Below are 54489 nucleotides of genomic sequence, written 5' to 3'. Positions count from 1 at the left end.
GGGACAAGTTCGCTGCAGGGGGCCGAATGCTCGAATGACTTGGCCGCGTCCCAAGGGCGGGACATCTTCTTGAGCTCTGCCTGAATATCGCGCCGCGTCATGTCAAGACCGACCGCATAGCCATAGACACAGTCCAGCGCGCGTTCGACCGGTATATCGCGCCCACCAGAGGAGAGGGCAACAACAAGCTCGATCTCGTGGTGCACATCCTGCGTTACTTGGGGATAGGGAAAATCCTGACCATCCGTGACAAGATTGGATGGGCTTTTCTGGAAAAAGAACGGGGGTTCCTTGTCCGGATCATGTCCCATTTCGACAGCATGGGCTGCATAGTTGCGTCCGACGCAATAGATGCGGTGAACCGGAAAGCGATCCTCTGTGCCACGCACCGGGACAGAAACCTGCGCCTGTGGTTCGATGACGAAGCCCTTGGAGCGTTCAAGAGTGTTCATTTTTTCTTCCTTTATGTGATCAGGCGCCGCGAGTCTGCAAAGCGTGATAGCCATGAAGCGCACGCGCTTTCCCAAGCGGAACGCCTTTGCGGATTTCCGTCAGAATGGCGTTCTCCTTCTCTTCGATAGCTTCGGCTGTATCGAGAACAGTTTGCACATGGGCCAGCGGAACGACGACGACACCATTCCCGTCCGCACGGATCAGGTCGCCCGGATCGACGCGCACGGTGCCCAGACAGATCGGGACGGACACGGATTGCAGCGTTACGCGGTCCTTGCCTGTGCGCATATGGCCACGACGCGACCAGATCGGATAGTCATATTCGCGGCTTTCCTGCAGGTCGCGGTTCACGCCGTCAATAACGGTGCCTTCGATGCCGCGCCGTTTGGCAACCTCTGTCATGATGTTGCCCCAGACCGTGCAATCCATACGTCCACGATTGTCGATCGCGATGACATCGCCGGGTCCGAGGTCGTCAAGGAAATCGCCTACTGTTCCCCCCATATGATCGGCAGGAAGGTAGGCGACCGTAAAGGCCTGACCTGCGATATCGGTGTCAGGGTCTAGCGGAACAAGGCCTTCAACCGCGCCGACCAGCCCCAGCTTGTCCAATGCATCCGATACTGTCGATGTCGACAGCACACGATAGCGGTCGAGAAACGCGGTGTCGAGTTTGATCGGAGTGCTCATCATGTATTCCTTGGCCTGATTCTGTCTATTGGTTGGATTGGTTAAGCCGGTTTGTTGGAAGCAGCCGTTTGTTTGATCGCAAAAAGATTGCGTTCTACCGAATTGAGATGCGTCAACATCGCGGCAGATGCGGCAACGGGGTCGCGGTCTGCAATGGCCGCGATGATCTGGTCATGTTCGTAAAAGGAATGGTGGTCCGGCGGCGGGCAGTCCCGATCCTCTCTCAGGCGCCCCCACACGACAGCCCTGCGGATGCCGGCCAGCACATCGAATACCGCAGAAGTGATCTGGTTATGCGTGCTATCCGCGACCAGTTTGTGAAACCTGTTGTCGCAGGATTCATACTCGCGCCATGTGCGGGCATTGCGGCTGTCCACCGCGCAGGATTGCAGGCCATTCACGTCCATAGGACTTGCATTCATTGCGGCTTCGGCAGCTATAGCGGGCTCGAATGTCAGCCGCGCGCGCATGACTTCGCGCGGGTTGGACCTTTGCGCGATCTCGGCAAGATTGTAGGTTTCAAAGGGTTTGCCCAGTGCAACGAATGTCCCTTTGCCGACATGCCGCCAGATCAAACCCTCTGCTTCAAGCACGGCCAACGCCTTGCGCAACTCTCCCCGGGATGTGCCTACGGCTTTGGCAAGTTCCCGTTCGGCGGGTAGCCGTGTGTTCGGCGCATTGTCGACCTGTGACAGGTAAGCGCGCAACTGAACCAGGGCAGCATGATGATCTTCCAAGGGTCGTCTCCCAAGCGACGCGGACTGAGATTGATTTAGACCGCAACTTGAACGGGCGCAAGAAATTTCTTGACCAATAAATAGGATTGGTTAAACCAATGGTCTTGACGACAGGGCTGAGGAGGTCTGTCGCATGGCGCTCCGGCGCAGCACGAGAACACTGGAATCGGGCTCAGCCCGACCTTGTCATCCATGGGAGGAACGACATGAACAAGATTATCAGCGCCGCTGCAGGGGCGTTTCTGCTGGTTTCGACGCCTGTATTTGCACAAAGCTGGCCCAGCCAGACTGTCACCATCATTGTCCCCTACGCTCCGGGCGGGATCGCGGATATCGCCGCACGCACGGTAGCCGAGGCAATGTCCTCCGAATGGGGGCAGGAGGTCATCGTTGACAACCGCACCGGTGGTGCAGGCTTTGTGGCCGCAACTGCCGTGGCCATGTCAGAGCCCGACGGACACACGCTTTTCGTGGCCGACATGGGCGTGAACGTCATCAACCCGTATCTGTTTGACGATATCCCCTACAATCCGGCCGAGGATTTCCGCCCGATCACGATGATCAGCGACACGCCGCTGGTTCTGGCCGCCTATAAAGATGCACCCTTCAATACAACGGAAGAATATGTGGCCTATGCCCTAGCCAACCCGGGCGAGGTCAGCTTCGGTTCTGCCGGTATCGGTTCGCTCAACCATATCGTGCCCGAATGGATCAATTACGAAATGGGTATTGATGCGGTACATATTCCCTATCGCGGCGGTGCGCCTGCGGCGACGGCCGTCGCCTCCGGTGAAGTCGAGATCGGTGTTCTCGCACTCTCGTCTGTTGGTCCTTTCGTGGATAGCGGTGACATCAAGATCCTTGGCGTTGCCCGTGAAGGGCGTGTGGCATCGCATCCGGACCTGCCGACGTTGATCGAAGGCGGTGTGCCGAATGTGGCGGCGGGCCAGTGGGCTGGCCTGTTCGCGCCCTCGGGCGTCTCCGACGAGATTGCGAACAAGATCCAGGCTGATGTCGTTGCTTTCCTGAACAGCGATGCAGCCAATGAAACCTTCTCGGCGCGCGGTGCTATCGTGTCACCGATGGAAAGCGCGGATTTCGCGGCGCTGCTGGACGCACTGCGCGAACGCTTCAGTGTCATCATCGAAGCAGCCGAAATCACGCCCGAGTAATCCAAGCAGTTGCAAACGACCGGGCCTGCCAAGTGCAGGTCCGGCCACTTATCGCTTGGGGGTGATGATGAACATACTGCAATCAAAAGATTTTCTTGCGGGGCTTGCCGCCGTTCTTATCGGGTTTTTCGTCATTGTCACAACGTCCGGCTACGGGTTTGGCACCCCGCGTCAGATGGGACCGGGTTTTTTCCCTCTGACCCTTGGCGTGATGCTCAGCTTGCTTGGTGTGGTCATCGCCCTCGGCGCGCTTCGAAGACAAGAGAAGCTGCCAAAGTTGAACCTGCGTCCCTACATCCTCGTGCCTTTCGCGATCCTGATCTTCGCCCTTCTGATCCCGCGTGTGGGGTTCGGGCCCGCGGGTGTTGCGACAGTGATGCTGGCGGGAATTGCCGAACCCGACACAAGGAAACTGCACCTCTTGCTTCTGGCCATGGGGCTTGTCCCGGCCGTCTGGCTGTTGTTTGCCGTGGGGTTGGGCGTTCAGGTTGCATTTATTGACTGGAGCTTTTGATGGGCGTTCTGGAAAGTCTCGAACTCGGTTTTGCGGTCGCGATGACCTGGGAAAACCTTGCCTATTGCCTGCTTGGCGTCAGCGTCGGCATGGTTGTTGGCGTTTTGCCCGGCATCGGCCATCTGGCGGCCATCTCGTTGCTGATGCCGCTGACATTCCATGTGCCCGCCACTGCTGCACTGGTGATGCTCGCGGGCATCTACTATGGCGCGCAATATGGCGGCTCGATTGCCTCGATCCTGCTGAACCTTCCGGGCACGGCCTCGTCTGCCGTGATCTGTCTGGACGGATATCCCATGACACAAAAGGGGCGCGCGGGACCGGCATTGCTGATCACCACGATCGCGTCCTTCGTGGGCAGCATCCTGTCGATCATCGTTCTGATTTTCATGGCGCCGCCCTTGGCGCAACTTGCCCTGTCTTTCCATTCAGCGGACTATTTCTCGATGATGGTTCTGGGCTTGGTGGCAGCAGGTTCCATCAGCCAAGGCAAGCCGATGATCGGACTTGCCAGCGTTCTTATCGGCCTTCTGATCGGCTTGGTCGGGATTGATGTGAACAGTGGCGCCATGCGGATGACCTTCGGCGTGCCCGAACTGTTCAGCGGGATCAGCATCATCGTGATCGCTATGGCATTGTTCGGTGTGGTCGAGGTGATTTCAAGCATCGGCAAAGTGAACGGCAGGGCCAGGGACAAGACCGAAATCACGCTCCGCGGTCTCATGCCCAACCGGAAGGAATGGCGCGAGAGTTTCTGGCCGATGATGCGCGGCTCTGCTGTCGGGACCGGGGTCGGCATTCTTCCGGGCACCGGTGGCGGTTCGATGGCGGCGTTCATGTCCTATGCGGTGGAAAAGCGGACATCCAGAACACCCGAAAAATTCGGCACCGGCGCGGTCGAAGGTATCGCGGGGCCGGAATCGGCAAATAACGCGGCAGCGCAATCAGCCTTCATTCCGACCTTGACCCTTGGCATTCCTGGCGATGCCATCATGGCCCTGATGCTGGGCGCGTTGATGATTCACGGGATCGCCCCCGGCCCGCGCGTGATCACCGAAAACCCCGAGCTTTTTTGGGGGCTTGTCGTCAGCTTTCTGATTGGCAATTTCATGCTGCTGATCCTCAACATCCCTTTGATCCAGTTCTGGGTCAAAATCCTGCAGATACCCTATCGGTTCCTGTTCCCCGCCATCGTTCTGCTGATCTGTGTGGGCGTCTACAGCCTCAGCCGTTCGACGGTGGATGTGATGCTTGTCGCGGGGTTCTCGACCGTTGGCTACCTGCTGATAAAGCTTGGTTTCGAGGCGGCACCGCTGTTGTTGGGCTTCATTCTTGGTCCGATGCTGGAAGAGAACATGCGGCGCTCACTGATGTTGAGCAGGGGGGATTTTGCCACCTTTATCGAGCGCCCCATCAGCGCCGGATTTCTGGGACTTGCCGCCTTGCTGCTCATCTGGGTGATCAAGGGCGAACTGACACCCAAGACACCGATCTCCGTCACGCATGACGTCTGACGTAACCCCATCCTATTTTAACTTACGAAGAAGGAATACCGATCATGATCGGAACAGCAGTAAAGCGGATCGAGCGGGCGGATGCAGACACCATCGCGGGTCTTGCCAAGGCAGGTGTGGCGACTGTCCATGAAGCGCAAGGGCGCACCGGTGCTATGGTGCCCGATATGCGCGCCATCGTGGAAGGTGCCGCAATCGGCGGTTCTGCGATCACGGCCCTTTGCGCGCCGGGCGACAACTGGATGCTGCATGTCGCAATAGAATTGATGCAGCCCGGCGATGTTCTGGTTGTCGCCACAACATCCGAAAGCCGCGACGGGTTTTTTGGCGACATACTGGCGGAATATGTGCGTCAACGTGGCGGTGCTGGTGTGATCCTCGATACAGGCATACGGGACGTGCGTGTTCTGCGTGACGAGGGTTTTCCCGTCTGGGCGCGCGCGATTTCGGCTCAGGGCACGGTCAAGGAAACGATCGGTGCGGTGAACGTGCCTGTCATCTGCGGCGGCCAGCGCATCGTGCCGGGCGATGTCGTCTGCGGCGATGATGACGGCGTCGTTGTCGTTCCAAGGGCGTCTGCTGTCCAAGTGCTGGCAGCGGCACAGGCGCGGGTGGAAAAAGAAGATAAAATGCGTGCCGATCTTCTGAACGGCGGCAAAACGCTGGACCTTCTGGGCCTGCGCGAGAAAGCGGCCGCCAAGGGCCTGAAATATGTCGAGGGGCCGGTCAACTGGTCCGCAGGGCTGGATCAATGACGATGCAACAACAAGTGCTGAAAATCGCTATCCTTGACGATTATGCGGGCGTTGCGGTCGATCTGGCAGACTGGACCGGCCTGGGCGATGTCACGGTTTTCCGTGACACCCTGAAAGACGAAGCTGAAGTGATCGAAAGACTGAGGCCTTTTGACGTGCTGTGCGTCATGCGCGAGCGGACACCTTTGCCGGGGCAGATCATCCGCGCACTGCCCAACCTGCGCCTGATCGTCACTTCGGGCACGCGCAACCTGTCCATTGATCTTGCCGCCGCCGCCGCGCGGAGAATCCCTGTCTGTGGCACCGACATGCGGATGACAATGACAGCGGAACTGACGATGGGGCTGATCCTTGCCTTGGAGCGCCGCATCGTAGTCGAAGCCAATAGCCTGACCGCAGGCGGCTGGCAAATCGGCTTGGGTCGCGACCTGCATGGTCTGACGCTTGGCTTGGTCGGTCTGGGCAAGGTCGGGCGACAGATGGCGCAGCTTGGCAAGGCCTTCGGGATGTCGGTTGCGGCATGGTCGCAGAACCTGACACCTGAACTTTGTGCCGAACACGGGGTAACCTATTGCAACACCCTGACCAGCCTGATGGGGCAATCGGATGTGGTGTCGATCCATGTTGTGCTGTCGGACAGATCGCGCGGCATGATAGATGCGGCGGCGCTGGCAGCCATGCGTCCCGATGCAACCTTGGTCAACACGTCGCGGGGGCCAATCGTCAACCAGTCCGACCTTCTGGACGCGCTGCACCGGAACAGGTTGGCAGGGGCAGCATTGGATGTGTTCGATAGCGAACCGCTAGCCGGTGATGATCCGATCATGGATCAGGAATTGATCAGGACCGGAAAACTCCTTCTTGCGCCGCATCTGGGCTATGCGAGTTTGCAAACCTTCACCTTGTTTTACAGGCAGATGGCCGAAGCTGTGGCGGCGTGGAAAGAGGGCAACCCTATACGGGTGCTGACCCAGTAAGCTAACGGCCCATGCCGGCAGGCTGATGCAGCGAACAACCCGATTGTGTGATCGGCGAAAAAGCATTTTGATGGTTCTGCTTGAAGTGAACTATGCCGCTGCCTGGGCCGGTCACGATGTTGCGTAGAAAAAAGGCAGGTCGCGGCCTGTGATGCCGGACAAGGTTTCTGCCAAAGACGTGTTGAGCGGGATAAATGACACGCGATTGCGTGCCGCAGGGCAGGACGGCCGCCCGTTTGTCCTGCGTTCCCCGTGATCCGGTGCGCTTGAACAAGGTGGGCTGGCAGATACCGCTCCCCCGAAAGTGTGGGCGAAGACGGCCGGAGCGCCCTCTTGGAGCGTCAGGTTCACCTGCCGGTTTGTGATGGATGCTTGTATAGGCCGCGACCCTCTCCATATTTCCATCATGATACCGGTTTGCGTTGCAGGAGACCAAGATGGGCTATGTGAAGACAGCGATGCTGATGGCGGCGATGACCGCGCTTTTCATGGGTGTCGGCTACCTGATTGGCGGATCGGGTGGCGCTGTGATTGCGCTGGTTGTCGCGGCAGCCATGAACGCCTTTACGTGGTGGAACTCGGACCGGATGGTCCTGCGGATGCACAACGCCCAGCCCGTGGCAGCCGGTGACCGGTTGGGGCTTCATGCCCTGACGATGGATCTCGCGCGCAATGCGGGCCTTCCCGCGCCAGCGGTCTACCTGATTGACACGCCGCAGCCCAATGCGTTTGCCACCGGCCGGAACCCTGCCAATGCAGCAGTGGCTGTGACTGCCGGTCTGATACACAGCTTGACGCGCGAGGAACTGGCCGGCGTGATCGCACATGAACTGGCCCATATCCGCAACCATGACACTGCTATCATGACGGTGACTGCAACCTTCGCCGGTGCGATCTCGATGTTGGCCAATTTCGCGTTGTTCTTTGGCGGGTCGCGCGAGCGTTTGGGGTTGCTAGGCACGCTTCTGATGATGCTCCTTGCACCGATGGCGGCGGCCTTGGTGCAAATGGCGATCAGCCGGACGCGGGAATATGCGGCAGACAAGGCCGGAGCTGAGATTTGCGGTCAACCACTCTGGCTGGCCTCGGCCTTGGAAAAGATTGCGATGGGCGCGGCGAGGATCGACAATCATGCAGCCGAGCGTAATCCGGGAACGGCGCATATGTTCATCATCAATCCGTTGCACGCATACAAGCATGACAGTCTTTTTGCGACCCATCCCGCGACCGAGAACCGCGTGGCGGCACTTCGCGCCATGACGGTGCCACGCCAGCAAGGTGGCACAACACTGAATCGGCCAGTTTCAGCCAGCCGTGTGCCCAAGACGCGGAACCGGAAACAATCAGGGCCTTGGGGCTGACCTTAGCCCCGCCTTGACATCCTGCGCGGCCTATTGCGGGCCGATCATGCCTTTCAAAATGCCCCCTATGACCCGCACACGCGCCCATCGGGGTAGCATCGCCAGTGACAAGCCCAGAAATTTTGCCAGAAACCCCGGCCTGACAGCGGTGCGATGCCCCAAGGAGCAAGAGCGCTGCGCGCGACAGTCTCTGGCGTTGCTGCCTGTCCCATCGGCATGCCCGCGCGGGCGGCAAAACCCGTGCCCATCGGTCTGGGCGCCACTGACAGCACATTGCCGCCAAGCTGACGCATCTCTACAGCGATGCCTTCCGCGAAACTTTGCACGAAGCCTTTGGTTGCGGCATAGGTCGCCGACGGTGGCGCGCCATCGAAGCCGACCCGCGATCCGAACAGCACGATCCCGCCGCGCCCTACAACCGTTTCAAGGACCGCGACGAAATCCTGAGGTTGGTCGTCAGCGAAGCGATAGGCCGCCTGCGTACCGAGATGGAGGCGCATAGCGCGGCACATCCCCGCGGATCGCTGGAAGCCGTCGCTGCCGTCGGTTTGGCCTATATCGCTTTCGCCCGCGCCGAACCGGGTGTCTTTCGTCTGGTTTCCGGGCTGACGGAAGGGCACGAGAACGATCCTGACCTGCTGGCCAAGGACAAGAGCCGTTTTACGTTGTGGTTCTGGCGGCGGCGGCTTGCGTTGGTCTGCCACCTGACGATCCGGATGTCCTGCACCGTGCCTATATCCTGTGGTCCTTTGTCCAGGGGCATTCGTTCCTGACCATCGACATGAAGCACAAGGTCACAAGTGTCGAAATGGACGAATGGAGTTACCTGATGACAGTCAACTGCGCGATTCTCGCCTCTGCCGCGTAGGCTTGATATCTGGCCTGCGGTCCCGTCCCGTCAGAACAGGATATCTTCCAGATCATCGGCATCGCATGTTTGCAGGCCCTGCTCGGACGCGCGCTTTTGCGCGGGTGGCTTTGCGCCCGTATCCGTGGCCAGCGATGCAACCAGACGGTCATGCAGAGAACGCTCCGATGCCATCGTGTATTTGCGCCGGACGCTTGCCAGATAGTCCTGCGCCTGCGCAATGGATGTGTCGGGTTCCGGATAGATCGACGCAAGAAACTGCAGCATGCCGGTTACGGGGCTGATATCGGTCAGTTTGGAACGGACGGTCGACAGCGCCGATAACGATCTGTGGATGCGGACCCCCAAATCATGGGCCACGGCATCAAAACGCGCTGAAACACCGGACAGCGCGCGGTGGGCCGTAGCGATCAGGCTGCCCAGATCCGACGCGTCCTTCACAAAGCCAGACAGGTCGGATTCCAGACCGGCGATCATGTCATCGCCGATGCTTGCAAGTGCTGCGCGCGAGGCGCCAAGCGCCAATTGCAAGCGGTGCATGGTTTCGTTGCATTCATCCGTGATCACGCGCAACCACTGCGCCAATTCGCGCAGGGCGCGCCCGTCCTCGCCCAGCTTGGCGCAGGCAATGACAGCATTCACGCCGGCAAGACGGATTTGCTGGGCAATGCTTTGCAAGGCGGCATCATGGCCGAGAATCGTCTCGATATGCGCCCTGACCTGATATGCGCCCGATTGCATCGCTACGAAATGGGCGCGACTTTCCTCCAGACTCTTACGAAAGGCGGCCAAAGATCTTTCCCCTTCCTCGGCCCGTTGCATCGCATCGGTCGCAAAGGCCGAGGTCGTCGCCGCGCATGCGATATCACGGCCACGGGATGCGACGTCATTCAGTGACAAGAGCGCCTCGTCGATATGCGGGAGCGAGTCGTCAAGCGTGCCTTCAGCCAGCACGGCGGCGAGCCGGTAGGATAAGGCCCGTTCGTTCGGGCTATCGCCTGCAAGCGCCAAGGCGGCGTGGATCTGTTCCAGACGCTGGCGCAACGTGTCGCCGATCTGCAATGAGGTCACAAGCCGCGCGACATCACCCGACACAAGCTGCATCTGCGTAGCGATCGCGGTGGAGGACTGGTGCAGGGTCGGTTGTTCCGCGCTGATCGCACGTGCGACCGCCGTGAAATCCTCGATCGCGGGAAATGTCGTCTGGCGCAGTTCGTCCGACAGGGCGGTTTGCGCCGTCTCGATACCTTTCACAGCATCAAGGGCTGCCACCATTGCGTCATTCACGTCTGACAGGATCGTTTCTGCCTCGGTGGACAAATGTCCAAACCGCTCCACGAAAGACCGGATCTGCGGTTTGGGCTGCGACAGGCTATTGCCCTGAATGCGCGCATTGATCGAGATATTGGCGATAAGCCGGACGATTGTGCCAAGGCTTCGCACTTCCGAGCGCACACCGGTCATCACGTCGCGCAAGTCCGTTGTCGCGGTCTTGATCCGACCGAAACCAATCTGCATCTGGTCGCCCCGATCCGCCACGCCGACGATCTGGCGCTTCAAAGCCGCGTCGGCCTCGGTGCCGAGGGTTGTTTCAAGCCCTGCGAAAACAGTATGCAGGGCGCGGATATCCGCCACGCTGTCCTCAAGGCAATTGCCCGCCACAACAAAGGCATCCTCGGTAATCCCGAGCAGATCGTCGAAGGGGCGTAGTCCGGTTTGCTGTGCGCCGATCGAATTGGGGGAAAACATCATGCGGTGCCACCCATGGTCGCTGTCTTGCGGGCAAATGAAACGATTGCCGCAGGCATCTTTTGCAGGGGCAGAACCTGTTGTGCATGACCTTTGCGGACAGCCTCGCCGGGCATGCCGAAGACGACCGATGTTGCCTCGTCCTGTGCGATGCTTGCGCCGCCTGCCTTGAGGATTTCCCCCAAGCAGGTGGCCCCGTCATCCCCCATTCCGGTCAGCAGAATACCCAAAGCGTTCGGACCTGCACATGTCGCGGCTGAGCGGAACAGCACATCCACCGAAGGCCGGTGACGCGAGACAGCGGGACCGTCCGTGACATTCACATAATACCCCGAGGTCCGGCGCCGTAGTATCATATGGCTGTCACCGGGCGCGATCACGGCCTCCCCGGTCGAGACAGTCATGCCATCCTCTGCCTCACGGATTCGTATTGTCGCTAGGCTGTCCAGACGCCGCGCGAAAGCGGCGGTGAACCCTTTGGGCATGTGCTGCACGATAACAACAGGCGGGCAATCTGCGGGCAGGGCGCACAGTACCTCGCGCAGCGCCTCGGTGCCGCCGGTCGAGGCGCCCATGCAGACTACAAGCGGTCCGGGGGGAACGGGACGGGTGAAATTAGGTGGCGGCAGAATCTCGTCAGCGGTCAGTTTCTGCGTCGCGATCAGGGGTTTCGGCTGGCGAATTGGTGCGTTACGCAATCGCGAGCGTGACATCGCAGCCGCTTGCAGGGCATCGCATATACGCACCGTGGCCTCGGATTTGGCCCCTGCATCGTGCAGCGCGGGTTTGCGGATGACGTCGACGGCTCCGGTTTCCATTGCCTCGACGCTCCTGCGCGAGCCGTCTTCGGTCAGCGTCGAGCAGATAACGACCGGCAAAGGATGCTGCTGCATGATGCGTCGCAAAAAGGTCATTCCGTCGATGCCCGGCATTTCGAGATCCAGCAGGATGACATCGGGCAGTTCTGACCGCATGATACGGGCTGCAGCATAGGCATCCTGTGCCAGACCCGACACCTGCAGCGACGGGTCTGTTTCGATAATCCGGCGCAGCATCAAGCGGGCGGATGCGGAATCGTCCACTATCAATACTTTGACAGGCTCGTTTCTGGATGCAGTCGCCATCACATTTTCCTGAAAATTGTTGGACGTATCCGTTCCATACCGTCGGCCTTGACGGACATGCCTTCCGAGTGTCCGACGAAAAGATACCCGCCCGGCCTCAAATGGCTTTGCAAGCGGCGGACCACATGCGCGCGGTCTTCGGCATTGAAATAGATCAGCACGTTGCGCAGAAATATCACGTCGATATCGCGGTCTATCGGATAGCTCGGGTCCATCAGGTTCATTTGCCGGAACCGCACTTTCTGCCGTAACTCCGGCACGATCCGCACCTGTTCCTTCTCAGCGGGATTTACCGCAGCCATGATGTAGCGTGTGAGCAAATCGGTATTGAGTGCAGAGACCTGATCTGCGGCATAGATTGCAGCGCGTGCCTTTTCCACCATGCTGCGCGAGATATCAGTTCCCAGAACGGCCCAGTCGAACCGCAGCCCGCTCCGCTGCGCCTGGGCCATCACCATTGCAAGTGTGAATGCCTCTGCGCCCTCGGAACAGGCAGCACTCCAGAGTTTCAGACGCGGGGCGGAACCGTTATGGCCGGTCACCATCTGCGGTAGCAGAATATCGCGAAGATAATCGAAATGAGCGTTCTCGCGGAAAAAACTGGTGGTGTTGGTCGTGATCAGGTCGATCGCCATTTCCATTTCCGCAGCACCCAACCGACCGGCCATCAGCGCCTGCAGATAGGCCTCCATGTCCTTCTGGCCGGTGTCCAGAACTCTGCGGCGCAGGCGTTGTTCAACCATGGCAACCTTGCTGTCGGGCAAGATGATCCCGCTCAGACGTTGGACGGCTGCGCGGAACCTTGCGTTTGTTTCGGATGAAAGGACCGCCTGCTGTTTGGTCATCTCAGGCCGCCTCATGCGAGACTGCGGGCCTGTCCGTCAGAATTGCGGATCGCGGCAGGCCGTGAAACAGCCCGTCCAGATAAATGATACTGATCACGGCACCGTTCCGCCGTCCGATCCCCAGTATGGACATGCCATCCCAAGCCAGTTTTTGCCCCTCGGACAACGGGCTGTATTCACCATCGTCCAGACGGGCAACGTCAATCACCTGATCGGTACGCAAACCCAGGACCGCCTCGTTGCCGTCATGCCGCAGTAGAACCACAAGAATTCTTGTCTGCGGCGTGTCGGGCTTCGGGGTCATTCCCAAAAGGATACGCATATCCACCACAGGCACGTTTTCCCCCCGCAGGTCGATCACCCCCAGAAGATGGGCTGGTGCGTTCGGCATCGGGGATACCGGACGTAGGTCGAGTATTTCCCGAACCCGGTCCACCGGAATGCCATACAGGGTATCGTCAAGCGACAGCGTTACAAAATCGGTGCAAGTGGTCATCGGCTATCCTCTGGATCAGGCGGTTGCGCGACGCTTGAACTGGGCGTCCAGTTCGTCACCTTTTTCGTCCAGCTCGAAATCGAATCCGCCTTCGGCAGCACCTGTGTTATGGTTTGCAGGTTTGCTGCGCGGTTCGCCGGATTTGAGGGCAATTACGGAAGTCTCTTTCTTGGGCTCTACTTCGCGGACGGTTTCACCCGAACGTGCGCCATCGCTGACCTTGAAGAAGTCCACAGCTTGAGTCAGCTCGCCAGCCAGACCTGCCAGTTGTGTCGCACTTGCCGACAGCTCTTCCGAGGCCGACGTGTTGGACTGTGTCACGCGGTCAAGCTGGCGGATGGACAGCGTGATCTGCGACGATCCGGTGGCCAGTTCGCGCGAGGCGCCGGTGATTTCTGTCACAAGATCCGACGTGCGTTCGATATCGGGCACAAGGTCGTGCAGCATGGTGCCAGCACTTGCCGCCGTGCGAACGGTCGATGCCGACAGCGACGAGATTTCGGCAGCGGCTGTCTGACTGCGTTCTGCTAGTTTACGCACTTCGGCGGCGACCACGGCAAAGCCGCGACCATGTTCGCCTGCACGCGCTGCCTCGACCGCAGCGTTAAGGGCCAGAAGGTCGGTCTGGCGTGCAATTTCCTGCACGATCATGATGCGGTCGGCGATTGTCTGCATCGCGGCGACAGCCTCGGCCACGGCCGCACCTGTCGCTCGCGCATCCTGCGCGGATTTGGTGGCAATGCTTTCGGTCATCTGCGCGTTCTCGGCGCTTTGCTTGATATTGGCCGACATTTCCTCGACCGATGCCGAAGCTTCTTCGGTCGCGGCGGCCTGATCGGTAGCACCGCGCGAAAGCTCCTCGGATGTTGCGGCTATCTGCGTAGCTCCAGCCGAGACATTCTGCACCGAGACGGATACATCGGCGACGATCTCACGCAGACGCACCACCATGTCGTTCAGCGCGGATTGCATGTTCGAGATCTCGTCGGAACCACGGACATCCATCGTTCTACGCAAATCGCCTTCGGACACATCACGGGCCATTTCCGCAGCGCGGTTCAAACGGCGGGAAATCGACAGGGTGATGATGCTGGAGGCAACAAGGCCGACGATCAGGGATACGCCAAACATCACAAACAGACGGATACGGGCGCTTTGATAGGCAAGTGTCGATTCAACTGCCCGCTTGTCGAGGCTGGCAACAATCACGCCGCGCATTCTGCCAAGAGACTGGCGGATTTCGCTACTCACATCTGCCAGTTCACCATGGAAAAGCGTGTTCGCAGCGTCACCCTCACCCGCAAGTTCCAGTTCGATAGTCTTCAGGTTCATCGGAACAGCTTTTTTGTGAAGTTCTTCGAGTGCAGCCAGTTCGGACAAAAGGATCGGGTTTTCGGCCACTGCACTCAATTCCGCCAACCGCGTGTCAACTTCGGCTACGAGGTCCAATATCTCGGTTCTCAGGCGGGTCAAGTGATCCTCGGGAGCGTCAGGCAGGCCGATCAGGAACTCGCCCAAGGTGGACCGTACGCGCAGCTTTGCAGATGTCAGGTCGTAGACCATGCCAAGCTCTTCGACTTCAAGCTTTAGGATACTGTCCAGCTCCGCATCAGCAGCTTTCTGATCCCGAAGCGCCATGAAGACAGAAGCCCCGAAAAGCGCAAAGACGAACAGGAAGGTAGCGGCAAGTTTTAGTTTGATAGTCAGTTTCATGGCGGTTCCTTTGGTCAGGCAGCAGCGCTGCGCTGTGCAAGCGTGGTAAAAATGGCGGAAAGATCAGGCAGAAGCACAAAGCTGTCTGACCCGCGATACAGGCCCGTCAGGAACCCGGCCGGAAACTGGCTGGCTGCGGGCAGAGGTTCTATCTTGTCGGCGGGGATGGCTGTGACGTCGTGGACCACATCGGCAAGGATCGCCACAATCGCCTTGTCACAGCCGATATCGACTTCCAGAACCACAAAGCGGCGCGCGTCGCTTTCGGCGTCCCGCGATGTCTGGTCGAGGATTCCGAGCGGGATACCCAGATCGGCCAGCGGCACGACGGCCCCGCGCACATTCAGCACCCAAGGTGCGGCATTTCCGGCACCGGGCACACGCGTCCGCGGCAGCGGGTCAAGGATTTCGCGCAGGTTGGCCGCAGGGATGGCCAGCATCTGCTTGCCGATCGACAGCGTCAGAACAGTCAGTTCTTCGGTTTTTCTGGTCAGTTCGCTCATGCGGCAAGCTCCTTGACCAAGTCTCCTTGCGGGCGGGCCAGCGCCACCAGTTGCGGCACATCAATGATCAGGGCCACAGTGCCGTCACCAAGGATCGTCGCCCCCGAGATCGAGCGTGCCCCGCTATGCAGTTTCGACATCTGTTTGATGACGGTCTGGTTGGTGCCGATGATATGGTCCACGACGAAACCGATACAGCCATCAGCGGCCTCGACAATCACGACATTCTGGCTTTCCGGAAGCGGTGCATCGCAGTCGAACATTGTCCGTAACCGGACGAACGGTACGAATTTCCCCCTGACATCAAGGAAATCACCGGTAAGGCTTGCCTGCGACTTCTCGGCGGGCAGTTCCACGATCTCTTGCACAGTGGCCAAGGGCAGCGTGTATTTTTCGCCCGCGACGTCGATCAGCAACCCGTCGATAATGGCCAGCGTCAGCGGCAGGCGCAGGGTCACGGATGTACCGTGGTTCAGGCGCGATTCAACGTCGATGCTCCCGCGCAGACTTTCGATCGTGCGGCGCACGACATCCATGCCGACACCGCGCCCCGATACTTCGGTCACGGTTTCGGCGGTCGAGAAACCCGGCTCGAAAACGAGAGTGAAAATCTGGCTTTCGCTCAGTTGGGCATCAGGCTGTATCAGCCCACGTTCCACGGCTTTGGCGCGTATGCGTTCGGGGTTCATACCTTTGCCGTCGTCGCGCACGCGGATCAGAACCTCGCCACCGGCATGGATGGCCGACAACTCGATCCGTCCCTCTCCGGTTTTGCCCGCTGCCTGCCGCTCGGCGGGGGTTTCCATGCCGTGATCAAGCGCGTTTCGCAGAATATGCACTAGCGGATCGGCCAGTTTTTCGATCATCGTCTTGTCAAGCTCGGTCTCTTCGCCCTTGATGATGAATTCAACCGGCTTGCCCAGGGTATCGGACAGGCTGTGGATCAGACGGCGGAACCGCGCGACAAGGCTGCGCAGCGGTACCATCCGCATCACGATTGTCGCATCGCGCAATTGCCCCGCCAGACGGGTGACCAGTTCCGCAGTCGCGATCAACGAGGGGTCGCAGCTTTGACGGGCCAGTTCGGTCAGTCGCGCCTCGACGGTTACAAGCTCGCCCACAGAATCCATGAGCGTATCAAGTCGGGTAGCCGGTACACGTACCGTGGCTTCTGCCTCGTTGGATGCGGAAACGGCGGGGGCAGGGCTGGCGGTCGTAGCGGCTGAGACATCTGCTGAAACAACAGCCACGCCTGGCAACGGCGCGTTGTTGACGGCCATGTCAAGCGTCCACTCAGCCTCGACAAAGAGAAAGACGTCCTCGATATCCGCTTTGCCCACAGTTGCAGGCATCGACATTGTCCATGTCAGACAGCAGGTGTCGGGGTCCAGATCGGCAAGGGCAGGCATGGTGTCCGCTACTGCCATGATATCCGTGGCACCCAGCGTGGCAAGCTCGGTCAGCACCAGATCGGGACGCGCGCCCAAGGCGAGGGCGGGACCGGTCAGGCAAAATGTAAGGCGCGGCAGGTCAGGCATGCTTGGCACTGCGGTCGGATCGGACGTCAAGGCTTGCAAGGCGCGCAGGATGCTGCCGCGAATATCCTGTGGGTCGGGTGCGCCTTCCAACAGGGCGGGGATCTGGTCCCGCGCCGCAAGCCCGAGGCGGATCAGGTCGGCTGTGACCTGTGCCTTGCCGCTGCGGACGCGGTCAAAGGCGGTTTCGAAGTCATGGATGAAACTTGCAAGCGCCACAAAGCCGAACATCCCGCCGCTGCCTTTGATGGTGTGCAGATCACGAAACACCTGATTGACCAGACCGGCATCCTGCGGCCGCGTCTTGAGGTCCAAAAGGCCGCGTTCAAGGCTTTCGACAAGGTCGCGGATTTCTTCGCGGAATACGGCTGTTAGATCGTCGTTCATGGTCCCACCACCTTGCGGATAACGGCAAGCAGCTTGTCCTGCGTGAACGGTTTGACCATCCAGCCAAGCGCGCCCGCCTGACGTGCCTGCTGTTTCAGATTGTCCTCGGACTCGGTGGACAGCACGACCACTGGCACGCCTTGCCCGTTCGGATGCTGACGGAGTGCGCGGATCATACCAATTCCGTCGAGCCGCGGCATGTTCTGGTCGACGATGACCGCATCGACGCGAGTTGCCGTCGCTTTTTCTAGCCCGTCCTGTCCGTCCACACCTTCGATAACGTCATAGCCTGCGTCCTGCAGGGTCATGCGGACCATCCGCCGGATCGAAGGGCTGTCGTCTACGGTTAGGATTGTCTTGGTCATAAGGTGGGTGACACTTCTGTTAGTGGGGAAATAGTGAAAAACGTTGCGGCATCCGGCAGGTGCATCGCTGCAAGGCAGCGGTCAATCGCAGGCGCGGCACTTGCGTCCAGATGACAGGATAGGCCAAGGCGGTCTGCGTCGAAGGCTGCACAAAGAAGGACTTGCAAGGCGCCGAACTCGATGCCTTCAAGCCCGTTGTCGCGGATTACGACAGCACCGTTCTCAATCTGGGCAAGGGCCAGATCTCGGAGGTTTGACGCGTCCGATTGTCTGAGCATCCCCGTAAGGCAGAGTGGCGGTGCATTCATATCCGTCTCCGATCAGGAAAAAACTGCTTGGGATAATCTTCAGGCTTCTGTTGTTCTTAACGGCCTAAAAGACGGGGACGATAGACACCCGAAAGTATAGGGGGCCGCGTCAATGGTCTGCATTGCTCGCATCACGCAATTCGGACGGTCCCGCGGGGTTGCTGTCGCTTTTGACCAGTTTTTCTGTCTGACAGGTTGTTAGGGTCGTCGGTGACGAGGGGCAGACAGCCGGATTGCGACCCGATCTTGCAGGTCAGGATGGCAGCAGCCATACCCCTCGATGTGGTTTTGATACGGGGTCTTGGCCCCGAGATGGCAAGGGCGTGACGTGCAGGAATTCGACTATGTTATCGTGGGGGCTGGGTCCGCAGGGTCGGTTCTGGCCAACCGGCTGAGTGCGGATGGACACCATCGCGTCCTATTGCTGGAAGCAGGCGGATCGGATCGCAGCTTCTGGGTGCAGGTGCCGATCGGCTATGGCAAAGTCTATTATGATGCACGGGTAAACTGGAAATACACAACCGAGCCCGACCCCAACCGCAACGGCCAGCGGTCCTATTGGCCCCGCGGCAAAGTGCTGGGCGGGTCCAGTTCGATCAACGCGATGGTCTATGTGCGGGGCCATCCGACCGATTATGCCGAATGGGGTGCTGTGGCCCCCGGATGGGACTGGCAGGATGTGGCACCCGTGTTCCGCCGGATGGAGGATTGGGCAGGCGGCGCAGATGATTTGCGCGGCGCGGGTGGTCCGCTGCCGGTCTATGACGTGGGCCGCGATGTGCATCCCCTGACGCGGACCTATCTCGAAGCCGCAGGACAGGCGGGTTTTCCTACCAATCCCGATTACAACGGTGCCGATATGGAAGGCGCCACCCTTTACCAGATCACCACCAAGGGCGGGCGTCGCGCCTCGACTGCGCGGTGCTATCTGCGCCCAGCCATGAAGCGCGCCAATCTCAAGGTACAGACCCATGCTCATGTGACCCGCGTTCTGTTCCAGGGTCGGCGCGCGGTGGGGGTCGAGTATGTGCACAAGGGCCTGACCCGTCAGGCGCGCACGCGCGGCGAGGTGATCCTGTCAGGAGGGGCCATCAACTCGCCACAGCTTTTGCAACTCTCGGGTATCGGGCCTGCAGCGGTGCTGCAACACCACGGGATCACGGTTTTGCATGAGGCGCCGCATGTGGGGCGCAACCTGTCCGATCATCTGGGGGCGGACGCGCTTTACCGTGCGCGCGTGCCAAGCCTCAATCAGGATTTGCGCCCTGCTTTGGGCAAGCTCCTGGCCGGAATGCGCTATGTCCTGACACGCAAAGGGCCGCTGTCACTGAGCCTCAACCAAGGCGGCGGGTTCGTGCGGGTGATGGAGGGAGCCACGCGGCCCGACCTGCAGCTTTATTTCTCGCCCGTCAGCTATACTCGCGCCCCAGTGGGAACGCGGCCCCTGATGAATCCCGATCCGTTTCCGGGTTTCCTGCTGGGTTTCAACCCGTGCAAGCCGACCAGCACGGGGTATTTGCAGATATGCTCGCCTGATCCGATGGTCCCGCCCGAGATGCATACCAATTATCTGGACACGGAATACGACCGTGCGGTGATGCTGGCGGGTTTCAGACTGATCCGCAAAATCGCGCAAACCCCAGCCTTGGCTGCCGTGATCGAGGACGAAATCATGCCGGGCTGGCATGTGGAAAGCGACGAAGATCTTGCCGACAGCATCCGCGAGAAATCATGGACGGTTTTCCACCAATGCGGCACCTGCCGTATGGGTAGCGATCCATCGCAATCCGTGGTGGATGCGCGCCTGCGTGTCCACGGTATCGCGGGGTTGCGCGTGGCAGATGCCTCGGTTTTTCCGACGATCCCGTCCGGCAACACGAATGCGCCCGCGATCATGGTCGGCGAGCGCGCGTCGGACCTCATACTGGAGGATACGCGGACCTGATCGCCGCGCGGATCGTTCTCTGAGTAGCGGTAATAGAAGGTCGCCGTCTCGCCATCGGCGCGGGTCAGGTTGCGGGCATAGATTTCGCGCGGGCCTATATTGGTGTCGACAAAGCCAAACGCCGTGTCAGCCTGGCCGATATCGGTTGGCACAAAATTTGGTCCATATAGGCGCAGGGTATACCGCTGTCTTCAACCAGGTGGAAGGTGTCCTTGTCCAGAATGCGGTCGACGGTGCCCTGCACGGTGACCATGCTGCCGCGTTCAACTTGGGCAATGGGTGTTGTGTCCTTCTGCACAGAGGCAGGCAGGGACGCAATAGCCGGAGCCTCTTCAAGCGCCCCGCAATGGCATCGGCGTCATCACACCTTCGGTGGGCGGCTTTTATAGACGGGCAGACGCCAGCCAAAGGCCAGCGACCCTGCGCGCAATACCCATGTCAGCAGCGCACAGGCCGCCAGCACAATCAACGTATCCGCCCCAGTTTCGCGGGCAACCAATGCTGCAACCGCCCCAGCAAAAGCTGCCGTTGCATAAAGCTCTCCCTGCTTCAGGACCAGCGGCACTTCGTTGCAGACCACGTCGCGCATCAGCCCGCCCAGACAGCCGGTAATGACGCCCATGATCACAACGATGGCGGCAGGTTGCTCCAAACCCATTGCCACGCCGACGCCCGCGGGCACAGCCACAGCCAGCGCTAGACTGTCCAGCCAGATCAGGACGCGATAACGGCTTTCGACAAGATGGGCCGTGAAAAATACCAGCAGCGCCGCCGTGCAGGCGATGGCGATATAGGTGGGCTCGGCTACCCAGAAGACAAACTCGCGGTTGAGCAGCACATCGCGCAGCGTGCCGCCCCCCACGGCTGTCAGGCAGGCGATGAAGAAAAAACCCACAATATCAAGCTGCGCGCGAGACGCGACCAGCGCGCCGGTCAGGGCAAAAACCAGCACCGAGGCATAGTCCAACAAGACCAGCAGGGTCATTGTCCAGCCTTTGCTCTGACCTTGAAAGGGGCCATGCCGGCGCGCGCCAGTTCATCCGCCCGCTCGTTTTCGGGATGGCCTGCATGACCTTTGACCCATTCCCATGTCACCTTGTGCCGCGCCTGTGCCAAATCAAGACGCTGCCACAGTTCGGCATTCTTGACCGGCTTCTTGTCGGCTGTCCGCCAGCCGTTTTTCTTCCATCCGTGAATCCAGCTTGTCACGCCGTTCTTCACATAGGCACTGTCGGTCACGATGGTAATCTCGCTGGCGCGCTCCAGTGCCTCAAGCGCGTTGATCGCGGCAAGCAGTTCCATCCGGTTGTTAGTGGTATCGGCCTCGCCGCCGTTCAATTCGCGTTCCTTGATGATCTGGCCTTCCCTGACAGCGCGCATCAGCGCTCCCCAGCCACCGGGGCCAGGATTGCCTGAACAGGCGCCGTCTGTGTAGGCATAGAGTCGTGTCATGGCAGGTGGTCCAACGTCACATAGCCGGGCAGGGACGCCATGCGCGCGCACCATGTGGTGATCCGGGGAAAGCCCGTCATGTCATAGCCGCCGCGCGTGTCGGCGGTGCAGGTATAACCGTAAAGGGCGATATCGGCGAGCGTCGGGCTGGCCCCGCAGAACCAGTTGCGGCCCACAAGAGCATCCTCCATCAGCTTCAGGATCACGTTGCCGTCCTCCAGCAAGGCCGCCAACCGCTCGGGCGTGGCCAGATGCGCGCGTTCGGGATAACACAGCAGCGCCGCGCGTACGGCGATCACCGACTCGTGGCGGTTCTGCTCGAAGAACATCCAAGACAGCATCTGCGCCTGCGCGAAGGGATCGGTCGGCACCCAATCCGTGCCCGCGCCCAGATACCACAGGATCGCGTTGGATTCGTTCAGTATCCGCCCGTCGGGCAGGTGCAGCACCGGAAACTTGTCCAGCGGGGCCTTGCCCGTCGCTTTGGCCTGCGTCAGCGCTTCGGTACCGTATTCACAAGGAATATGCATATAGTCCTTGCCCTGCAGCGACAGAAGCAGCCGCACCTTGTAGCTGTTGCCGGAAGAAGGCATGGAATAAAGCGTCATCTGGGCCATGGCGGCACTCCGTGAATAGATCGCCTTTCTTATGTCAGGCGAAAGCCACGACCGCCAGACAGATGACGACAATCGCGGTCAGAAGAACGCGCAATCCCATCCACCATGCAGGGGCCAGCCCCTGCCGCCAGAACATCCAGTCCAGCAACAACAGTCCAACAAAACCTGCCATCAGGTTGATGGCCGCACTGACAGGCCCGCCACCTGTCATGAAGAAAGCCCAAAGTGCCGGCAACACGGACAGGGCATAACCCGACGCCGCGACGGCCCCGCTGGCCTTGGTTGCAAAACCCCACAGAACGCCGGACATGAAGGACAAGATCACCGCGCCGTAAAACAGCCCGACATAGGGGCCGGTAAAGCGCCCGCCCAGTATTTGCGCGCTCCAGTTGCCAAGCGGTTCCGACAGGACGGTCAGCGCACCCCAGATGAACGGGACCAGACCCGCCAGACCAAGTGCCAGTGCAGAGCGGGGTATGTTTTGCATGATCTGCCTCAGGCCGGTTGCCGTAGCACGCGGGGTACTTTGAATTCGACGTTTTCCTCGGCGGTGACAACCTGCTCCATGGTTACGTCGAAACGGTTCTTGAAGGCGTCCACGACCTCGGTGATCAGCACATCAGGGGCGGATGCGCCGGCGGTGATCCCGACGCTGGATATCCCTTCCAGCGCGCGCCAATCGATGTCGGTCGCGCGTTGCACCAGTTGAGCATAGGCGCAGCCTGCGCGTGCGCCTACTTCAACCAGACGTTTGGAGTTTGACGAATTGGGCGCACCGACCACAAGCATGGCGTCGCATTTCGAGGCCATTGCCTTGACGGCTTCTTGTCGGTTGGTGGTGGCATAGCAGATGTCTTCTTTATGCGGCCCCACAATGGCCGGAAAACGGGCCTTGAGCGCTGTGACCACATCGGCGGTATCATCCACCGAAAGCGTGGTTTGCGTCACAAAGGCCAATTTGGCCGGATCACGTGCCGCAAGCCGCGCCACATCATCGGGCGTTTCGACAAGCAGAACCTCGCCCTGCGGCAATTGCCCCATCGTGCCGATGGTTTCGGGATGTCCCGCATGGCCGATCATCACGATCTGCAACCCGTTCTGGTGGTGACGCTCGGCCTCGATATGTACTTTACTGACGAGCGGGCAGGTGGCATCGACATAGATCATCTCGCGGGCCTGCGCGGTTGCTGGCACGGATTTCGGCACGCCATGGGCCGAAAAGATCACCGGACGGTCTGCAGGCACCTCGTCCAACTCCTCGACAAATACGGCCCCTTTGGCGCGCAGCCCGTCTACAACGAATTTGTTGTGCACGATCTCGTGGCGCACGAAAACCGGCGCGCCCCATTTTTCAAGCGCCAATTCCACGATCTTGATGGCACGGTCCACACCAGCGCAAAAGCCGCGCGGTGCTGCAAGATAAAGGGTAAGGGGCGGTTTGGTCATCTCGGTCTCCTGTTATGGATACAGGTAAGGCTTGATCCGCTGCGGGTCCAGCCCCCAGAAGCTTGTGCCTGTGCCTGTGCCTGTCACGCCCGTGTGACTTGTTGTATTGGCCGATCTGTTCGATGGTGGCGCCGCTTTGATCACAGGATATCCGAATGCGCTACTCTTTGTCTCCGGCTGCAACTGTGCTGATCCTTGCCGTTGCCCCGGCCACCGCCGAGGAGGATGCAGGTTTTCTGCCGTGGCGCGATCCCGGCGCTGTCGCGCAGGGGCAGACAATCTATGGCGATTACTGCGCTGCCTGTCACGGGGACCGGCTGCAGGGACAGCCCGACTGGCAAAGCCGCGATGCGGACGGGTATCTGCCCGCACCGCCGCATGATCCCAGCGGCCACACATGGCACCACCCTGACCGACAGCTTTTCGAGATCACGAAATACGGGATCGAGGCGGTGGTGGGTCGTGGCTACAAAAGCCGGATGGGACCGTATGAGGCTATCCTCAGCGATGCCGAGATCGCGGCTGTGCTTGCTTATATCAAAAGCACATGGCCCGCGCGTGTGATCGCGGTGCACGACCGCATCAACCGTGATGCAACACAGTAGTCGGGCGTGACAGACAGGAAAAAGGCGGCCGGATGATCCGCCCGCCTTTCGAGTCTCGCGACAGAAAACGGTAATCAGTCTTCCGCAGGGGGCATCCCGTCGCGCGGTCCAGGCAGGTCACGCGGGGGGCGTCCGATCACGTCTTTCAACTCGTCCAGCTCGATGAAATTATCGGCTTGACGGCGCAGTTCGTCCGCGATCATCGGCGGTTGGCTACGGATGGTCGACACCACCGATACACGCACGCCTTGCCGTTGCAGGCTTTCCACCAGAGGCCGGAAGTCGCCATCGCCGGAAAACAGAACGATATGATCCACCCGCGGTGCAAGCTCCATCGCATCGACGGTCAATTCGATATCCATGTTGCCTTTGACCTTACGGCGGCCCTGACTGTCGGTGTATTCTTTCGCCGGTTTCGTCACCATGGTGTACCCGTTGTAATGCAACCAGTCCACGAGGGGGCGTATAGGCGAGTATTCGTCATTCTCGAGCAAGGCAGTGTAATAGAATGCACGCACGAGTTTGCCGCGCCGCATGAATTCCTGCCGGAGTAGCTTGTAGTCGATATCGAATCCGAGCGACCGCGCGGCTGCATACAAATTCGATCCGTCGATGAACAGCGCCAGCCGTTCGTCCTTGTAAAACATAAGTAGTCCTTCCGAGTAGACGCCTTGTCGCGAGGGTCCGTGAGTGTGAGTGAGTTGGGTACGCGTAAAAAAGAATGGTTCGTGGGTGTCAAATATGCGACAGGCGTGTCTGAAATTATGCCTTAGTCAAGAAAGCCGCAAGACCATATAGAGCTATCGAAGGATAGTTGACCGATCATGCTCGATCAAGAATACCTCATAGCTCTGGGCGGCAATTTGCCATCAAATTCCGGTGCGCCCGCGCAGACTCTTAGCGCTGCCCTGTCCGACCTGCGCGCGTCGGGGGCAGATGTGGTGGCTGTCAGCCGGTTTTTTGACACGCCCTGCTTTCCAAAGGGGGCTGGCCCCGATTACGTCAACGCTGCGGCACGGGTTCGCAGCGAACTGCTTCCCGATGCGTTTCTGGCGCTTCTGCACCGGATCGAAGCCGTATATGGGCGCGAGCGTGTGCAGCGTTGGGGTATGCGGACCCTTGATCTTGATCTATTGGCCGCAGGCGGTCTGGTATCGCCGGACAGTGCCACGCAGGAACAGTGGCGAGCGCTTTTGCCTCAGGACCAGATAGAGGCGACACCAGATCGCCTGATCCTGCCGCATCCGCGCTTGCAGGACCGCGCCTTTGTTCTGGTGCCTTTGGCCGATATCGCGCCTGACTGGGTTCATCCGCTGACCGCGCAAACCGTGGCGCAGATGTTGGCGGCACTGCCCACGACTGAGCGTGACGCGGTCAAAGTCTCGCAATAGCGGCTTGTAACCGCGACCGAACCAGCCTAAATAGCGGGTTTCCACACGACATCCGCTGATTGGAGTGCACTTATGGCCCGCGTAACCGTTGAAGACTGCGTAGACAAGGTTCCGAACCGGTTCGAACTGGTGATGCTTGCCGCGCATCGTGCACGTGAAATCACTGCAGGCGCGGCTGTTACAGTTGATCGTGACAAGGACAAGAACCCCGTTGTCGCCCTGCGCGAGATCGCGGAAGAGACCCAATCGGCAGCGGATCTGCGCGAGCGTCTGATCGAATCGAATCAGAACCAGATCGAGATCGACGAGCCCGAAGATGATTCGATGGCGCTGTTGATGGGTGGCGGTGAGCCTGCGGATAAACCGGCGGATGATGACATGTCCGAGGAAAAGCTGCTGCGCGCGTTGATGGAAGCCCAGGGCCAGGGCTAAGCCCTGCGCGCTGAAAGGACGTGGACCAGATGATCGCGGTTGAAGACCTGATCGCCCTTGTCCGCAACTACAATCCAAGAACCAACGAGGCGCTGATCCGAGCGGCCTATGATTATGGTCGTGCGCTGCACGAAGGCCAGTTCAGGCAGTCGGGAGAGCCCTATTTTTCGCATCCCGTCGCAGTAGCGGCGATCCTGACCGAACAACGGCTGGATGATGCGACCATCGTGACAGCGCTTTTGCACGACACGATCGAGGATACCAAAGCCTCCTACAGCGAAGTTTCCACCCGTTTCGGCAGCGAGATTGCGGATCTGGTCGATGGCGTCACCAAGTTGACCAACCTGCAACTGTCCAGCAGCGAAACCCAGCAGGCGGAAAACTTCCGCAAGCTGTTCATGGCCATGTCCAAGGACCTGCGGGTCATTTTGGTCAAGCTGGCCGACCGTCTGCACAACATGCGGACCATCAAGGCGATGCGTCCCGAAAAGCAGGCCAAGAAAGCGCGCGAGACAATGGACATCTTTGCGCCACTCGCTGGCCGGATGGGTATGCAATGGATGCGCGAGGAGCTTGAGGATCTGGCCTTCAAGGTGCTGAACCCCGAAGGTCGCGCCTCGATCATGCGGCGGTTTATCACGCTGCAAAAGGAAACCGGCGATGTGATCCACCGCATTACCGGCGACATGCGTGCCGAGTTCGACAAGGCGGGCGTCGAGGCGCAGGTTTTCGGGCGTGCCAAGAAACCTTATTCGATATGGCGCAAGATGCAGGAGAAAGAGCTTGGCTTTTCCCGCCTGTCCGACATCTACGGCTTTCGCGTCATCACCGCATCCGAGGAAGACTGCTACCGTGCGCTGGGCGTGATCCACCAGCGCTGGCGCGCTGTGCCGGGGCGGTTCAAGGACTATATCAGTCAACCGAAATCCAACGGCTACCGCTCGATCCACACCACTGTTTCGGGGCGTGACGGCAAACGGGTCGAGGTGCAGATCCGCACCCGCCAGATGCATGACGTGGCCGAAACCGGGGTCGCGGCGCATTGGTCCTACCGCGACGGGGTCCGCACGCAGAACCCCTTTGCTGTCGATCCGGCCAAATGGATCGCGGGCCTGTCCGAGCAGTTTGACGCTGAAGAGGATCACGACGAATTCCTCGAAGCCGTCAAGCTCGAGATGTATTCGGATCAGGTGTTCTGCTTCACGCCCAAGGGTGATGTGGTCAAACTGCCACGCGGCGCGACCCCGATAGATTTTGCCTATGCGATCCACACGCGCATCGGCAATGCCTGTGTAGGGGCCAAGATCGACGGGATGCGTGTGCCGCTCTGGACCCGTATCAAGAACGGCCAGTCGGTCGAGATCATCACAGCCCAAGGCCAGATCCCGCAGGCCACATGGCTGGAGATCGCGACGACCGGCAAGGCCAAGGCCGCGATCCGCCGCGCCCTGCGCGAGGTGGATCGGGGGCGGTTCATCAAACTGGGGCAGGAACTCGCGCGTTCAGCTTTCGAACATCTTGGCAAGAAAGCGACCGACAAGGTTCTGGACACCGCCGCGCGCAATCTGCGGCTGGACGGACGGGGCGAGGTTCTGGCAAGGCTGGGCAGCGCCGAATTGACAGCGCGCGAGGTTGTCCGCGCGGTCTATCCTGATCTCACCTCGGACCAGACCGACGAGATCGATACCAAACGGGCAGTCATCGGCCTCAGCCCCGAACAAAGCTTCGACCGCGCGCGCTGTTGCCAGCCATTGCCAGGGGAAAGAATCGTGGGCATCACGTTTCGCGGCAAGGGTGTTGTCGTGCATGCCATCGACTGCGAGGCACTGACCTCCTACGAGGATCAGCCCGATCGCTGGCTCGACCTGCACTGGCACTCGGGCAAGCACCCGCCGATCCATACGGCCACGCTGAACCTGACCATTGGCAATGATGCGGGCGTTCTGGGTCGTATCTGCACCTTGATCGGAGAGCAGAGGGCCAATATCTCTGACTTGCAATTCGTGGATCGCAAGCCAGATTTCTTTCGACTGCTGATTGACGTTGAGCTGCGGGATGCAGAACATCTGCATTCGGTCATGTCTGCACTGGAAGCGGAAAGCGACGTGGCCGCGGTCGAGCGTTTCCGTGATCCGTCCCGTGCGGCAGCTTTGAACGGATAGGGGAAGGTCGGTCGATTGGTTTTCAAGCGTAGGGATAAGCGCCCGTTCTGGAGGATCGTTCTCGAATTCTTCTGGCCACGCGGCGGCTGGGCCCGCGCGGCCTATTACGTGCGCCATCGCCTGCACCGTCTTCCAGATTCACCGGAAAAAATCGCTCGCGGTATCTTTGCGGGTGTCTTCACAACATTCACACCTTTCTACGGGCTGCATTTTCTGACAGCAGCGATCATTGCCTTCGTGATGCGCGGCAATATCCTTGCCGCCTTGCTGGCGACATTCTTTGGCAACCCGCTGACCTACGTGCCTATTGGCGTGGTGTCGATGCGGATGGGACATTTTCTGCTGGGAGAGACCGCCGCCTCGGAAGATCACATCGCGCGGTCGCTGGGGGGCAAGTTCATGGACGCGGGCGAGGCGCTCAAGAACAACTTTTTCGCCATGTTCAACGACAACACGGCGGATTGGCACAGTCTGACTATCTTCTATGACGAGGTGTTCTTTCCCTATCTTGTCGGGGGCATCATTCCAGGGATCATCGCTGCGACGGTCTGCTATTTCCTGAGCGTGCCGTTGATCCGCGCCTATCAGAAACGGCGCAGCGGCGCGATCAAGGCCAAACTCGCCGCGTTGAAGGCCAAAGCAAAACGTCAGGTCGAAGCCCGACAGGACAACGACTGAACCGAAAGGACGGAGCCGATGAAGCCAATGGGAAAACTGCGGCTGGGCGTGAATATCGACCATGTAGCAACCGTGCGGAATGCGCGGGGCGGGGCCTATCCTGATCCGTTACGCGCGGCCAAACTGGCGGAAGACGCGGGGGCCGATGGCATTACCGCCCATCTTCGCGAGGACCGACGCCATATCTCGGATGCTGATATCGAAGGCTTGATGGATGTACTGAGCGTGCCTTTGAACTTCGAAATGGCCGCAACCGCCGAGATGCAGAAGATCGCCCTGCGCCACAAACCCCACGCGGTTTGCATCGTTCCCGAAAAGCGCGAGGAGCGCACAACTGAGGGCGGGCTTGAAGTCGCGCGTGAGGAGAACCGTCTGGCAGGCTATATCGCGCCACTGCGCGAAGCCGGCTGCCGTGTGTCGATTTTCATCGCTGCCGACACGCGCCAGATCGAAGCCGCGCACCGGATCGGGGCCGAGGTGATCGAACTGCATACAGGCGCCTATTGCGACGCCCATGCCGAAGGGCATTTCGACGCGCGCGATACCGAGCTTGCCAAGCTGCGCGAGATGTCGGCTTTCGCGCATTCCTTGGGGCTTGAGGTGCATGCCGGTCACGGCCTGACCTATGACACCGTGCAGTCTGTTGCGGCCTTCCCCGAGGTGATGGAGCTCAATATCGGGCATTTCATCATCGGCGAGTCTATCTTTCGCGGCCTGTCCCCAGCCATTCAGGAAATGCGGCGTCTGATGGACGCTGCTCGCGCGCCCTTGCAGGGCTGATCGCGGCATGCGCCAGCGCATGACCATAGGGCGGCGGGCGGTACTTGTGCTGGCCTTGGCTTTGGCGACCTTGTCGCTCTGGCAGCTTGAGGCGGCGCGCGGCGGTCTTGATATTAAAACGCTGACGGCAGGGCAGACCCCTGTGACGCGCGCGGCTGCGCCCGGTTCAGATGGCCCGCTGGTGGTCGTGGCGCATGGCTTTGCCGGATCGCGCCAGATGATGCAGGGCTATGCCTTGCCTCTGGCGCAAGCGGGGTATCGCGTCTGGTCCTTCGACTTTCACGGGCATGGACGAAATCCGCAGCCGATGCGCGGTGATGTCAGCGTGATCGAAGGCACGACAATGCGTCTGGTCGATCAGACGCTGGCCGTGGTCGCCGCCGCCCGCGAGGCCGAAGGCTGGACCGGACCCGTCGCCATATTGGGGCATTCGATGGCGACGGATATCATCATCCGCGCCGCGGCGGTCGAACCTGGCATAGGCTCCATCGTGGCCATCTCGGCCTTCTCGCAGGCGGTCACGCGCGACTTTCCCGACGACTTGCTGCTGATTTCGGGTCAGGCAGAGGCGCGTCTTCGCGCCTTCGCACTGGATACGCTCTGGATGATTGATCCGGCCGCAATCGAGGGCCAGATCGTCACAGCCGAAACGATCCGCCGCGCTGCCATCGTTGCCCCCGGGGTCGAGCATGTCGGGGTGCTTTTTAGTCGGACAGGGCAGCGGGCAGCACTGGACTGGCTTGATGCAAGCTATGACCGCCCAAGTAACGTGACCCCTGCCGCGACAGGCGGCTGGCTTGCAGTGTTGCTGACCGCCCTTACGGTGCTGGTCTGGCCTTTGTCGCGGCTCTTGCCGCAGCAAGAAATGCCGCTGGCAGCCCTGTCACGTGGGCACTTTGTCCTTGCCGTGCTGGTGCCTGCTGTCCTTGCGCCGGGTTTGGCCGTGCTGGTCGGGTTTGCGCTGGGCGGCAATCTGCTTCCGGTGCTGGTGGCCGATCATCTGGCGGTGCATCTGCTGATCTACGGGTTGCTGCAACTGGCGATCTTGTGGCGCGCGGGCCTGCGCCCCGGCCCGCTATCACCAGCGGCTGCGGCGTTTCTGGTTGTCTGGGGGCTTGCGGTGTTCGGTCTGGCATTGGATCGGTATGGTGCGAATTTCCTGCCCACATCCCAGCGGCTCTGGATCATCGTGGCACTGGCACTGGGCGCAGTGCCGTTCATGCTGGCCGATGCGCTGATCACGGGGGCAGGGCAGGGCACATGGGGGCGCCGCATTCTTGCGCGCTTCGGGTTTCTGGTCTCGCTGGGGATCGCCGTGGCGCTGAACCCGTCAGAGCTGTTCTTTCTGGCACTGATCGCGCCGGTGATCCTGCTATTTTACGTCATATATGGTCTGATGGGACGATGGATAGCACAACGCAGCGGTCCTGCGGCGGCAGGTCTGGGGCTTGGACTGGCGCTTGCTTGGGCGCTAGGCGTCAGTTTTCCGCTGTTCAGCGCAGCAGGGTAAGAATAGGAGCGTCGTGATATGATCCTTGGCATCGGCACAGATCTTGCGAATATCGACCGTATCGCCGCCACGCTGGACCGGTTCGGCGACCGTTTCCGCAACCGTGTCTTCACACCGGTCGAGCAGGCCAAGGCGGAAAGGCGCAAGGACGTGGCGGGCACCTATGCCAAGCGATGGGCCGCGAAAGAGGCGTGCTCCAAGGCACTCGGCACTGGTTTGCGGATGGGGATCAGTTGGCGCGACATGGCGGTGACGAACCTGCGGAGCGGACAGCCACAGATGCAGGTCACCGGTTGGGCCGCCGAACGGCTGGCCAGCATGACCCCCCCCGACCACGAGGCAGTGATCCATGTCACCCTGACCGATGATCACCCTTGGGCGCAGGCCTTTGTTGTGATCGAGGCGCGTCCCATTGTTACAAAAGGGCAGTAACTGTCCGACACTGCGCCAGCTTGCGCCGAAACAGGGCGCTACGCCCTGCCATTCGGACCAGCTTGGCTTGACTCACGCAGCCTCGCCCCTCATGTAGCGCAGACCGTCCGAGCAGGAGCAAGACCCAATGGCCACCGACGCCAAAAAAGGCAATTCGATAATCGAGACGATCAAGACCATCGTCTATGCGCTGCTGATCGCAGGCATTTTCCGCACCCTGTTCTTCCAGCCATTCTGGATTCCGTCAGGGTCGATGAAACAGACGCTTCTGATCGGCGATTTCCTTTTTGTGAACAAGATGAGCTATGGCTATTCCTTCGCCTCGTGTCCCTCTTTGCGGATTCCCGTGGTCGGGCTGAATATCGACGCGGAAGATATCTGCGGTTGGGTCGGCGGTGACAATACGCGCGTCCTCGGTGGTGAGCCGCAACGCGGCGATGTCGTTGTGTTCCGTCACCCCGTCAGCGGACAAGATTACATCAAGCGCCTGATCGGCCTGCCGGGCGAGACCGTTCAGATGATCGGCGGCGTCCTGCATATCAACGGCGAGCCTGTCGAATTGCAGGATGATGGCGTGTTCGAGGAAACAGCAGCCCCGCAAGGCCCCCAGCGCCTGCGCCCGCGTTGCGAGAACGGACCGGTCGGCGATGGCGGCAACTGCACCAAGTCCCGCCAGATCGAGACCCTGCCCGAGGGCACCAGCCATCCAGTGCTGAATATTGCGCGGCAAAGCTCCGACGATACACCGCTTTATACTGTTCCCGAAGGTCATTTTTTCTTCATGGGCGACAACCGCGACAACTCGACCGACAGCCGTGTGCCCCAGCAGGCCGGTGGCGTCGGGTTTGTCCCCTTTGAAAATCTGATAGGCCGTGCCGACCGGATCATGTTCTCCTCCGCAGGCAGTTCGATGCTGGCCTTCTGGACATGGCGCAGCGATCGCTACTTCAAGGGGATCGAGTGAGGCTCTCGGCGGATCTCAAGGCACTCGAAGGCCGGATCGGGCATGTTTTCCAGCGTCCGGAACTTCTGGTGCGGGCTGTCACCCATTCCTCGATGTCCTCGGCCACACGCGATGATAACCAGCGTCTGGAATTTCTGGGCGACCGTGTTCTGGGGCTGGTGATGGCCGAAGCCTTGCTGGCCCATGACCGCGCCGCGACCGAAGGTCAACTGGCCCCACGCTATAACGCATTGGTGCGCAAGGAAGCCTGCGCCGATGTAGCCCGCCAGATTGATCTGGGCGATGTGCTGAAACTGGGTCGCTCCGAGATGATATCGGGCGGGCGGCGCAAGCTGGCGCTTCTGGGCGACGCGATGGAGGCCGTGATCGCGGCGGTTTATCTCGACAGCGGTTTCGAGGCCGCCCGCACAGTGATCCTTCAGCTTTGGGGCGACCGGATCGGCACCGTCGAACAGGACGCCCGCGACGCCAAAACAGCGCTTCAGGAATGGGCGCAGGCGCGTGGCTTGCCACCGCCTAATTATATTGAATTGCACCGCTCGGGGCCGGATCATGCCCCCGTATTCACAATGTCGGCCCAGCTTGACAACGGCGAGGCCGAAAGCGCCACGGCCGGATCGAAGCGGCAGGCGGAACAGGCAGCGGCCAAAGCCCTGCTGGACAGATTGGAGAGCGCATGACCCGCGCAGGTTTCGTGGCCCTCATCGGAGAGCCGAATGCAGGAAAATCCACGCTTTTGAACCGGATGGTGGGGGCAAAAGTGTCCATCGTCACGCATAAGGTGCAAACGACGCGCGCGCGCATTCGCGGTGTGGCGATAGAGGGCGAGGCGCAGATCGTCTTTGTCGACACGCCGGGCCTGTTCGCGCCCAAACGCAGGCTTGACCGCGCGATGGTGGCCGCTGCTTGGGGCGGGGCTGCGGATGCCGATATCGTGGTTCTGCTGGTCGAGGCGCATCGCGGTGTGACGGACGGTGTGCAGAAGATCCTTGAAGGTCTCGAAGGCATCGGCAAAAGCCGCCCTGTCGCGCTGGCCATCAACAAGATCGATCGCGTCAAATCGGAAGTGCTGCTGGGGTTGACCCGCGATCTGAACGCGCGTTTTCCCTTTGTCGAGACCTTCATGATTTCCGCTGAAAAAGGCCATGGCGTGCAGGTTCTGCGCGAATGGCTGGCAGGCGCATTGCCCGAAGGCCCATGGCTTTACCCTGAGGACCAGATCGCCGATCTGCCGATGCGGATGATCGCCGCCGAAATGACGCGCGAGAAGCTGACCCTGCGTCTGCATCAGGAACTACCCTACCAGTTGACGGTCGAGACCGAAAACTGGGAAGAGCGCAAGGACGGATCGGCCAAGATTGATCAGGTCATCTATGTGATCCGCGATGGTCACAAAGGCATCGTGCTGGGCAACAAGGGCGAGACCATCAAACAGGTTGGTCAGGCGGCCCGTGTCGAGATGGAAGAGTTTTTGGGCCGCAAGGTGCATCTGTTCTTGCAGGTCAAAGTGCGCTCGGGCTGGCTGGACGAGGCAGAGCGTTACTCCGAGATGGGCTTGGACTTCAAGGACGGCAATGCCTGATCTGCCTGTCACCTTGCAGCATCTGCGGATGCGTATTTCTTGCAAACTGAACGCGGGGGCGGCGATTTGACCGACAGGTTGACCGCAAGTTTCTGGGTCTCGGCCTATCTGGCGCGGTTGCGCCTGGCGGATATTCCCGCCTTTGTCGTGGCACATGGCGATGACACGGCGGGCACTGTTCTGGTCAAGCTGAACCGACTGGACCGGACTGCAACCGCCTTTCAGCGCTCATTTGACTTGATGACAGGCGCACGCGCATGGGTGATCCTGACCGAAGGCGACGAAGCCGAGGTGGACGCCGCCCTGCGCCGCCAGCGTACGCGCGATCCCGATCTGTGGGTAATCGAGGTCGAGGACCGGCAGGGGCGTCATTTGCTGGACGAACAGGGCCTGAGCGATTGATCTTGTCCGCCTTGCGTGGATAGTGAACCGATGGACTGGCGTGATCAGGGGATATTGCTGAGCAGCAGGCGGCACGGGGAATCCGCAGCCATCATCGAGGTATTCACGCGCGAACACGGTCGCCATGCAGGTGTGGTGCGCGGCGGGGCAAGTCGCAAGATTGCACCTGTCCTGCAAGCCGGTGCACAGCTTGACGTGGCATGGCGCGCACGGCTTGAGGACCATATCGGCACCTTCACAGTCGAGCCGCTCCGCAGTCGCGCAGGGGTGGCGATGGCGGACCGTCAGGCCTTGGCCGGATTGAACGCGGTCACAGCTCTTTTGTCGTTTGCCCTGCCCGAGCGAGAGGCCCATGAAGCGCTTTACGCGCGCAGCGAGACATTGCTGGATCTGCTGGGCGATCAGGAAATCTGGCCGTTGGCCTATTTGCAATGGGAACTGGCCTTGCTGGAAGAGATGGGCTTCGGTCTTGATCTGAGCAGTTGTGCCGTGCTGGGTCACGGCGCCAATGACCTGAGCTATGTCTCGCCGCGCAGTGGCAGGGCCGTGTCAAGCGCAGGGGCAGGCGAATGGGCAGCGCGGCTTTTGCCGTTGCCGCCCTGCCTGATGGGGCAGGGGCCTGCGCCCGATGCCGAGATTGCCGAAGGTTATGTCACGACGGGCCATTTCCTGCGCGAACATCTGGCGCCAGCCTTGGGGGAAAAGCCCCTGCCCGAAGCGCGTCAGCGCTTCGTGGACGGCTTTGTGCGGCGTCTTGAATGACGCCAAGCTAGCGCAGCGCCAGCACCAGATCGACAAGCGATCCCATCGGATCAGCATTGTCCTTGCCGTCGCGGGTCGACAGATCGGCCATGCCGACATGGGCAGCATAGATGATCCGCGCCATTTCCGGATTTGTGATATCCACCTCGGTCAGCAGGCGCTGGATATGGGTGATCCGCGCGGTGTCGACCTCGGCAAGGGCATCGGCGACGCGGCTATTTTCGCGGCCCCACGCGCGGATCGCGGGTTCCACAACAAGATCGCCAAGCGCAGGATGCAGCCCGCCCGCCACGATCTGCCCAAGACGGCGCAATCGCGCCACTGGTGTGGGTTCATCCGCCAATGCCTGCGGGATATGGCTGACTGCCCCCTCGACCCAGAGCGCCAGCATTTGCCGGTGAAAGTCTGGAACATCCGCAAAATGCCAGTAGAACGAGCCCTTCGTGGTGCCAAGCCGCCTTGCCATCGGTTCTGCCTTCAGAGCGGCAGGCCCATCGGTCCCTAGGGCCTGAAAACCGGCCATCAGCCAGTCGGATCGTCTGAGGCGCGTGCGCTTGTCCATATAGTGCGGCCTACGACGCGCGCATGATTCCCGCAACAGCGGACAGAATGCCCCAGTCGATATGTCGCGCTGCGTTGCAGCATTGCCCGATCCATGCGGTGGATTTCATCGCAGCCCTAGCATCAGTCCGGCCAGTCCATGCCAGCCGCGCGCCCAAGAACAACAGCGCTCAGCAGGCCGTTGCCGGACAGATAGCCGCTATCGGATTTGCCCGACACGCCACAAGCTGCGCCGCCTGCCGCATAGAGGTTGGGAAAAACTGCTCCACTCTTGTGGCGGACGCGGCCTTTTCCAGTAACGTCCAGACCGCCCTGAGTATGAAACAGCGCACCTGTCACACGCACGGCGGCATAGGGTGGTGACAAGGGCGGGGTGCGGAAACTGCGCCCGAATGCATCGGTGCCGCTATTGGGGATGTTTGCCAGCGTATCGGCCAGCGCTGTGTCTGGCAGGCCAGTCACTGCTGCCAGATTGGCGACGGTGTCAGCGGTTTTGACCGCGCCTTGCACCTCGGCGGCCCGAAAATCGGCAAACTGACGGGCAATCCCGGCGATCCTAGCATCGAAAATTACCCAAGCCTGCCCCTCCGGTTGGCCCATGACGGCGCGCGCGGCTTCGGAATAGCCCTGCGCCTCGTTCCAGAAGCGATGCCCCTCAAGATTGACCTGCACGCCGCCTTCGGTGATCACGGCCCATGTGATCAGGATCCCGTGCGGATGGGCGACGTTGCCGTGACCCTGATAGGCCCCCAGGTGGCGGGCCGTCGCGCCAAGAGCCTGCCCCCACAAGACCGCCTCGCCACGGTTGCCGTCGTGACCGAACCACAGCGCATCTGCAATCGCGGGCATATGTTCCGCCACCATTGCACGGTTGCCACCAAAGCCATTGCAGGCAAGGATCAGCCGCGCGCATCCTATCCGTTCGGTGCTGCCATCGGGTAGGGCGACGGTGACGCCGGAAATCCTGCGCCCCTCGTGATGCAGCACCGTGGCGCGGCGTTCGCAGATGATGTCGATGCCTTCCGCCTCGCAAGTCTGGCGCAAGCGGTCTACCAGTTCCGCGCCCGACCGCGTTGGCAATCCGTGCATCCGGCGAGCCGAGTGGCCGGGATAGTCAAAATCCGTCACGACAGAAAACGGCAGGCCAAAACGGTCTGCAAGCCATTCGATCGCGGGGCCAGACCCGTCGGCAAGCGCCGTCACCAGTTCCGGATCGTTTTCGTCATGCGCCTTGCGCTGGATATCGGCACCAAACACAAGCGGATCATCGGTTATCCCTGAATTGCGCTGGAAACGCGTGCCAGCGGCGGGGATAAGACCGGCGGATAGCGCGGTCGAGCCGCGCGGCAGTGAATCGGCCTCGATCACAAGAACCGCTTGGCTCGCTTCCTTTGCGGCAAGGGCCGCAACCATCCCACAGGCACCGGCCCCGATGATCAGGGTCTGGACCTCAAGATCGAAACCATCGGCAGGCGTCGGGGCAATCTGCATGGTTCAGCCCTTGTCCTGCCCGTCAAAACGCTGCCCCATTGCCAGCATTTCGGGCGTGCCGATCCGCGCGTTCAGCCCGTCGAAATCGAACATCCGGTCCGTAAACGGCGTGTTTGATCCATGTGCTCGCAAGCTGGCATAGTAATCCTGCGCGCTGCGGGCGAGGGCGCGGACAATGCCACCTGGAAAGATCACGATATCAAAACCAAGGGCCTGCAAGTCGCTGGCCGCTGTGATAGGCGTATGTCCACCCTCGACCATATTCGCCAGCAGCGGCACGCGGCCCTTGAAGGTCTGCGCGACCGTGGCCAGTTCGTCGCCCGTGCGCGGGGCTTCGATGAACAGCACATCGGCACCGGCGGCGACATAGGCCTCGGCGCGGTCCATGGCGGCGACGAAACCCTCGACTGCGATCGCATCGGTGCGCGCGATGATCAGTGTGGCGTCACTGGCGCGGGCATCGGCCATCGCGGCGATTTTTCCTGCCATTTCCTGCTTGGATATCAGGGATTTATCCGCCAGATGCCCACAGCGTTTGGGATAGGTCTGATCCTCGATCTGCAAAGCCGAAGCCCCTGCCCGTTCATAGACCCGCATGGTGCGCTGCGCGTTCAACGCGTTGCCAAAACCGGTATCGGCGTCGATGATGACGGGCAGGGCGGTACGGTCGCGGACCAGCGCCATCGTATCGGCCATTTCCGACACCGAAGTCAGTCCGATATCGGGTCGTCCCAGTCGCGTATAGGCAACCGCGGCACCGGACAGATACAGCGCCTCGAAGCCTGCTTGTTCTGCCAGTGTCGCGGTCAAACCGTCATAGACGCCGGGGGCGATCAGGATCTCGGGGGCGGTCAGGCGGGCGGGCAAGCTCATCGTGTAGACTCCAGCAGGGCGATCGTCTCGGCGCAGGTCATCACATGGGTGACAGTGCCGAGCGAGACCAGCGTGGCGTCATGCACCTCCTGCTTGAAGGCGGCGCAACCATCCGAGAGCATGATAGTCTCGATATTGCGCAGATGCGCGTCGCGCAACGTGCTGGCGACCCCGCCATTGGTGACGATCCCGCCGACGATCAGCGTATCAATATTCAGGGCGCGCAGGATGTATTCCAGTCGTGTCTGGTAGAATGCGGAATAGGCCACCTTTTCAATGGTATAATCAGCGGGTGCCAGCGTATCGACAAGGTCGTGACCAAAGCCCCCTGGTGCGAAGTCACCCTTTGTCAGGAAGGGGCGCATCTGCTTGAGATGCGGCGCGATCAGCGGCTCACCTTCCGGTCCGGGAACCAGCGTGAACTGGGCCGACACATAGGTGCCACCGCTGGCGCGCAGCGCATCGCGCAATGGGGCGACGCGGTCGGGCAGGGCCTTGATCGCGTCCGCGCCCTGTCCCGCCCTGCCATAGGCACCATCGGGATGCAGGAAATCGTTTTGCAAGTCGATGGTCAGAAGAGCCGTGCGTCGGGGATCAATCGCTGTCAAATCGCCCATTGTTCAATTCTCCTGCCGTGTGATGATAGTGTTGCCGAAAGCGTCGACTGTGCCGGTCAGGTCCGGCTCGATCAAGACCGTCGTATCGGGTTGTTCCAGAATGGCGGGGCCGTGGATCACGGCACCGACGGGCAGATCAAGGCGGTTGTAAATCGCGGTGTCATGCCAGCGGTCCCCGAAATGCACCTTTCGTTCGCCCTTGCGGGCGTCCTCGGGCGTGCCGGTGCTGCGGGGGGCTAGCGTGGCAAGATCAAATTTGGGTCGGCGTCCGGTCACGGCAGAGCGCAGATTCATTACCCGCCGCGCGCCTTTGGGCAACAGGCGACCGTATGTCGCTTTATAGGCCGCATCAAAAGCCTCGGCGATCTGTGCGCGGGTCGGTGCGATGACGCGTCCATCCGTGATGGTCACCGGTAGCGGCACGGCGACGGTATGGGTCTGCCCGACATAAGCCATGTCCAGCTCGAACGCCGTATCGCGCGCTTCGAAGCGGGTTTGGGCGGCGTCGAGCATCGCAAGGCCCTGATCCATATGGGATTGCATGAAAGCAGCAAGACTGGCCTCCTCCAACCCGTCCACCATCGCATTGACGGTTTGCACAAAATCCTGCCGCATATCAGCAATCACACAGCCCATGGCCGAGGTGACGCCGGGATAACGCGGCACGATGGCGCGGGCCAATCCCACATCGGCCAGCATCGCGCCGGAATGCAGCGCGCCGCCCCCGCCGAATGGCATGAAGGCGAACCGCTTGGGATCAAAGCCCCGTTCGATACTGACCAGACGGATTGCGCCCGCCATGCGGCTGTTGGCGACGCGCAGGATCGCTTCGGCCGCGGCCAGCGTATCCAGACCGAGGGGCTGGCCCGCATGTTGGTCAATCGCCTTTGCCGCTGCATCTACATCCAGCCGTGTCAACTTGCCGCCGATGGGGTTGTCGGGGTCAATCCGGCCCAGTACGACATTCGCATCCGTCACCGTGGGCCGTGTGTTGCCAAGCCCGTAGGCCACAGGGCCGGGGTTCGATCCGGCGCTTTCCGGCCCGATCATCAGCAACCCGCCCTTGTCCACCCATGCGATAGAGCCGCCGCCCGCGCCGATCGTGGTGATCTCGATCATCGGCGAGCGCACGACCATGCCGAAGTCGATGGAGGTTTGCGGCGACAGCATCGACTTGCCTCCCGCGATCAGCGATACGTCGAAACTGGTGCCGCCCATGTCCCCCGTGATGACATCGGGAAAGCCCGCCATCTGCGCGATATAGGCCGCCGCGATCACCCCCGCTGCGGGACCGGACAAAGCCGTGCGGACCGGTAAGCGGCAGGCGGTATCCACCGCCATTACACCGCCGTTCGACTGTACGATCATGAACTCGCCGCCAAAGCCGCCCTGTTTCAGCGCATTTTCCAAGCGGTCCAGATAACCCGAGACTTCGGGTTGCAGATAGGCGTTCAGCGCGGTGGTCGAAAACCGTTCGAACTCGCGGATCTCTGGCAGGATCTCGGACGAAGCCGAGACATGGCTGTTGGGCCAGATTTCGCGGATCGCGGCCACGGCAGCTGCCTCGTTGGCGGGGTTGGCATAGGCATTGGCGAACATGACCGCGACGGCTGCGCAACCCTGATCCTGCAGGGTCCGGGCGGCTGCGCGTACCGCGTCCAGATCGACGGGCACACGGATTGCGCCATCCGCCAGTGTCCGTTCCGGCACTTCAAGGCGCAGATCGCGCGGTACAACGGGTGTGAAATCGCCGCGCAGTCCCCATGTTCGCGGACGGTCGCGGCGGCGCATTTCCAGGACGTCACGCAGACCCGCTGTGGTGATCACGCCGATCTTAGCACCTTTGCGTTCCAGCAGGGCGTTGGTGCCTGCGGTTGTGCCATGCACCACGACAGCAACCGAGGACAAGTCCGATACCTGCCGCCCGATCCCGTCCAGAAACCCGCCCGACTGGTCGGGGCGGGTTGTGGGCACCTTGGCAACCGTGGCAGTGCCTGCGGCCTCGTCGAGTACAAACACATCGGTGAAGGTGCCGCCGACATCAACGCCGATCATGCGGCCTGCGGTCTTTTGCATGCTCATGCCTGCGCCCCTTTCCATGCGGTTCCATATGCTTTATCCGCCTCGTCCGCGCTGATCAGACCCAGCGCCACATCCCGCGCTACGGCCTTCGGATCCCGCAGCGAGGCTGCGCCATAGCCACCACCCCCCGGTGTTTCCAGACGCACGGCCTGCCCCTGGACCAGTTTGATCCCGCGCATTTTCGACGCCAGCGGCGGATGATGCCAGCCATCCGCCTGCTCATAGGAAAAGACGTTCATCGCCGCTTCGCCACCGCCTGCAGCCCCCTTGGGCGCAAAGTGGCCCCGTTCGCCGAACAGGAACGCCTCGGCCCCATTCTCCTCCAACACCTCGATCTCGTAGACTGCACCCAAACCTCCGCGATGCGCCCCCGCACCCGCGCTGTCGGGGCGCAAAGCCCATTGCCGGAACATCACCGGATAGGCCGCTTCCAGAATCTCCAGCGGCGGGATTGTCGCGGTCGAGATCGGCGCATTGCCGTGGTTCAACCCGTCACCCTCGGGCGACCCGCCATGCCCTCCTCCGTAAAAGCTGAACATCACCCAAGGCTGGCCATTCTTGCGCTTGCCTGCAATCGACAGCGCGTTGATCGTGCCATAGGCGTTGGCCACCACGCGGTCGGGTGCGGCTTGGCCCGCGGCCGCAAAAATAACATCGATCATCCGCAGGATCGTTTCGGTATAGCCGCCCACGGGTGCCGGAAACTCTGCCGACAGCAAAGACCCCTCGGGGATGCGCACCTTGATGGGTCGCATCACGCCCGCATTGGCAGGTAGCGCCGGAAAGATATGCTTGATTGCCACATAGGCCGTGGCCACCGCAGTGGGCAGGGCTATATTGACCGGACCCGCACAACGCGGAGCTGTGCCATCGAAATCCAGCACCATCGTGTCGCCCTTGATTTCAAGCGCGACCTTGATCGGCAAAGCGACATCGGTGATCCCGTCATTGTCCAGAAAATCTACAGCCTCCCAACGGCCGTCCGGTAGGGCAGTCAACTCGGCCCGCATCAAGGCTTCGGCGCGATGGCCCAGAGCATCCAGCGCCGCACTGACGGTATCCGTGCCGTATTCGTCCAAAAGCTCGTCCATCCGGCGCACACCCAGATCCAGCGCGCCCAACTGCCCGTTCAGATCGCCCATGGCCGATTGCGGCAGGCGGGTGTTCCGCATCAGGATGTCGATGATGTCGGTATTCACTTGGCCCCCGCGCGCCAGTCGCACAGGCGGCAGCACGAAAGCTTCCTGAAACGCATCGGTAGCGGCGGGGTTGTAGTTGCCGGGAACCGCGCCGCCCACGTCATGCCAATGCCCGACCGAGGCGAGATAGCAGAACAACTGCCCATCGCGGAAATAGGGCCGCACCAGACGCATATCCGACAGATGGGTGCCGCCCAGATGCGCATCGTTGAAGATATAGATATCCCCGTCGTGGACCTCGCCATGTTCAGCGGCTTTGTCGATCACGGCTTTTACCGCGAATGACATGACGCCCACAAAAATTGGCAGTCCCGATTTGCCCTGCACAAGCGTGTCGCCGGAAAGGGCATGGTAAAGTCCGTGCGACGCGTCATGAGCCTCGGCGATGATCGGGTTGAAGGCTGCACGGAACAGGGTCGCGTCCATCTCGTCGGCGATCTGCTCCATCCGGCCTGCCAGAACGGCCAGCGTGATCGGGTCGATATCTGCGGTCTGTGTCATTCTTGTCCTGCTGCCTTTACTTCGGCGATGTCGTTCCAGACATCCTGTCGCGTGATCCGGCCTGCTGTGATCTCGAACCGATCGACAAAGCGGATGCCCTGAAACGGCGTGCCATCGGGCCATTCGCCGTAAAGGGTGCCGCGCGCATAGACGATGGCGCACCCATCGCCCTGCAAAGCCTCGAACCCGTCATAGGTTTTCCTGACGAAACGATAGCGGGGCTTCGACCATGCGATCAACTCGTCCAGAGTTGTTAGACCAGAGGCGCCGGGGAAATTCATCACAAAACCCTTGTCCAGCATCGCGCGGGCACGCTCAAGCTCGCGTGCCTCCATCGCGGCCAGATACTCGCGGACGATTGCACAAGGATCAGGCAGGGCAGGTGCACCTGTCGGGTGAGTACCGCCACGCATGTAATGGGCCGTCGGCATCTCGTGCAGAATCACCGTAATCGCATCGGGAGCAGCAGGCACGACAAGCTGCACAGCCTCTGTCAAAGCCTTGCCCAGCCGCGTTTTTGCATCGTTGTCGTAGCCTTCAAGCACATGCGCCTCAATAATCGGCATCGCATCCCTCCCTGAATAACCTGTATCTTTGCTAATACAGATTTTAGTATCTGGAAAGATCAAATTTATGATGATTGATATGACGGATTACTTGCTTTTCTGAAAGCCGTTGATACGTTTGTGTGCGAATCCGTCGTGTTGACGGCGCTTTGGGGGTGGCTTTGAACACACAGCTCAGGTCTGGTCTGCCAGAGGGCGGTAAGGCGCGCAGGGTCTATCTGTTGCTGCGCGATGACATGTCCAACGGCACTTTTCCCGCCGGAACCAGCTTGCCTGGAGAACAGCGTCTGGCCGAGTTGCATGGTGTTTCGCGTGTGACCATCCGGCGCGCGCTCGAGGCGCTGGCCGCTGACGGCCTGATCGAAAAGCGCGCCGGTAGCGGAAGCATTGTGCGTGCGCCTGAGGGCGCATCGGCGCCGCTGGCCGCCGATTTCACCACACTGATCCCGCAGCTTGTCGCGATGGGGCAATCCACAACAGCAAGGCTTTTGTCATTCTCCTACGGTCCAGCGCCCGACACGGTCGCCACGGCAATGGCGCTGCCCGAAGGTGCGCGGGTGCAAACTGCCGTGCGCGTCCGGCTTGTCGAGGGGCGGCCCTTCTCGCACCTGACGACCTATGTGCCCGAAGCGATTGCCACCAACTATACCGAAGCCGATCTGGCCACGACGCCGCTTTTCCGACTTCTCGAGCGCTCGGGTGTCGAAGTGGATGCCGCGCACCAGTCGGTCACAGCCACGCTGGCCTCGCCCGATGTGGCCGAGGCGCTTGGCGTATCGGTCGGTTCAGCCCTTCTGTCGTTGCGTCGTGTTGTGCGTGATATCAACGGTCAGGGCGTGGAATATCTATCGGCGCTGTACCGTGCAGATGCCTTCCGGCTTGAGATGACGCTGACCCGGGTAGGGCTGGGCGGCGACAGGCATTGGGAGCCGGTGATCGGTGATCCAACTGCTCGTGAGGCAGCGGAATGACGGCAAACTCCCGCACATTGTTCGACAAGGTCTGGGATGCGCATGAAGTCTTGCAGCGCGAGGATGGTGCATCACTTCTCTGGGTGGATCGGCATCTGGTGCATGAAGGCTCGCACCATGCCTTTGCTAAACTGGCTGAGCGTCGTCTGCCGGTCGCCGAGCCTGCCTTGACGATTGGTGTCGTGGACCACTACGCGCCGACTCGGGAACGCGACAGGATTGCCGATCCGGATATCGCGCGAATGATCCGCACGCTGGAAGAGAATACGGCCCGCCACGGCATCCGATGCTTCGGGATGCGCGATCCGCGTCAGGGGATCGTGCATGTGATGGGACCGGAACAGGGGCTGACCTTGCCGGGCCTGCTGATCAATTGCGGGGACAGCCATACCTCCACTCACGGAGCCTTCGGCGCGCTGGCCTTCGGGATCGGTGCGACCGAAGTGGCGCATGTGCTGGCCACGCAGACGATCTGGCAAAAGCGGCCCAAGACGATGCGGATCACAGTGACAGGGCAATTGGGGCCTGCGGTCTCGGCCAAGGATCTGGCGCTGTTCTGGATCGCGCGGTTGGGCGCTGATGGTGCGCGCGGGCACGCGATCGAATATGCGGGGCCGGTCGTCGAAAACATGAGCATGGAAGGGCGCATGACGCTTTGCAATCTGTCCATCGAGGGCGGTGCCCGTTGCGGGATGGTGGCACCCGATGACGTGACCTTCACCTATATCGAGGGGCGTCCGTTCGCGCCGAAAGCTAAGGATTGGAACCGAGCTGTTGCCGACTGGCGGGCGCTTGCCAGTGACGCGGATGCGATTTTCGACAGCGAGATCACTCTGGACGGGGCCGAGATCGCGCCAACCGTCACATGGGGCACCAGCCCCGAAGAGGCGTTGCCGATCACCGCAAACCTGCCTGATCCCGCCGAACTGGACCGCGCCCGCGCCGATCAGGTCCGTGCTGCGATGGAATATATGGGTCTTGTTCCGGGCCAGAGGATTCAGGGCACACCGGTGGATCAGGTTTTCATCGGTTCCTGCACAAATGGCCGGATCGAGGATCTGCGCCTTGCCGCAGCCGTGCTGTCGGGGCGCAAGGCGAAGGTGCCGGGTCTGGTCTCGCCGGGGTCGGCGCTGGTCAAGGCGCAGGCGGAACGCGAAGGGTTGGACCGGATTTTTACCGATGCTGGTCTGGAATGGGTCGCGTCGGGCTGTTCGATGTGCGTGGGCATGAACGGCGATCTGGTCGGCGCGGGCAAACGCTGCGCCTCGTCGACCAACCGCAACTTCAAGGGCCGTCAGGGGCGCGGCGCGCGCACCCACCTGATGAGCCCCGCGATGGTGGCGGCGGCGGCTGTGACAGGCACGCTGACCGATGTGCGCCCCTTGCTGGACGGAAGGGTGTGACGATGGCCGGCTTCAGCATCATCGAAGGCCCTGCTGTAGCACTGCCGCAGGATAATATCGACACAGACCAACTGATCCCTGCGCGTTTCATGTCTGTGCCGCGCAAGGATGGCTACGGGCCATATCTGCTGCACGATCTGCGTTTTGACAGCGCGGGCGCTCCTCGCGCACTGATGCCCCTGAACCATCACGTTGATGCGGAAATTCTAGTGACCCGTCGCAATTTCGGGTCAGGCTCCTCGCGCGAGGCGGCTGTTTATGCGCTGGTAGATTTCGGCATCAAGGCGGTGATTGCCTTGAGCTTTGGGGATATCTTTGCCTCGAACGCGGTGAACAACGGATTGCTACCCGCGCGCGTGTCAGAAGACAGAATAGAGGATCTGATCGGACGGCTGGGTGACGGCAAGGCACCCATGACCGTCGATCTGCAGGCCTGTGAGATACGCATTGGCAACGAGGTGATCCCGTTCGATCTGGACCCGATCTGGCGACTGAAACTGCTGAACGGTTGGGATGACATCGACATGACCGCCAGCCATGGCCCCGCCATTGCTATGTTCCGCGCAGCAAGGGCAGAGCAGGCTCCCTATGCCATGCTGGATGCCATGGCGGGCGAGGCGAAGTGAAAGACCCCGTGCGCCCGCATTGCGGGCGCACGGTCCATAACCAGGTGACCTCAAAAGGGGCACCTTCAACAGGGCGGGGGTAACGACCCCGAAAAAGGAGAGAAACGATGAAAATGACATTTGTCGGCGGGATAGTCGCCGGTTCCACCCTGATCGGCGCTGCGGCGACGGCACAGGAGACACTGACCGCTGTGCATGCTTTCCCGACCACACTGATCTACACGCAGTCTTTCCTGCAGTTCGTCGAAAAGGTGAATGCGGCAGGCGAGGGCGTTGTGCAGATTGAAGTGCGCGGCGGCCCCGAAGCCATCGGCATGATGCAGCAAGCCGATGCCGTACGCGACGGAGTCGTGGATATGGTTTATACACCCGGCAGCTTCTACGGTGGTGCGCTGCCCGAGAAAGATGCGCTGGTCGCCTCGAACCTGACCGCTATCGAAGCGCGCGAGAATGGCGGCATCGCCTTGATCGACGAAATCCATCAGGCCAAGATGGGTGTCAAATACCTTGGCTGGTTCGACAGTGGTGTCAGCTATAACCTGTGGATGAAGAACGAACCCAAACTGGACACTGACGGCAATCTGGACATTTCCGGCATCAAGCTGCGCGGCAACGCGGTGTATAACGCGTTCTTCACCGAGTATCTTGGCGCGCAGGTGATCGACCTTCCCACAACCGAGGTCTATTCCGGCCTAGAGCGTGGCGTGGTTGATGCGACCGGTTGGACCCAGATCGGTCTGATCGACCTGAAATGGAACGAGTTCCTGAACTACCGCGTCGAGCCAAATTTCTTTTCGACCGATTTGGGCGTGATCGTGAACCTTGACCGCTGGAACAGCCTGTCAGACGAGGCCAAGACCATCCTGCAGGATGTGGCAATCGAACACGAGCGCGCCTCGGTCGAAGCCCTGCGGACCAAGCGGGACGAGGATTTCGCGGCGCTGGAAGCGGGCGGCATGAAAGTCGTCGAGCTTCAGGGCGAAGCGCGCGCCAACTATCTGGCTGCTGCCCGCGAAAAGACATGGGGCCGCATGAAGGGCCTGATGGCAGAGCATCCGATGGGTGACGGGCAGTATGACACCCTGATCGGTCTGTTCTACAACCCTGAACTGGACAAGTAAGTCCGGCGGCGCGTTCCCCTGCGGGGCCGCGCCAGTCTTTTTCGGAACGGGCGCATCACTGTCGCCCGTTCCCATTTGCCCGAGGCACTCATGCAGATATTGTCCCGATCCTATACCCTGCTTCTCTATGGAATGGCCGTCCTTGCGGGTGCCATGCTGGTCTGGGTGATGATCGCGGTCATCCTGTCAGTGGGCCTGCGGAACCTTGGCATGCAACCTTGGGCTTGGCTTTTTACCTCGACCGAATATGCGATGCTCTACATCACCATGCTGGGCGCGCCTTGGCTGGTGCGCGAAAAGGGCCATGTGCATATCGAACTTGTGACGGCCGCTCTGCCCGCGCCCATTCGCCGCCTTGTCAGTCGCGGTGTGGCGCTGGCCTGCGTCATTGTCAGCCTGATCCTTGCATGGAAAGGCTATGATCTGGTGACAACCAATATTGCGCGAAATGACTATGACGTGCGCGCCTATTACTTTCCGCGCTGGATACTTACCATCTCTTTCCCGATCTGTTTCGGCATGATGGCGATCGAATTCTCGCGCTTTGTCTTTGGCGAAGAGCTGATGCATTCCGGTGAAGCGGGGATACACGAATAATGGAATGGTATGAATCACTCGGCCTGCTATTGGGTGCGATCCTTGCGCTGATGGCTATTGGCATGCCCGTGGCGCTGGCCTTTCTGGCCGCCAATATTATCGGTGCCTGGGTTTTTATGGGGGGCGAGCGAGGGATATCGGCGCTGCTGAACAACGGTCTTGGATCGCTGACAAGCTTTGCGCTGGTGCCGATCCCGCTGTTCCTGCTGATGGGCGAGATTTTCTTTCACACAGGCCTTGGCGGGCGCATGTTCAATGCCATCGACAAGCTACTAGGCCGTCTGCCGGGGCGTCTGTCCTATGTTACTGTTCTGGGTGGCACGGCGTTTTCCACGCTGTCGGGCTCGTCCATGGGATCGACCGCGCTGATGGGCTCTCTCATGGTGCCTGAGATGAACCGGCGCGGCTACAAAAAGCACATGTCTATCGGGCCTATCCTTGGCACCGGTGGTCTGGCCATCATCATCCCGCCCTCGGCGCTGGCGGTGCTGCTGGCGACACTGGCGCGGATCGACGTGGGCAAGTTGCTGATCGCGGGTATTATTCCGGGATTGCTTCTGGCCAGCTTCTATATCTTCACAATCTTTTTGCAGACAAAACTCGATCCGGATGCGGCCCCTGCCTATGACGTGGAGCCGATGACGACGGGCGAGAAGATCATGCTGTTCCTGCGTGATGTCGTGCCGATGGTGGGTGTCATGGTCATCATCGTCTTCATGATGGTGGGCGGCATCGTGACCCCCTCCGAGGCGGCGGCCTTCGGGGCGCTGGGCGTGCTGATCCTTGCTGTCGCGTTTCGCTGCCTGACTTGGGAAGCGATCCGTAAATCCATCACAGGCGCGCTTCGGGTGACCCTGATGGCCTATCTGATCGTCTTCGGATCGGCCACGTTCAGCCAGCTTCTGGCCTTCTCCGGTGCCTCAAGCGGTCTGATCCGTTGGGCCACCGGATTCGAGCTTGATCCGGTTGCGATGCTGCTGGTGATGTTTGCCGTGCTGCTGCTTTTGGGCATGTTTATGGAACAAATCAGTATGATGCTGCTGACAGTGCCGATCTTCTTTCCATTGGCCGCAAGCCTTGGTTTCGATCCGGTCTGGTTCGGCCTGATCATGCTTCTGGCGCTCGAGATCAGCTTTACCACGCCGCCATTCGGCCTTCTGCTATTCGTGATGAAAGGTGTCGCCCCACCCGACACGACCATGCGCGACATCTATATGTCGGCGATCCCGTTCATCGTCTGCTCGCTGCTTGTCGTGGCGCTGTTGATCCTGTTCCCGCCCATCGCCTTATGGTTGCCGGGCTAGGCGGGCCTACCCTGTCTTGGGGTGTTGCAAGGGCGCGCGGCTTTGCGCGTTCCCTGCTTCCGTGGTCTTGCGGATAAGAGCCATCAACTGGGCTCGTTCATCCGCGGTCAATCCGGTCAGTATATCGTCCTGAAACGCCATCACCAGAGGACGGGAACTGGCGAGGACCTGCGCGCCGCGATCTGTCAGCCGCACGGATCGCGCGCGCCGGTCCTGTTGGCTGACCCGGCGCGTGACAAGGCCCTTGGCCTCAAGCCTGTCGACAACACCGCCAATCGTGACGCGGTCATAGGCAATCAATCCCGCCAAGGTCGCCTGATCTATGTCGGGATGCGCGTCGATCGTCGACAGGGCAGCGAATTGCACAGGCGTCAAGTCGATTCCCGCCAGTTTCATTTGCTCGGAAAACACCGAAACCGAAATCTGGTGCAGTCGCCGGATCAGATGCCCAGCCATATCATGTAGTTGCTCCATTCGTGCCGTTACCCTGTCCTGACGCTGAAGCGCAGGATAGCGGCCCGCAGGGTGAGTTGACAAGTATACTAATAGTAAGCATACTACCTTAAAATATGGAAATCTGGGAGGATGACATGACCCAATTGGGAACGCTGGAGGATCTGCCACAGGACTATCGTGATGCGATGGCACAGGCGGGGGTGGCACCCCTTTGGCCAATGATGCGAAATGTCCTTCCGCATGGCGCGCCCCAACCTGTCAGCAAGCCGGGTTTTTGGGAATACCGGGCATTGCGCCCGCTCTTGATGCGCGCGGGCGAACTGACACCGGTGGAAAAGGCCGAGCGTCGTGTTCTGGTTCTATCCGATCCGGGACGTGGGGCAGGGGCGATGATGGCGACGCCTGCAATCTATGTCGGCATGCAACTTCTGCTTCCCGGCGAGACCGCGCCCGCCCATAAACACACCCCTTCCGCCGCGCGCATCATTGTCGAGGGCAAGGGTGGCTATACTGTGGTGGATGGCGAGAAACTTCCGATGGAGGAAGGCGATCTTGTCCTGACGCCCGGCGGTGACTGGCATGATCACGGCCATGACGGGACAGAGCCGGTAATCTGGCTGGACGCGTTGGATCTGCCGCTATTCGTCTATCTGGAAGGTTCCTACGCGATCGAAGCGCCGTTGCAGGCGCAGCGTAACCGCCCCGATGCCAGTCAGGTGGAATATCTGTCCTCGGGTCTGGCGCCGACCCGCAAACTAGGCGCGCAGACGCGGCGCTATCCGATGATGCGCTATCCTTGGGCGCGGACCGAAGCCGCCTTGCGCCAGATGGCGGCCTATGGCGGACAGTCCCCTGCCGAATTGGATTTTGTGAACCCCGAAACCGGAACTTCGGTTCTGCCGACGATGGGCTTCACTGCAATGATGCTTGCCAAGGGCGAAAAGATCAGTCCGCCTTTAACCTCATCCGCGGCGGTTTTTCACGTGATCCGTGGCAAGGGGGCAAGCACCATTGACGGACAGACCGTGCAATGGGGGGAGAAGGATACGTTCTCGGCGCCGACATTCGCGCCTATAGACCACATTGCGGAGGAAGACAGCTTCCTGATCCGCGTCCATGACCGCCCATTGCAGGAAAAGCTGGGCTTTTACGAGGAGCGCAGCCGATGAGCCATCTGTTCAATCTACCCCCGATTCCGTCTATCCCGGTTCTGGGCGAAGCCGGCACCTATCCGATCCGCCGCATCTTTTGTGTCGGGCGCAACTATGCTGCCCACGCCGCCGAAATGGGGATCGAGGTAGACCGCGAAAAGCCGTTCTACTTCACCAAGTCTGCCGCCTCGGCAATCCTGAGTGGCGCTCGCGCAGCTTATCCGTCTGGCACGGATAACTACCACCATGAAATGGAACTGGCCGTAGCAATCGGCGCGCCGGTACATCAGGTGCCCGTGTCCGAGGCCTTGTCAGCGGTCTATGGTTATTGCTGTGCGCTGGATATGACACGACGCGATCTGCAATTGTCCGAGCGCGCCAAGCAGCGCCCTTGGGATCTGGGCAAGGATGTCGAAAGTTCTGCCGTGTTCGCCCCCATCACCAAAGCGGCAAGCTTTGGTCAAATCGGTGAGCAGCGCATCCATCTGGAGGTGAACGGCCAGACCCGTCAGGACGCGACACTGGCCGAACTTGTCTGGTCCGTGCCGGAAATCATCAGCCATCTGTCGGGATTCTACCACCTGCAACCTGGCGATCTGATCATGACTGGCACACCCGCAGGGGTTGGCGCGGTACTGCCCGGAGATATCATCACCGGCGGGGTCGACGGACTTGAGCCGATCAGTCTGACCATCGGGTCTGCTGTATGACCGCGCAGCCGGTCCTGATCGCCGGAGGCGGCATTGGCGGGCTGGCGACCGCGATGGGGCTGGCACGGATGGGCCGGCGCTGTGTTGTGCTGGAAAAAGCGTCAAGGCTGGGCGAGATCGGGGCAGGCATCCAGCTTGGTCCCAACGCCTTCCATGCCTTTGATTATCTGGGCGTCGGCGATGCGGCCCGCGCGATGGCCGTTTATATCGACAGTCTGCGCCTGATGGACGCGATCAGCGGCGATGAAATCATCCGCATCCCGCTGGACGACGCGTTTCGCACGCGTTTTCGCAACCCCTATGCCGTTGTGCATCGCGGCGATCTGCACGGCGTTTTCCTTAAATCCTGTATGGCGCATGATCTGATCGAGCTAAGGACGAGCGCCGAAGTTGTGGATTACGTTCAGGACGCAAGCAGCGTCACAGCGAGCCTTGGGGATGGCGAGCGGATCACAGGTGCGGCACTGATAGGCGCGGATGGGCTTTGGTCGAATATCCGCAAACGCGTGGTCAATGATGGCCCGCCGCGTGTGTCGGGGCACACGACCTACCGGTCGGTCATCCCGACACAAGACATGCCCGAGGATCTGCGCTGGAATGCAGCCACCCTCTGGGCCGGACCGAAGTGCCATATCGTGCATTATCCCTTGTCCGGTTGGAAGGTTTTCAATCTTGTTGTGACCTATCACAACGATGCTGCAGAACCTGTCGCGGGAAAACCCGTCAGCCATGAGGAAGTGCGGCGCGGGTTCGAACATGTGCACGAACAGGCCCGCCGGATCATTGATCGTGGCAGCGACTGGAAGCTGTGGGTGCTCTGCGATCGTGATCCGGTGAACAACTGGGTAGATGGGCGGGTGGCCCTTTTGGGCGACGCCGCACATCCGATGCTGCAATATTTTGCCCAGGGTGCCTGTATGGCGATGGAGGATGCGGTGGCCCTCTCCGCCTGTCTGGACGGGCATGCCGAAATCGAGGCGGCCATGCAGCGCTATCAGTCCATGCGCCGCCTGCGAACGGCGCGTGTGCAGTTACAATCCCGCGAGATCGGACAGCATGTCTATCACCCGGCAGGGGCGCATGCCGATTTGCGCAACGCGGTGATGCGCGCCAAAACACCGGAAGACTGGTACAATACAATCGACTGGCTTTATGGCTCCAGCGGGTTGGAAGGGGCAGTTTCGGCAGAAACACGGCGCGCTGGCATGGTCGCAACGTAAGGAATATTACCTGACAGAAAAACTCGGATTGACGTGTCCGAGCTTTTTTGTCAGAAATAGCGGAAGTTCCAGCCACCCCCGTTCCAATCAGGGGAAGCCCGAATCGAAAGATGAAAGGACTTCCGCCATGTCACCACAGAATAGACCCCGTTCCGTGAACGATAGAACTGACCTTCCTGTGCAACCAAGCTGTCCGGCGCGCGCTCTCGCGCTTGATGTGCTGCACGGGTTCTCTCTGCCCGAGGCCTGCAATGTCGAAGCTTGGCTTGACCGGATCGAGACTCGCAATGGTCGGGAGGCGCGGCCATGATCGTTTTGCGAAACCAGTCTGCAATGATCTCGCAACGCTCCCAACCGCAGCCCTTGCCCAGCCACATCGCCCGCGATCTAACCGAAGGCGGTACGCAGGCGCAGATCGAGCTGGACGGGCAGGTCTATACTCTGCGGATCACCCGCGCTGGCAAATTGATCCTGACCAAATGAGCGATATGACCCCTATCCGCGTACTGCGCGGCGCGGCTTCTGTCGGTCGCCTGATGGATCTGGGTCCGGTCGAGGCGGGCGCCGTTCTCTATATGCGTCTGTCTTGGACCAATCCTGATGCGCTGGACTTGCTGGAGCGCGATTTCGTGCCCCTTCTGGGCCTGTCTGCCGGTCAGGCCGCAGCACGCGGATTTCTGCAGATGGCATCGCTGTGCCAGATCCATGGCCGCCGCCCCTTGTGCCCGCATTCCCAGACCTGTGCCTGTCTGGGAGGGGACGAGGCCTGTTTCGCGCATCTGCTGGCCAGTGCTGCCGAAGGCGCGAGCGAGGAGGCGTTGATGATGGCCCTGCTGCTGGTCAGGGCCGACTTTGCGCCCGTTCTGGCCGCATTGGCGCAGGACGCAGGCCTTGCCCTGCACAGGATGACTTTGCGAGCAGTGTCCGCGGCATCCCGCACCGACACACCTGCTGCGCCTGCAGCCGGAACGACCTTTCACTGAGGCCCACGCCATGATCGTCTGCCATTGCCAATCCATCAGCGAGAACGACATCAACGCCGCGATCGACTGGATGCGCGCCTCGGACCCCGAGACACTGATCACGCCCGGAAAAATTTATCATGAGCTGGGCAAAGCGGCGGATTGTGGCTCTTGCATGCCCCTTTTCCTTTCCACCATGCGTCAGAATGATAATCTTCAAGTTCCCATGCACCTCCGCAATCTTCGATCCGGCTCGAAGGAACGGACCAAGACAGGATAAAGACCATGAAGGGCGACGCGAAAGTCATCGACTACCTCAATCGGGCAATCCGGTCTGAACTGACAGCAGTCAGTCAGTATTGGCTCCATTATCGCCTGCAGGAAGATTGGGGTCTTGGTCATATGGCCAAGAAAAGCCGCGAGGAAAGCATCGAAGAGATGCACCATGCCGACAAGCTGATCGCACGTGTTATCTTTCTGGAGGGACATCCCAACCTGCAAAAGCTTGACCCGTTGCGGATTGGCCAGACCCCGCGCGAAACACTTGAATGCGACATGGCCGCCGAGCAGGAGGCGCGCGCCCTCTATCGTGAGGCGCGCGAGTATTGCAACGGGGCTGGCGATTTCGTCACGATGAAGCTGTTCGAGGAATTGCTTGCGGACGAGGAAGGGCACATCGACTTTCTGGAAACGCAACTTGATCTGTTCGACAAGATGGGTGCCGAAAAATACATGCAACTCAACGCGTCGAAAATGGACGAGGCAGAATAAGGTTTTGGCCGCGTTCTGTCCCGGCGCACAGTGCCGGGACGTTAGCATATTGCGATGTAAAGAGTAGTCTGGGATCTAGCG

General features: G+C 60.5%; 62 protein-coding genes (2 of these 62 cut by a window edge). 35 read left to right on the top strand and 27 right to left on the bottom strand.

Translation table 11 applies throughout. From position 1 onward, the window contains the following. The 3 genes in view from K7H22_RS14775 to K7H22_RS14765 are tightly spaced (at most 41 nt apart) and all read right to left on the bottom strand, a layout consistent with a single transcriptional unit that may run on beyond the window. Window positions 1-452, bottom strand: partial view of a fumarylacetoacetate hydrolase family protein gene (locus K7H22_RS14775; RefSeq protein WP_230801638.1) — the 5' portion only. 256 nt of this gene lie to the left of the window's left edge; 452 of the gene's 708 nt are visible here — the first part of the coding sequence; the start codon lies at window positions 450-452; the stop codon falls past the left edge of the window. A 19-nt stretch (window positions 453-471) separates the two neighbouring features. Beyond that, a complete protein-coding gene (locus K7H22_RS14770) occupies window positions 472-1143 on the bottom strand; it encodes an RraA family protein (protein ID WP_230801637.1) in 672 nt (223 codons plus the stop codon). Between the two features lie 41 nt (window positions 1144-1184). Beyond that, window positions 1185-1880: a FadR/GntR family transcriptional regulator gene (locus K7H22_RS14765; protein WP_230801636.1), complete on the bottom strand. Its 696-nt coding sequence runs from the start codon at window positions 1878-1880 to the stop codon at window positions 1185-1187. A 206-nt stretch (window positions 1881-2086) separates the two neighbouring features. Between K7H22_RS14765 and K7H22_RS14760 the strand changes: the two genes are divergently transcribed. The 6 genes from K7H22_RS14760 (at window position 2087) to htpX (ending at window position 8173) form a co-directional block, all read left to right on the top strand. After that, window positions 2087-3052, top strand: coding sequence for a Bug family tripartite tricarboxylate transporter substrate binding protein (locus K7H22_RS14760; RefSeq protein ID WP_230801635.1), 966 nt, complete (start codon window positions 2087-2089; stop codon window positions 3050-3052). A gap of 67 nt (window positions 3053-3119) precedes the next feature. Further along, window positions 3120-3566 (top strand): tripartite tricarboxylate transporter TctB family protein, encoded by a 447-nt coding sequence (locus K7H22_RS14755; RefSeq protein ID WP_230801634.1) that lies wholly within the window; start codon window positions 3120-3122, stop codon window positions 3564-3566. Then, window positions 3566-5080 carry a tripartite tricarboxylate transporter permease gene (locus tag K7H22_RS14750; RefSeq protein ID WP_230801633.1) on the top strand — a complete coding sequence of 505 codons (1515 nt, stop codon included), beginning with the start codon at window positions 3566-3568 and terminating at the stop codon, window positions 5078-5080. The genes K7H22_RS14755 and K7H22_RS14750 overlap by 1 nt, the downstream gene beginning before the upstream one ends. A 44-nt stretch (window positions 5081-5124) precedes the next feature. Continuing rightward, window positions 5125-5835 (top strand): 4-carboxy-4-hydroxy-2-oxoadipate aldolase/oxaloacetate decarboxylase, encoded by a 711-nt coding sequence (locus tag K7H22_RS14745; RefSeq protein ID WP_230801632.1) that lies wholly within the window; start codon window positions 5125-5127, stop codon window positions 5833-5835. Next, window positions 5832-6812: a D-2-hydroxyacid dehydrogenase family protein gene (locus tag K7H22_RS14740; protein WP_230801631.1), complete on the top strand. Its 981-nt coding sequence runs from the start codon at window positions 5832-5834 to the stop codon at window positions 6810-6812. The genes K7H22_RS14745 and K7H22_RS14740 overlap by 4 nt, the downstream gene beginning before the upstream one ends. A 437-nt stretch (window positions 6813-7249) precedes the next feature. Continuing rightward, complete coding sequence (gene htpX, locus K7H22_RS14735; protein WP_230801630.1) at window positions 7250-8173, top strand: zinc metalloprotease HtpX; 924 nt, start codon at window positions 7250-7252, stop codon at window positions 8171-8173. Between the two features lie 65 nt (window positions 8174-8238). Here htpX and K7H22_RS14730 read toward each other — a convergent pair whose 3' ends face one another. After that, complete coding sequence (locus K7H22_RS14730) at window positions 8239-8673, bottom strand: SDR family NAD(P)-dependent oxidoreductase (RefSeq protein ID WP_230801629.1); 435 nt, start codon at window positions 8671-8673, stop codon at window positions 8239-8241. Here K7H22_RS14730 and K7H22_RS14725 point away from each other — a divergent pair. Continuing rightward, window positions 8662-8946 (top strand): TetR-like C-terminal domain-containing protein, encoded by a 285-nt coding sequence (locus K7H22_RS14725; protein ID WP_230801628.1) that lies wholly within the window; start codon window positions 8662-8664, stop codon window positions 8944-8946. The two genes, K7H22_RS14730 and K7H22_RS14725, sit on opposite strands and share 12 nt — an antisense overlap. A 125-nt stretch (window positions 8947-9071) precedes the next feature. Here the strand turns inward: K7H22_RS14725 and K7H22_RS14720 are convergent, their stop codons facing one another. From K7H22_RS14720 to K7H22_RS14685, 8 genes are read right to left on the bottom strand one after another with little or no spacing between them, the layout of a single operon-like run. Then, window positions 9072-10793: a hypothetical protein gene (locus K7H22_RS14720; protein WP_230801627.1), complete on the bottom strand. Its 1722-nt coding sequence runs from the start codon at window positions 10791-10793 to the stop codon at window positions 9072-9074. Beyond that, window positions 10790-11914 (bottom strand): protein-glutamate methylesterase/protein-glutamine glutaminase, encoded by a 1125-nt coding sequence (locus tag K7H22_RS14715; RefSeq protein ID WP_230801626.1) that lies wholly within the window; start codon window positions 11912-11914, stop codon window positions 10790-10792. Before K7H22_RS14715 ends, K7H22_RS14720 begins: the two co-directional genes overlap by 4 nt. Beyond that, window positions 11914-12759 (bottom strand): CheR family methyltransferase, encoded by an 846-nt coding sequence (locus tag K7H22_RS14710; protein WP_230801625.1) that lies wholly within the window; start codon window positions 12757-12759, stop codon window positions 11914-11916. The genes K7H22_RS14715 and K7H22_RS14710 overlap by 1 nt, the downstream gene beginning before the upstream one ends. 1 nt (window position 12760) lies before the next feature. After that, entirely contained in the window at window positions 12761-13255 is a 495-nt protein-coding gene (locus K7H22_RS14705; protein ID WP_230801624.1) for a chemotaxis protein CheW, read from the bottom strand. Between the two features lie 15 nt (window positions 13256-13270). Continuing rightward, window positions 13271-14968 (bottom strand): methyl-accepting chemotaxis protein, encoded by a 1698-nt coding sequence (locus tag K7H22_RS14700; RefSeq protein ID WP_230801623.1) that lies wholly within the window; start codon window positions 14966-14968, stop codon window positions 13271-13273. Window positions 14969-14982: 14 nt separating this feature from the next. Further along, complete coding sequence (locus tag K7H22_RS14695) at window positions 14983-15471, bottom strand: chemotaxis protein CheW (protein ID WP_230801622.1); 489 nt, start codon at window positions 15469-15471, stop codon at window positions 14983-14985. Further along, a complete protein-coding gene (locus tag K7H22_RS14690) occupies window positions 15468-17393 on the bottom strand; it encodes a chemotaxis protein CheA (protein ID WP_230801621.1) in 1926 nt (641 codons plus the stop codon). Before K7H22_RS14690 ends, K7H22_RS14695 begins: the two co-directional genes overlap by 4 nt. After that, entirely contained in the window at window positions 17390-17758 is a 369-nt protein-coding gene (locus K7H22_RS14685; protein WP_230801620.1) for a response regulator, read from the bottom strand. Before K7H22_RS14685 ends, K7H22_RS14690 begins: the two co-directional genes overlap by 4 nt. 636 nt (window positions 17759-18394) lie before the next feature. On the opposite strand from K7H22_RS14685, the gene K7H22_RS14680 reads away from it, so the two are divergent. Beyond that, on the top strand, window positions 18395-20011 hold the full coding sequence (locus K7H22_RS14680; protein WP_230801619.1) for a GMC family oxidoreductase: 1617 nt from the start codon (window positions 18395-18397) through the stop codon (window positions 20009-20011). Between the two features lie 361 nt (window positions 20012-20372). Here the strand turns inward: K7H22_RS14680 and K7H22_RS14675 are convergent, their stop codons facing one another. The 5 genes from K7H22_RS14675 to ispH are packed head-to-tail and all read right to left on the bottom strand — an operon-like array spanning window position 20373 to window position 23526. After that, the gene (locus K7H22_RS14675; RefSeq protein WP_230801618.1) at window positions 20373-20996 is read right to left on the bottom strand and encodes a trimeric intracellular cation channel family protein; all 624 of its coding nucleotides are present in this window, start codon (window positions 20994-20996) and stop codon (window positions 20373-20375) included. After that, window positions 20993-21463 (bottom strand): ribonuclease HI, encoded by a 471-nt coding sequence (gene rnhA, locus K7H22_RS14670; RefSeq protein ID WP_230801617.1) that lies wholly within the window; start codon window positions 21461-21463, stop codon window positions 20993-20995. The genes K7H22_RS14675 and rnhA overlap by 4 nt, the downstream gene beginning before the upstream one ends. Continuing rightward, window positions 21460-22080: a glutathione S-transferase family protein gene (locus K7H22_RS14665; protein WP_230801616.1), complete on the bottom strand. Its 621-nt coding sequence runs from the start codon at window positions 22078-22080 to the stop codon at window positions 21460-21462. Before K7H22_RS14665 ends, rnhA begins: the two co-directional genes overlap by 4 nt. Before the next feature lie 34 nt (window positions 22081-22114). Then, window positions 22115-22567, bottom strand: a complete 453-nt coding sequence (locus K7H22_RS14660; protein ID WP_230801615.1) for a DUF3429 domain-containing protein — start codon at window positions 22565-22567, stop codon at window positions 22115-22117. An 8-nt stretch (window positions 22568-22575) separates the two neighbouring features. After that, entirely contained in the window at window positions 22576-23526 is a 951-nt protein-coding gene (gene ispH / locus K7H22_RS14655) for a 4-hydroxy-3-methylbut-2-enyl diphosphate reductase (RefSeq protein ID WP_230801614.1), read from the bottom strand. A 155-nt stretch (window positions 23527-23681) separates the two neighbouring features. On the opposite strand from ispH, the gene K7H22_RS14650 reads away from it, so the two are divergent. Next, window positions 23682-24131: a c-type cytochrome gene (locus K7H22_RS14650; RefSeq protein ID WP_230801613.1), complete on the top strand. Its 450-nt coding sequence runs from the start codon at window positions 23682-23684 to the stop codon at window positions 24129-24131. A gap of 74 nt (window positions 24132-24205) precedes the next feature. On the opposite strand, the gene K7H22_RS14645 is transcribed toward K7H22_RS14650, so the two are convergent. Next, window positions 24206-24778 carry an NYN domain-containing protein gene (locus tag K7H22_RS14645; RefSeq protein WP_230801612.1) on the bottom strand — a complete coding sequence of 191 codons (573 nt, stop codon included), beginning with the start codon at window positions 24776-24778 and terminating at the stop codon, window positions 24206-24208. A 177-nt stretch (window positions 24779-24955) separates the two neighbouring features. Here K7H22_RS14645 and folK point away from each other — a divergent pair, with 177 nt between their 5' ends. The 12 genes from folK to recO all read left to right on the top strand — a co-directional run bounded on the left by folK (window position 24956) and on the right by recO (window position 35226). Next, on the top strand, window positions 24956-25522 hold the full coding sequence (gene folK, locus K7H22_RS14640) for a 2-amino-4-hydroxy-6-hydroxymethyldihydropteridine diphosphokinase (RefSeq protein ID WP_230801611.1): 567 nt from the start codon (window positions 24956-24958) through the stop codon (window positions 25520-25522). 72 nt (window positions 25523-25594) lie between these two features. Then, the gene (gene rpoZ / locus K7H22_RS14635) at window positions 25595-25954 is read left to right on the top strand and encodes a DNA-directed RNA polymerase subunit omega (protein ID WP_230801610.1); all 360 of its coding nucleotides are present in this window, start codon (window positions 25595-25597) and stop codon (window positions 25952-25954) included. A 29-nt stretch (window positions 25955-25983) separates the two neighbouring features. Further along, entirely contained in the window at window positions 25984-28116 is a 2133-nt protein-coding gene (locus tag K7H22_RS14630) for a RelA/SpoT family protein (RefSeq protein WP_230801609.1), read from the top strand. Window positions 28117-28131: 15 nt separating this feature from the next. After that, window positions 28132-28794, top strand: coding sequence for a DUF2062 domain-containing protein (locus K7H22_RS14625; RefSeq protein WP_230801608.1), 663 nt, complete (start codon window positions 28132-28134; stop codon window positions 28792-28794). A gap of 18 nt (window positions 28795-28812) precedes the next feature. Then, window positions 28813-29574, top strand: a complete 762-nt coding sequence (locus K7H22_RS14620) for a pyridoxine 5'-phosphate synthase (protein WP_230801607.1) — start codon at window positions 28813-28815, stop codon at window positions 29572-29574. A 7-nt stretch (window positions 29575-29581) separates the two neighbouring features. After that, window positions 29582-31084 (top strand): alpha/beta hydrolase, encoded by a 1503-nt coding sequence (locus K7H22_RS14615; RefSeq protein ID WP_230801606.1) that lies wholly within the window; start codon window positions 29582-29584, stop codon window positions 31082-31084. 18 nt (window positions 31085-31102) lie between these two features. Next, window positions 31103-31516 carry a holo-ACP synthase gene (acpS, locus tag K7H22_RS14610; RefSeq protein WP_230801605.1) on the top strand — a complete coding sequence of 138 codons (414 nt, stop codon included), beginning with the start codon at window positions 31103-31105 and terminating at the stop codon, window positions 31514-31516. Window positions 31517-31643: 127 nt separating this feature from the next. Further along, window positions 31644-32480: a signal peptidase I gene (lepB, locus tag K7H22_RS14605; protein ID WP_230801604.1), complete on the top strand. Its 837-nt coding sequence runs from the start codon at window positions 31644-31646 to the stop codon at window positions 32478-32480. Further along, a complete protein-coding gene (gene rnc / locus K7H22_RS14600; RefSeq protein WP_230801603.1) occupies window positions 32477-33160 on the top strand; it encodes a ribonuclease III in 684 nt (227 codons plus the stop codon). The genes lepB and rnc overlap by 4 nt, the downstream gene beginning before the upstream one ends. Then, entirely contained in the window at window positions 33157-34062 is a 906-nt protein-coding gene (gene era / locus K7H22_RS14595) for a GTPase Era (RefSeq protein ID WP_230801602.1), read from the top strand. Before rnc ends, era begins: the two co-directional genes overlap by 4 nt. A 39-nt stretch (window positions 34063-34101) precedes the next feature. Then, entirely contained in the window at window positions 34102-34464 is a 363-nt protein-coding gene (locus tag K7H22_RS14590) for a DUF1491 family protein (RefSeq protein ID WP_230801601.1), read from the top strand. Window positions 34465-34494: 30 nt separating this feature from the next. Beyond that, the gene (recO, locus tag K7H22_RS14585) at window positions 34495-35226 is read left to right on the top strand and encodes a DNA repair protein RecO (RefSeq protein ID WP_230801600.1); all 732 of its coding nucleotides are present in this window, start codon (window positions 34495-34497) and stop codon (window positions 35224-35226) included. 7 nt (window positions 35227-35233) lie between these two features. Here recO and K7H22_RS14580 read toward each other — a convergent pair whose 3' ends face one another. The 7 genes from K7H22_RS14580 to K7H22_RS14550 form a co-directional block, all read right to left on the bottom strand. Further along, window positions 35234-35788: a TetR/AcrR family transcriptional regulator gene (locus tag K7H22_RS14580; RefSeq protein ID WP_230801599.1), complete on the bottom strand. Its 555-nt coding sequence runs from the start codon at window positions 35786-35788 to the stop codon at window positions 35234-35236. 122 nt (window positions 35789-35910) lie between these two features. Next, on the bottom strand, window positions 35911-37278 hold the full coding sequence (locus tag K7H22_RS14575; RefSeq protein ID WP_230801598.1) for an FAD-dependent oxidoreductase: 1368 nt from the start codon (window positions 37276-37278) through the stop codon (window positions 35911-35913). Window positions 37279-37281: 3 nt separating this feature from the next. Continuing rightward, complete coding sequence (locus tag K7H22_RS14570) at window positions 37282-38151, bottom strand: isocitrate lyase/PEP mutase family protein (protein WP_230801597.1); 870 nt, start codon at window positions 38149-38151, stop codon at window positions 37282-37284. Then, window positions 38148-38768, bottom strand: a complete 621-nt coding sequence (locus tag K7H22_RS14565) for a cysteine hydrolase family protein (RefSeq protein ID WP_230801596.1) — start codon at window positions 38766-38768, stop codon at window positions 38148-38150. The genes K7H22_RS14570 and K7H22_RS14565 overlap by 4 nt, the downstream gene beginning before the upstream one ends. A 3-nt stretch (window positions 38769-38771) precedes the next feature. Next, window positions 38772-40850, bottom strand: coding sequence for a hydantoinase/oxoprolinase family protein (locus K7H22_RS14560; protein ID WP_230801595.1), 2079 nt, complete (start codon window positions 40848-40850; stop codon window positions 38772-38774). Next, window positions 40847-42550 (bottom strand): hydantoinase B/oxoprolinase family protein, encoded by a 1704-nt coding sequence (locus tag K7H22_RS14555; RefSeq protein WP_230801594.1) that lies wholly within the window; start codon window positions 42548-42550, stop codon window positions 40847-40849. Before K7H22_RS14555 ends, K7H22_RS14560 begins: the two co-directional genes overlap by 4 nt. Continuing rightward, on the bottom strand, window positions 42547-43116 hold the full coding sequence (locus K7H22_RS14550; RefSeq protein ID WP_230801593.1) for a tautomerase family protein: 570 nt from the start codon (window positions 43114-43116) through the stop codon (window positions 42547-42549). The genes K7H22_RS14555 and K7H22_RS14550 overlap by 4 nt, the downstream gene beginning before the upstream one ends. Window positions 43117-43277: 161 nt before the next feature. Between K7H22_RS14550 and K7H22_RS14545 the strand changes: the two genes are divergently transcribed. From K7H22_RS14545 to K7H22_RS14520, 6 genes are all read left to right on the top strand, one after another. Further along, complete coding sequence (locus tag K7H22_RS14545; protein ID WP_269063132.1) at window positions 43278-44087, top strand: GntR family transcriptional regulator; 810 nt, start codon at window positions 43278-43280, stop codon at window positions 44085-44087. Next, the gene (gene leuC, locus K7H22_RS14540; RefSeq protein ID WP_230801591.1) at window positions 44084-45490 is read left to right on the top strand and encodes a 3-isopropylmalate dehydratase large subunit; all 1407 of its coding nucleotides are present in this window, start codon (window positions 44084-44086) and stop codon (window positions 45488-45490) included. Before K7H22_RS14545 ends, leuC begins: the two co-directional genes overlap by 4 nt. Before the next feature lie 2 nt (window positions 45491-45492). Then, on the top strand, window positions 45493-46116 hold the full coding sequence (gene leuD, locus K7H22_RS14535) for a 3-isopropylmalate dehydratase small subunit (protein WP_230801590.1): 624 nt from the start codon (window positions 45493-45495) through the stop codon (window positions 46114-46116). 107 nt (window positions 46117-46223) lie between these two features. Beyond that, window positions 46224-47237 (top strand): TRAP transporter substrate-binding protein DctP, encoded by a 1014-nt coding sequence (dctP, locus tag K7H22_RS14530; protein ID WP_230801589.1) that lies wholly within the window; start codon window positions 46224-46226, stop codon window positions 47235-47237. Between the two features lie 90 nt (window positions 47238-47327). Beyond that, entirely contained in the window at window positions 47328-47834 is a 507-nt protein-coding gene (locus tag K7H22_RS14525) for a TRAP transporter small permease (protein ID WP_230801588.1), read from the top strand. Beyond that, window positions 47834-49138 carry a TRAP transporter large permease gene (locus tag K7H22_RS14520; RefSeq protein WP_230801587.1) on the top strand — a complete coding sequence of 435 codons (1305 nt, stop codon included), beginning with the start codon at window positions 47834-47836 and terminating at the stop codon, window positions 49136-49138. The genes K7H22_RS14525 and K7H22_RS14520 overlap by 1 nt, the downstream gene beginning before the upstream one ends. A 6-nt stretch (window positions 49139-49144) precedes the next feature. Here the strand turns inward: K7H22_RS14520 and K7H22_RS14515 are convergent, their stop codons facing one another. After that, window positions 49145-49594, bottom strand: coding sequence for a MarR family winged helix-turn-helix transcriptional regulator (locus K7H22_RS14515; protein ID WP_230801586.1), 450 nt, complete (start codon window positions 49592-49594; stop codon window positions 49145-49147). A gap of 134 nt (window positions 49595-49728) precedes the next feature. On the opposite strand from K7H22_RS14515, the gene K7H22_RS14510 reads away from it, so the two are divergent. From K7H22_RS14510 to bfr, 8 genes are all read left to right on the top strand, one after another. Beyond that, entirely contained in the window at window positions 49729-50763 is a 1035-nt protein-coding gene (locus tag K7H22_RS14510; protein WP_230801585.1) for a cupin domain-containing protein, read from the top strand. Further along, window positions 50760-51455 (top strand): fumarylacetoacetate hydrolase family protein, encoded by a 696-nt coding sequence (locus K7H22_RS14505; protein WP_230801584.1) that lies wholly within the window; start codon window positions 50760-50762, stop codon window positions 51453-51455. The genes K7H22_RS14510 and K7H22_RS14505 overlap by 4 nt, the downstream gene beginning before the upstream one ends. Next, window positions 51452-52675: a 3-hydroxybenzoate 6-monooxygenase gene (locus K7H22_RS14500; protein WP_230801583.1), complete on the top strand. Its 1224-nt coding sequence runs from the start codon at window positions 51452-51454 to the stop codon at window positions 52673-52675. Before K7H22_RS14505 ends, K7H22_RS14500 begins: the two co-directional genes overlap by 4 nt. 154 nt (window positions 52676-52829) lie before the next feature. After that, window positions 52830-52985 (top strand): hypothetical protein, encoded by a 156-nt coding sequence (locus K7H22_RS14495; protein WP_230801582.1) that lies wholly within the window; start codon window positions 52830-52832, stop codon window positions 52983-52985. A 23-nt stretch (window positions 52986-53008) separates the two neighbouring features. Beyond that, the gene (hemP, locus tag K7H22_RS14490) at window positions 53009-53158 is read left to right on the top strand and encodes a hemin uptake protein HemP (RefSeq protein WP_230801651.1); all 150 of its coding nucleotides are present in this window, start codon (window positions 53009-53011) and stop codon (window positions 53156-53158) included. Next, window positions 53155-53658 (top strand): hypothetical protein, encoded by a 504-nt coding sequence (locus tag K7H22_RS14485; protein WP_230801581.1) that lies wholly within the window; start codon window positions 53155-53157, stop codon window positions 53656-53658. The genes hemP and K7H22_RS14485 overlap by 4 nt, the downstream gene beginning before the upstream one ends. A 10-nt stretch (window positions 53659-53668) precedes the next feature. Further along, on the top strand, window positions 53669-53917 hold the full coding sequence (locus K7H22_RS14480; RefSeq protein WP_230801580.1) for a (2Fe-2S)-binding protein: 249 nt from the start codon (window positions 53669-53671) through the stop codon (window positions 53915-53917). A 5-nt stretch (window positions 53918-53922) separates the two neighbouring features. After that, on the top strand, window positions 53923-54408 hold the full coding sequence (gene bfr, locus K7H22_RS14475; RefSeq protein ID WP_230801579.1) for a bacterioferritin: 486 nt from the start codon (window positions 53923-53925) through the stop codon (window positions 54406-54408). A 75-nt stretch (window positions 54409-54483) separates the two neighbouring features. On the opposite strand, the gene K7H22_RS14470 is transcribed toward bfr, so the two are convergent. Then, a protein-coding gene (locus K7H22_RS14470; protein WP_230801578.1) for a GNAT family N-acetyltransferase crosses the window boundary here: on the bottom strand, window positions 54484-54489 show its end. It continues 552 nt past the right edge of the window; the window shows 6 of its 558 coding nt (coding positions 553-558); its start codon lies beyond the right edge, outside the window; its stop codon occupies window positions 54484-54486.

Origin of the sequence: Seohaeicola saemankumensis (assembly GCF_021021435.1) — a bacterium.
Lineage (GTDB): Bacteria > Pseudomonadota > Alphaproteobacteria > Rhodobacterales > Rhodobacteraceae > Seohaeicola.
This window is presented reverse-complemented; position numbering and strand designations above follow the sequence as displayed.

Coding starts and splice junctions, on each gene's coding strand:
- hemP (WP_230801651.1), top strand. CDS start 53,009: ATGATCTCGCAACGCTCCCAACCGCAGCCCTTGCCCAGCCACATCGCC.
- K7H22_RS14750 (WP_230801633.1), top strand. CDS start 3,566: ATGGGCGTTCTGGAAAGTCTCGAACTCGGTTTTGCGGTCGCGATGACC.
- K7H22_RS14685 (WP_230801620.1), bottom strand. CDS start 17,758: ATGACCAAGACAATCCTAACCGTAGACGACAGCCCTTCGATCCGGCGG.
- K7H22_RS14755 (WP_230801634.1), top strand. CDS start 3,120: ATGAACATACTGCAATCAAAAGATTTTCTTGCGGGGCTTGCCGCCGTT.
- lepB (WP_230801604.1), top strand. CDS start 31,644: ATGGCCACCGACGCCAAAAAAGGCAATTCGATAATCGAGACGATCAAG.
- acpS (WP_230801605.1), top strand. CDS start 31,103: ATGATCCTTGGCATCGGCACAGATCTTGCGAATATCGACCGTATCGCC.
- K7H22_RS14740 (WP_230801631.1), top strand. CDS start 5,832: ATGACGATGCAACAACAAGTGCTGAAAATCGCTATCCTTGACGATTAT.
- htpX (WP_230801630.1), top strand. CDS start 7,250: ATGGGCTATGTGAAGACAGCGATGCTGATGGCGGCGATGACCGCGCTT.
- folK (WP_230801611.1), top strand. CDS start 24,956: ATGCTCGATCAAGAATACCTCATAGCTCTGGGCGGCAATTTGCCATCA.
- K7H22_RS14725 (WP_230801628.1), top strand. CDS start 8,662: ATGGAGGCGCATAGCGCGGCACATCCCCGCGGATCGCTGGAAGCCGTC.
- K7H22_RS14565 (WP_230801596.1), bottom strand. CDS start 38,768: ATGGGCGATTTGACAGCGATTGATCCCCGACGCACGGCTCTTCTGACC.
- K7H22_RS14660 (WP_230801615.1), bottom strand. CDS start 22,567: ATGCAAAACATACCCCGCTCTGCACTGGCACTTGGTCTGGCGGGTCTG.
- K7H22_RS14500 (WP_230801583.1), top strand. CDS start 51,452: ATGACCGCGCAGCCGGTCCTGATCGCCGGAGGCGGCATTGGCGGGCTG.
- rnhA (WP_230801617.1), bottom strand. CDS start 21,463: ATGACACGACTCTATGCCTACACAGACGGCGCCTGTTCAGGCAATCCT.
- K7H22_RS14695 (WP_230801622.1), bottom strand. CDS start 15,471: ATGAGCGAACTGACCAGAAAAACCGAAGAACTGACTGTTCTGACGCTG.
- leuC (WP_230801591.1), top strand. CDS start 44,084: ATGACGGCAAACTCCCGCACATTGTTCGACAAGGTCTGGGATGCGCAT.
- K7H22_RS14645 (WP_230801612.1), bottom strand. CDS start 24,778: ATGTTTTACAAGGACGAACGGCTGGCGCTGTTCATCGACGGATCGAAT.
- recO (WP_230801600.1), top strand. CDS start 34,495: ATGGACTGGCGTGATCAGGGGATATTGCTGAGCAGCAGGCGGCACGGG.
- K7H22_RS14705 (WP_230801624.1), bottom strand. CDS start 13,255: ATGACCACTTGCACCGATTTTGTAACGCTGTCGCTTGACGATACCCTG.
- K7H22_RS14575 (WP_230801598.1), bottom strand. CDS start 37,278: ATGCAGATTGCCCCGACGCCTGCCGATGGTTTCGATCTTGAGGTCCAG.
- ispH (WP_230801614.1), bottom strand. CDS start 23,526: ATGACCAAACCGCCCCTTACCCTTTATCTTGCAGCACCGCGCGGCTTT.
- K7H22_RS14555 (WP_230801594.1), bottom strand. CDS start 42,550: ATGACACAGACCGCAGATATCGACCCGATCACGCTGGCCGTTCTGGCA.
- K7H22_RS14510 (WP_230801585.1), top strand. CDS start 49,729: ATGACCCAATTGGGAACGCTGGAGGATCTGCCACAGGACTATCGTGAT.
- K7H22_RS14710 (WP_230801625.1), bottom strand. CDS start 12,759: ATGACCAAACAGCAGGCGGTCCTTTCATCCGAAACAAACGCAAGGTTC.
- era (WP_230801602.1), top strand. CDS start 33,157: ATGACCCGCGCAGGTTTCGTGGCCCTCATCGGAGAGCCGAATGCAGGA.
- K7H22_RS14620 (WP_230801607.1), top strand. CDS start 28,813: ATGAAGCCAATGGGAAAACTGCGGCTGGGCGTGAATATCGACCATGTA.
- K7H22_RS14730 (WP_230801629.1), bottom strand. CDS start 8,673: ATGCGCCTCCATCTCGGTACGCAGGCGGCCTATCGCTTCGCTGACGAC.
- K7H22_RS14570 (WP_230801597.1), bottom strand. CDS start 38,151: ATGAGCTTGCCCGCCCGCCTGACCGCCCCCGAGATCCTGATCGCCCCC.
- K7H22_RS14550 (WP_230801593.1), bottom strand. CDS start 43,116: ATGCCGATTATTGAGGCGCATGTGCTTGAAGGCTACGACAACGATGCA.
- K7H22_RS14700 (WP_230801623.1), bottom strand. CDS start 14,968: ATGAAACTGACTATCAAACTAAAACTTGCCGCTACCTTCCTGTTCGTC.
- K7H22_RS14515 (WP_230801586.1), bottom strand. CDS start 49,594: ATGGCTGGGCATCTGATCCGGCGACTGCACCAGATTTCGGTTTCGGTG.
- K7H22_RS14665 (WP_230801616.1), bottom strand. CDS start 22,080: ATGGCCCAGATGACGCTTTATTCCATGCCTTCTTCCGGCAACAGCTAC.
- K7H22_RS14690 (WP_230801621.1), bottom strand. CDS start 17,393: ATGAACGACGATCTAACAGCCGTATTCCGCGAAGAAATCCGCGACCTT.
- K7H22_RS14520 (WP_230801587.1), top strand. CDS start 47,834: ATGGAATGGTATGAATCACTCGGCCTGCTATTGGGTGCGATCCTTGCG.
- dctP (WP_230801589.1), top strand. CDS start 46,224: ATGAAAATGACATTTGTCGGCGGGATAGTCGCCGGTTCCACCCTGATC.
- leuD (WP_230801590.1), top strand. CDS start 45,493: ATGGCCGGCTTCAGCATCATCGAAGGCCCTGCTGTAGCACTGCCGCAG.
- K7H22_RS14760 (WP_230801635.1), top strand. CDS start 2,087: ATGAACAAGATTATCAGCGCCGCTGCAGGGGCGTTTCTGCTGGTTTCG.
- K7H22_RS14720 (WP_230801627.1), bottom strand. CDS start 10,793: ATGATGTTTTCCCCCAATTCGATCGGCGCACAGCAAACCGGACTACGC.
- K7H22_RS14715 (WP_230801626.1), bottom strand. CDS start 11,914: ATGGCGACTGCATCCAGAAACGAGCCTGTCAAAGTATTGATAGTGGAC.
- K7H22_RS14525 (WP_230801588.1), top strand. CDS start 47,328: ATGCAGATATTGTCCCGATCCTATACCCTGCTTCTCTATGGAATGGCC.
- K7H22_RS14675 (WP_230801618.1), bottom strand. CDS start 20,996: ATGACCCTGCTGGTCTTGTTGGACTATGCCTCGGTGCTGGTTTTTGCC.
- K7H22_RS14485 (WP_230801581.1), top strand. CDS start 53,155: ATGAGCGATATGACCCCTATCCGCGTACTGCGCGGCGCGGCTTCTGTC.
- K7H22_RS14480 (WP_230801580.1), top strand. CDS start 53,669: ATGATCGTCTGCCATTGCCAATCCATCAGCGAGAACGACATCAACGCC.
- K7H22_RS14560 (WP_230801595.1), bottom strand. CDS start 40,850: ATGAGCATGCAAAAGACCGCAGGCCGCATGATCGGCGTTGATGTCGGC.
- K7H22_RS14580 (WP_230801599.1), bottom strand. CDS start 35,788: ATGGACAAGCGCACGCGCCTCAGACGATCCGACTGGCTGATGGCCGGT.
- K7H22_RS14505 (WP_230801584.1), top strand. CDS start 50,760: ATGAGCCATCTGTTCAATCTACCCCCGATTCCGTCTATCCCGGTTCTG.
- K7H22_RS14745 (WP_230801632.1), top strand. CDS start 5,125: ATGATCGGAACAGCAGTAAAGCGGATCGAGCGGGCGGATGCAGACACC.
- K7H22_RS14615 (WP_230801606.1), top strand. CDS start 29,582: ATGCGCCAGCGCATGACCATAGGGCGGCGGGCGGTACTTGTGCTGGCC.
- K7H22_RS14770 (WP_230801637.1), bottom strand. CDS start 1,143: ATGAGCACTCCGATCAAACTCGACACCGCGTTTCTCGACCGCTATCGT.
- K7H22_RS14650 (WP_230801613.1), top strand. CDS start 23,682: ATGCGCTACTCTTTGTCTCCGGCTGCAACTGTGCTGATCCTTGCCGTT.
- rpoZ (WP_230801610.1), top strand. CDS start 25,595: ATGGCCCGCGTAACCGTTGAAGACTGCGTAGACAAGGTTCCGAACCGG.
- bfr (WP_230801579.1), top strand. CDS start 53,923: ATGAAGGGCGACGCGAAAGTCATCGACTACCTCAATCGGGCAATCCGG.
- K7H22_RS14630 (WP_230801609.1), top strand. CDS start 25,984: ATGATCGCGGTTGAAGACCTGATCGCCCTTGTCCGCAACTACAATCCA.